51 protein-coding genes and 1 pseudogene (1 of these 52 running past the window's edge) are annotated in these 57,671 nt (G+C 45.0%); 32 read left to right on the forward strand and 20 right to left on the reverse strand.

Translation table 11 applies throughout. The features are described 5' to 3' along the window. Positions 1-237 precede the first annotated feature (237 nt). From narJ to ACE1CM_RS20085, 3 genes are read left to right on the forward strand one after another with little or no spacing between them, the layout of a single operon-like run. The gene (narJ, locus tag ACE1CM_RS20075) at positions 238-783 is read left to right on the forward strand and encodes a nitrate reductase molybdenum cofactor assembly chaperone (RefSeq protein WP_374879692.1); all 546 of its coding nucleotides are present in this window, start codon (positions 238-240) and stop codon (positions 781-783) included. A gap of 27 nt (positions 784-810) precedes the next feature. Further along, the gene (gene narI / locus ACE1CM_RS20080; protein WP_374879694.1) at positions 811-1,506 is read left to right on the forward strand and encodes a respiratory nitrate reductase subunit gamma; all 696 of its coding nucleotides are present in this window, start codon (positions 811-813) and stop codon (positions 1,504-1,506) included. 14 nt (positions 1,507-1,520) lie between these two features. Then, the gene (locus ACE1CM_RS20085; RefSeq protein WP_374879696.1) at positions 1,521-2,711 is read left to right on the forward strand and encodes a nitrate/nitrite transporter; all 1,191 of its coding nucleotides are present in this window, start codon (positions 1,521-1,523) and stop codon (positions 2,709-2,711) included. Between the two features lie 371 nt (positions 2,712-3,082). On the opposite strand, the gene ACE1CM_RS20090 is transcribed toward ACE1CM_RS20085, so the two are convergent. Together ACE1CM_RS20090 and ACE1CM_RS20095 are read right to left on the reverse strand one after the other, a co-directional pair. After that, a complete protein-coding gene (locus tag ACE1CM_RS20090; RefSeq protein ID WP_374879697.1) occupies positions 3,083-3,385 on the reverse strand; it encodes a hypothetical protein in 303 nt (100 codons plus the stop codon). Between the two features lie 42 nt (positions 3,386-3,427). Beyond that, entirely contained in the window at positions 3,428-3,676 is a 249-nt protein-coding gene (locus tag ACE1CM_RS20095; RefSeq protein ID WP_226594560.1) for a hypothetical protein, read from the reverse strand. 290 nt (positions 3,677-3,966) lie between these two features. Between ACE1CM_RS20095 and ACE1CM_RS20100 the strand changes: the two genes are divergently transcribed. Then, positions 3,967-4,818, forward strand: a complete 852-nt coding sequence (locus ACE1CM_RS20100) for a neutral zinc metallopeptidase (RefSeq protein ID WP_374879699.1) — start codon at positions 3,967-3,969, stop codon at positions 4,816-4,818. 179 nt (positions 4,819-4,997) lie between these two features. Here ACE1CM_RS20100 and devC read toward each other — a convergent pair whose 3' ends face one another. Next, on the reverse strand, positions 4,998-6,200 hold the full coding sequence (gene devC, locus ACE1CM_RS20105; protein WP_374879701.1) for an ABC transporter permease DevC: 1,203 nt from the start codon (positions 6,198-6,200) through the stop codon (positions 4,998-5,000). Positions 6,201-7,083: 883 nt separating this feature from the next. Here devC and ACE1CM_RS20110 point away from each other — a divergent pair. From ACE1CM_RS20110 to ACE1CM_RS20160, 11 genes are all read left to right on the forward strand, one after another. Then, positions 7,084-8,919 (forward strand): fatty acyl-AMP ligase, encoded by a 1,836-nt coding sequence (locus ACE1CM_RS20110; protein ID WP_374879703.1) that lies wholly within the window; start codon positions 7,084-7,086, stop codon positions 8,917-8,919. Between the two features lie 168 nt (positions 8,920-9,087). Beyond that, positions 9,088-9,867 (forward strand): helix-turn-helix domain-containing protein, encoded by a 780-nt coding sequence (locus ACE1CM_RS20115; RefSeq protein ID WP_374879705.1) that lies wholly within the window; start codon positions 9,088-9,090, stop codon positions 9,865-9,867. Positions 9,868-10,031: 164 nt separating this feature from the next. Further along, the gene (locus ACE1CM_RS20120) at positions 10,032-10,352 is read left to right on the forward strand and encodes an acyl carrier protein (RefSeq protein WP_374879707.1); all 321 of its coding nucleotides are present in this window, start codon (positions 10,032-10,034) and stop codon (positions 10,350-10,352) included. 48 nt (positions 10,353-10,400) lie between these two features. Further along, positions 10,401-11,774 (forward strand): hypothetical protein, encoded by a 1,374-nt coding sequence (locus ACE1CM_RS20125; RefSeq protein WP_374879709.1) that lies wholly within the window; start codon positions 10,401-10,403, stop codon positions 11,772-11,774. A gap of 239 nt (positions 11,775-12,013) precedes the next feature. Next, positions 12,014-18,001, forward strand: a complete 5,988-nt coding sequence (locus ACE1CM_RS20130; RefSeq protein ID WP_374879711.1) for a thioester reductase domain-containing protein — start codon at positions 12,014-12,016, stop codon at positions 17,999-18,001. A 65-nt stretch (positions 18,002-18,066) separates the two neighbouring features. Then, positions 18,067-19,338 carry a glycosyltransferase gene (locus ACE1CM_RS20135; RefSeq protein WP_374879713.1) on the forward strand — a complete coding sequence of 424 codons (1,272 nt, stop codon included), beginning with the start codon at positions 18,067-18,069 and terminating at the stop codon, positions 19,336-19,338. Beyond that, positions 19,328-20,578, forward strand: coding sequence for a beta-ketoacyl-ACP synthase II (gene fabF / locus ACE1CM_RS20140; RefSeq protein ID WP_374879715.1), 1,251 nt, complete (start codon positions 19,328-19,330; stop codon positions 20,576-20,578). The genes ACE1CM_RS20135 and fabF overlap by 11 nt, the downstream gene beginning before the upstream one ends. Positions 20,579-20,868: 290 nt before the next feature. Next, positions 20,869-21,153, forward strand: a complete 285-nt coding sequence (locus tag ACE1CM_RS20145) for a hypothetical protein (RefSeq protein ID WP_374879717.1) — start codon at positions 20,869-20,871, stop codon at positions 21,151-21,153. 341 nt (positions 21,154-21,494) lie between these two features. Next, positions 21,495-21,836: a hypothetical protein gene (locus tag ACE1CM_RS20150; protein ID WP_374879719.1), complete on the forward strand. Its 342-nt coding sequence runs from the start codon at positions 21,495-21,497 to the stop codon at positions 21,834-21,836. A gap of 387 nt (positions 21,837-22,223) precedes the next feature. Then, positions 22,224-24,221, forward strand: a complete 1,998-nt coding sequence (locus tag ACE1CM_RS20155) for an SBBP repeat-containing protein (RefSeq protein WP_374879721.1) — start codon at positions 22,224-22,226, stop codon at positions 24,219-24,221. Then, positions 24,212-24,454: a hypothetical protein gene (locus ACE1CM_RS20160; protein ID WP_374879723.1), complete on the forward strand. Its 243-nt coding sequence runs from the start codon at positions 24,212-24,214 to the stop codon at positions 24,452-24,454. Before ACE1CM_RS20155 ends, ACE1CM_RS20160 begins: the two co-directional genes overlap by 10 nt. Positions 24,455-24,662: 208 nt before the next feature. Here the strand turns inward: ACE1CM_RS20160 and ACE1CM_RS20165 are convergent, their stop codons facing one another. Together ACE1CM_RS20165 and ACE1CM_RS20170 are read right to left on the reverse strand one after the other, a co-directional pair. After that, a complete protein-coding gene (locus ACE1CM_RS20165) occupies positions 24,663-24,917 on the reverse strand; it encodes a hypothetical protein (protein WP_374879725.1) in 255 nt (84 codons plus the stop codon). 150 nt (positions 24,918-25,067) lie between these two features. Next, positions 25,068-25,739 (reverse strand): AAA family ATPase, encoded by a 672-nt coding sequence (locus tag ACE1CM_RS20170; RefSeq protein ID WP_374879727.1) that lies wholly within the window; start codon positions 25,737-25,739, stop codon positions 25,068-25,070. Between the two features lie 83 nt (positions 25,740-25,822). On the opposite strand from ACE1CM_RS20170, the gene ACE1CM_RS20175 reads away from it, so the two are divergent. Then, on the forward strand, positions 25,823-26,401 hold the full coding sequence (locus ACE1CM_RS20175; protein ID WP_374879729.1) for a Uma2 family endonuclease: 579 nt from the start codon (positions 25,823-25,825) through the stop codon (positions 26,399-26,401). Positions 26,402-26,990: 589 nt separating this feature from the next. Here ACE1CM_RS20175 and ACE1CM_RS20180 read toward each other — a convergent pair. Genes ACE1CM_RS20180 through ACE1CM_RS20190 form a run of 3 tightly spaced genes read right to left on the reverse strand, consistent with a single transcriptional unit; the run spans position 26,991 to position 29,228 of the window. Then, positions 26,991-27,800, reverse strand: a complete 810-nt coding sequence (locus tag ACE1CM_RS20180; RefSeq protein ID WP_374879731.1) for a WD40 repeat domain-containing protein — start codon at positions 27,798-27,800, stop codon at positions 26,991-26,993. Beyond that, complete coding sequence (locus ACE1CM_RS20185) at positions 27,781-28,479, reverse strand: hypothetical protein (RefSeq protein ID WP_374879733.1); 699 nt, start codon at positions 28,477-28,479, stop codon at positions 27,781-27,783. Before ACE1CM_RS20185 ends, ACE1CM_RS20180 begins: the two co-directional genes overlap by 20 nt. Next, complete coding sequence (locus tag ACE1CM_RS20190) at positions 28,473-29,228, reverse strand: helix-turn-helix domain-containing protein (RefSeq protein WP_374879735.1); 756 nt, start codon at positions 29,226-29,228, stop codon at positions 28,473-28,475. The genes ACE1CM_RS20185 and ACE1CM_RS20190 overlap by 7 nt, the downstream gene beginning before the upstream one ends. 532 nt (positions 29,229-29,760) lie before the next feature. On the opposite strand from ACE1CM_RS20190, the gene ACE1CM_RS20195 reads away from it, so the two are divergent. From ACE1CM_RS20195 to ACE1CM_RS20225, 7 genes are all read left to right on the forward strand, one after another. Then, a complete protein-coding gene (locus ACE1CM_RS20195) occupies positions 29,761-30,051 on the forward strand; it encodes a hypothetical protein (RefSeq protein WP_374879737.1) in 291 nt (96 codons plus the stop codon). 345 nt (positions 30,052-30,396) lie between these two features. Further along, positions 30,397-30,612 carry a hypothetical protein gene (locus ACE1CM_RS20200; RefSeq protein ID WP_374879739.1) on the forward strand — a complete coding sequence of 72 codons (216 nt, stop codon included), beginning with the start codon at positions 30,397-30,399 and terminating at the stop codon, positions 30,610-30,612. A gap of 125 nt (positions 30,613-30,737) precedes the next feature. Next, positions 30,738-31,802 (forward strand): amino acid ABC transporter substrate-binding protein, encoded by a 1,065-nt coding sequence (locus ACE1CM_RS20205; protein WP_374879741.1) that lies wholly within the window; start codon positions 30,738-30,740, stop codon positions 31,800-31,802. 87 nt (positions 31,803-31,889) lie between these two features. Then, the gene (locus ACE1CM_RS20210) at positions 31,890-32,801 is read left to right on the forward strand and encodes an amino acid ABC transporter permease (RefSeq protein ID WP_374879743.1); all 912 of its coding nucleotides are present in this window, start codon (positions 31,890-31,892) and stop codon (positions 32,799-32,801) included. A gap of 248 nt (positions 32,802-33,049) precedes the next feature. Beyond that, the gene (locus ACE1CM_RS20215) at positions 33,050-34,063 is read left to right on the forward strand and encodes an amino acid ABC transporter permease (protein ID WP_374879745.1); all 1,014 of its coding nucleotides are present in this window, start codon (positions 33,050-33,052) and stop codon (positions 34,061-34,063) included. A gap of 54 nt (positions 34,064-34,117) precedes the next feature. Then, a complete protein-coding gene (locus ACE1CM_RS20220) occupies positions 34,118-34,915 on the forward strand; it encodes a DUF4058 family protein (protein WP_374879747.1) in 798 nt (265 codons plus the stop codon). A gap of 26 nt (positions 34,916-34,941) precedes the next feature. Continuing rightward, positions 34,942-35,694, forward strand: coding sequence for an amino acid ABC transporter ATP-binding protein (locus tag ACE1CM_RS20225; protein WP_374879749.1), 753 nt, complete (start codon positions 34,942-34,944; stop codon positions 35,692-35,694). A 156-nt stretch (positions 35,695-35,850) separates the two neighbouring features. Here the strand turns inward: ACE1CM_RS20225 and ACE1CM_RS20230 are convergent, their stop codons facing one another. From ACE1CM_RS20230 to ACE1CM_RS20260, 7 genes are all read right to left on the reverse strand, one after another. Further along, entirely contained in the window at positions 35,851-36,462 is a 612-nt protein-coding gene (locus ACE1CM_RS20230) for a hypothetical protein (RefSeq protein ID WP_374879751.1), read from the reverse strand. 72 nt (positions 36,463-36,534) lie between these two features. Continuing rightward, positions 36,535-37,656: a bifunctional diaminohydroxyphosphoribosylaminopyrimidine deaminase/5-amino-6-(5-phosphoribosylamino)uracil reductase RibD gene (ribD, locus tag ACE1CM_RS20235; protein WP_374879753.1), complete on the reverse strand. Its 1,122-nt coding sequence runs from the start codon at positions 37,654-37,656 to the stop codon at positions 36,535-36,537. Between the two features lie 279 nt (positions 37,657-37,935). Then, the gene (locus ACE1CM_RS20240) at positions 37,936-38,688 is read right to left on the reverse strand and encodes an IS200/IS605 family accessory protein TnpB-related protein (protein WP_374879755.1); all 753 of its coding nucleotides are present in this window, start codon (positions 38,686-38,688) and stop codon (positions 37,936-37,938) included. Then, the gene (locus ACE1CM_RS20245; protein ID WP_374879756.1) at positions 38,678-38,803 is read right to left on the reverse strand and encodes a hypothetical protein; all 126 of its coding nucleotides are present in this window, start codon (positions 38,801-38,803) and stop codon (positions 38,678-38,680) included. The genes ACE1CM_RS20240 and ACE1CM_RS20245 overlap by 11 nt, the downstream gene beginning before the upstream one ends. A 604-nt stretch (positions 38,804-39,407) precedes the next feature. Beyond that, positions 39,408-39,965, reverse strand: coding sequence for a rod shape-determining protein MreD (mreD, locus tag ACE1CM_RS20250; RefSeq protein ID WP_374879758.1), 558 nt, complete (start codon positions 39,963-39,965; stop codon positions 39,408-39,410). A gap of 72 nt (positions 39,966-40,037) precedes the next feature. Next, on the reverse strand, positions 40,038-40,787 hold the full coding sequence (gene mreC, locus ACE1CM_RS20255; RefSeq protein WP_374879760.1) for a rod shape-determining protein MreC: 750 nt from the start codon (positions 40,785-40,787) through the stop codon (positions 40,038-40,040). Between the two features lie 502 nt (positions 40,788-41,289). Next, on the reverse strand, positions 41,290-42,336 hold the full coding sequence (locus ACE1CM_RS20260; RefSeq protein ID WP_374879762.1) for a rod shape-determining protein: 1,047 nt from the start codon (positions 42,334-42,336) through the stop codon (positions 41,290-41,292). A 193-nt stretch (positions 42,337-42,529) separates the two neighbouring features. Here ACE1CM_RS20260 and ACE1CM_RS20265 point away from each other — a divergent pair, with 193 nt between their 5' ends. Beyond that, positions 42,530-42,895 carry a single-stranded DNA-binding protein gene (locus ACE1CM_RS20265; RefSeq protein WP_374879764.1) on the forward strand — a complete coding sequence of 122 codons (366 nt, stop codon included), beginning with the start codon at positions 42,530-42,532 and terminating at the stop codon, positions 42,893-42,895. 168 nt (positions 42,896-43,063) lie between these two features. After that, a complete protein-coding gene (locus ACE1CM_RS20270; protein WP_374879766.1) occupies positions 43,064-43,552 on the forward strand; it encodes a hypothetical protein in 489 nt (162 codons plus the stop codon). A 132-nt stretch (positions 43,553-43,684) separates the two neighbouring features. On the opposite strand, the gene sds is transcribed toward ACE1CM_RS20270, so the two are convergent. From sds to ACE1CM_RS20285, 3 genes are all read right to left on the reverse strand, one after another. Beyond that, a complete protein-coding gene (sds, locus tag ACE1CM_RS20275) occupies positions 43,685-44,662 on the reverse strand; it encodes a solanesyl diphosphate synthase (RefSeq protein WP_374879800.1) in 978 nt (325 codons plus the stop codon). A gap of 995 nt (positions 44,663-45,657) precedes the next feature. Continuing rightward, on the reverse strand, positions 45,658-46,641 hold the full coding sequence (locus ACE1CM_RS20280; RefSeq protein WP_374879768.1) for an RNA-guided endonuclease TnpB family protein: 984 nt from the start codon (positions 46,639-46,641) through the stop codon (positions 45,658-45,660). After that, positions 46,622-46,867: a helix-turn-helix domain-containing protein gene (locus ACE1CM_RS20285; RefSeq protein ID WP_374879770.1), complete on the reverse strand. Its 246-nt coding sequence runs from the start codon at positions 46,865-46,867 to the stop codon at positions 46,622-46,624. The genes ACE1CM_RS20280 and ACE1CM_RS20285 overlap by 20 nt, the downstream gene beginning before the upstream one ends. 74 nt (positions 46,868-46,941) lie before the next feature. Here ACE1CM_RS20285 and tnpA point away from each other — a divergent pair. After that, positions 46,942-47,343, forward strand: a pseudogene (tnpA, locus tag ACE1CM_RS20290) (IS200/IS605 family transposase). A 239-nt stretch (positions 47,344-47,582) separates the two neighbouring features. Here the strand turns inward: tnpA and murI are convergent. Together murI and ACE1CM_RS20300 are read right to left on the reverse strand one after the other, a co-directional pair. Beyond that, positions 47,583-48,413, reverse strand: coding sequence for a glutamate racemase (gene murI / locus ACE1CM_RS20295; RefSeq protein ID WP_374879772.1), 831 nt, complete (start codon positions 48,411-48,413; stop codon positions 47,583-47,585). Positions 48,414-48,575: 162 nt separating this feature from the next. Then, entirely contained in the window at positions 48,576-50,390 is a 1,815-nt protein-coding gene (locus tag ACE1CM_RS20300; RefSeq protein WP_374879774.1) for an N-acetylmuramoyl-L-alanine amidase, read from the reverse strand. Positions 50,391-50,776: 386 nt separating this feature from the next. Between ACE1CM_RS20300 and ACE1CM_RS20305 the strand changes: the two genes are divergently transcribed. The 6 genes from ACE1CM_RS20305 to ACE1CM_RS20330 all read left to right on the forward strand — a co-directional run. Then, complete coding sequence (locus tag ACE1CM_RS20305) at positions 50,777-51,931, forward strand: radical SAM/SPASM domain-containing protein (protein WP_374879776.1); 1,155 nt, start codon at positions 50,777-50,779, stop codon at positions 51,929-51,931. A 72-nt stretch (positions 51,932-52,003) separates the two neighbouring features. Then, on the forward strand, positions 52,004-53,029 hold the full coding sequence (locus ACE1CM_RS20310) for a hypothetical protein (RefSeq protein ID WP_374879778.1): 1,026 nt from the start codon (positions 52,004-52,006) through the stop codon (positions 53,027-53,029). Positions 53,030-53,038: 9 nt separating this feature from the next. Beyond that, positions 53,039-53,530 carry a hypothetical protein gene (locus ACE1CM_RS20315; protein ID WP_374879780.1) on the forward strand — a complete coding sequence of 164 codons (492 nt, stop codon included), beginning with the start codon at positions 53,039-53,041 and terminating at the stop codon, positions 53,528-53,530. 112 nt (positions 53,531-53,642) lie between these two features. Then, positions 53,643-54,545 carry a UbiA family prenyltransferase gene (locus tag ACE1CM_RS20320; RefSeq protein ID WP_374879782.1) on the forward strand — a complete coding sequence of 301 codons (903 nt, stop codon included), beginning with the start codon at positions 53,643-53,645 and terminating at the stop codon, positions 54,543-54,545. 146 nt (positions 54,546-54,691) lie between these two features. Beyond that, a complete protein-coding gene (locus ACE1CM_RS20325) occupies positions 54,692-57,298 on the forward strand; it encodes a PEP/pyruvate-binding domain-containing protein (protein WP_374879784.1) in 2,607 nt (868 codons plus the stop codon). 100 nt (positions 57,299-57,398) lie between these two features. Further along, a protein-coding gene (locus ACE1CM_RS20330; protein ID WP_374879786.1) for a DUF3419 family protein crosses the window boundary here: on the forward strand, positions 57,399-57,671 show its beginning. The gene runs 861 nt beyond the window's last position; 273 of the gene's 1,134 nt are visible here — the first part of the coding sequence; it begins with the start codon at positions 57,399-57,401; its stop codon lies off the right edge, out of view.

The following is a 57,671-nucleotide window of genomic DNA, read 5'->3' on the forward strand; positions in this document are numbered from 1 at the left end:
ACGAACCTCTGTAGAACTGTTTGTAGTAAGGGCTTTAGCCCTTATTCTGAGGACTGAAGTCCTCACTACGAACCTCTGTAGAACTGTTTGTAGTAAGGGCTTTAGCCCTTATTCTGAGGACTGAAGTCCTCACTACGAACCTCTGTAGAACTGTTTGTAGTAAGGGCTTTAGCCCTTATTCTGAGGACTGAAGTCCTCACTACAAACCTCTGCCCAAAAATGAATGAAGAATGAAAGATGAAGACACAACTTCAACCGATTTATCGACTTTTCTCTGCACTTTTCACCTATCCATCTCCTGAATTACCCGCAGAAATTAGCGAATGTCATCGCCAATTGAAGACGGATTATCCCGAAGCAGCAGAGTTAATTAACCAGTTCCAAACCTTTGTCAACAGGACATCTATAGCTCACTTAGAGGAGATTTACACCAGCACTTTTGACGTGAATCCTGTTTGTTTTCCTTATCCCGGATTTCACTTATTTGGCGAAAACTTTAATCGCGCTGATTTTCTCGTCAAATTGCAACAAAAATATCAGGAACATGGGTTTACTGCGCCCCCAAATGAACTCGCGGATCATTTGTCGGTGATGCTGGAATTCTTGAGTACTTTAGAACCAGATGCGGTTCTTGCCCAAGAATTAATTGAGGATTGTTTGTTGCCTGCTTTGGAAAAAATGACTGAAGGTTTCAAAGCAGAAAATCCTTATGCAGGAGTGGTGCGATCGCTGTTGAGTTTCTTGCAAAGCAGCCGTCAGCCCGTACAAGTGGGTTCTTTATAAGGTGCAAACCTGTTTCAAGGAGTTTTTATGACCATCAATACCTTATTGTTTGCGATCTTTCCCTACATGGCGATCGCTGTCGCCATCATCGTCACCTGTTTGCGCTATTTCAACTATCGTTTTACCTACTCAAGTCTGTCGTCTCAGTTTCTAGAAAGCAAACAATTGTTTTGGGGTTCGGTTTCTTGGCACTACGGCATTCTCGCCATTCTCACCGCGCATATAATCGGTTTTCTGATGCCGCGATCGCTTCTAGCTTGGAATGGTGTCCCCTGGCGATTATACGTTCTAGAATCGACCGGGTTAGCGATGGGTTTTCTCAGCCTTTGGGGCATTCTGGTGCTGATTTTCCGCCGCATTTCCCAAGCACGAATTCGAGTCGTGACTTCACCAATGGATTTGATCTTGCTTTTAGCCTTGCTAGTACAAGTAGTAGCAGGAGTTTGGACGGCGATCTTTTATCGCTGGGGTTCCTCCTGGTATGCCACTTCAGCAGTGCCTTATTTGCGATCGCTCTTTTTGTTCAATCCCGATCTTTCCTTAGTTGCTACGCTTCCAATCATGGTGAAAGTCCACATTGTGGGGGCATTCTGTTTAGTTTTGCTTCTCCCCTTTACCCGCTTAGTTCACTTTTTATCTGTGCCTTTGCAATACGTTTGGCGTCCTCCACAAGTCGTGGTTTGGAATCAACGTTCTGCTAGCGGAATGGGAGAGCATTCTTAAGGAGCATTTTTACCATGACCAGTTCTAACCAATCTGAAAATATACACCCAACAGCCCCAAAAAGCCTATTTTTGGCAACGATGGCTTTTGCGATCGCTTTCGCCAATTGGGGGCTAATCGCAGGTTTAGCACCGTTGCTGAAAAAAGAACTAGGACTATCTGTTAGTCAAGCGAGTTTGATGATAGCAATTCCCGTCTTGCTGGGTGCATTGGGAAGAATTCCAGCAGGTATCTTAACCGATCGTTTTGGAGCAAGATGGGTATTTAGCTTACTATTAGGCTTTGGCATCGTTCCGACGCTGGCATTAGCGAGCGATCGTTCCTATAACAGCTTGCTATTTTGGGGATTTTTCTTAGGACTTTTGGGCAGTTCTTTCGCCATTGGGGTCGCTTTTGTCTCGCGCTGGTATCCTCCAAAACGCCAAGGTATGGCTACTGGAATTTATGGGGCGGGAAATATCGGACAATCGGTCGCCGTCTTTGGCGGACCAGTTCTTGCTAGTTGGATCGGGATTCCGGCTACATTTCTGATTTTTGGTATTGCTTCTCTAACTTGGGGGATTATTTTTGCCCTCAGCGCCCAGAATCCCCCAGTCAAGGTTAGACCGAAAACTTTTCGGGAATGTTTGAGCGTATTGCAAACTGAAAAACTGACTTGGGCGCTCAGTTTATTCTATGCGCTTACCTTTGGCGGATTTGTGGCGTTGAGTATCTATTTACCAACACTGCTTCAGGATGTCTTCGGTTTGACTCCGGCGGATGCGGGGGCGCGTACTGCGTTTTTTGTGATTTTGGCTACCCTGTGTCGTCCCGTGGGTGGGTGGTTGAGCGATCGCATTGGCGGACAAATTCTGCTGCTGTATGTCTTTTTGGGCATGTTTGCGATCGGCTGGCTGATGTCTTTCCCGTTTATCGTCCCCTTCACCGTTGGCGCATTAGGTTGCGCTATTCTCTGCGGTTTAGGCAACGGCGGAGTGTTTAAATTAGTACCACAGTATTTTCCGCAACAAGTTGGTACCGTCACAGGTTTAGTAGGTGCAGCGGGCGGATTGGGAGGGTTTTTCCCGCCACTAGAGTTAGGTATGTTTCGGGAACTTGCCCATAGCTATGCTCCGGGATTCATTCTGCTCAGTGTCTTTGGATTACTGTGTGCCTGGGTGCTGGGACGCACGTTTCTACGGCTACCCACCCCCGTCCACCACTAAGAACTTATGGGAAAACCGTCGAGAAATAGTTCGACCATCCCTTAATTATGGGGTTTGAAACAGTAACGGAATTTCTCGACTCATACCAAATCCGCTTCCATGACCCCCTTTTTAAATGAACCGCCAAGACGCCAAGAACGCCAAGAAGAAGAAGATTATAGGGGTTGTTGAGCCGGATCAAAATCATGAGTAGGGAACGTCGGTAAGCTTTGTCGCCAGCGCCAAGTTGCTCAACTGCCGTGCCCCTACTGCTGTAATTGCGATGCAACCAAAAACGATATAACTCCAATGTGATTATTTTTCTGGAATGGCATTTGAACGCTTAGCCATCTTGGAAAATCCTCCCTCGCGATCAACAGGGCGAACGGCAATTAAGTTGCTACCAACGCTGGTTGGGACTCTAATTCACAAACTTGTACTTCTCGACGCGACACAATCCGCAATTCATCGGGATAGCGCGGATGCGGATCGTCCGCTAACCAGATCGGAGGCACCATCATGGTTTCATAGCAATCAATCCGATCCAAAATCCCTGGTTTGTCTTTGAGTTCTACAATCGTCCCCGGTAGATACTCAAACATTTCATCCCAATCAATAGGTAACTCGGCGTTCATAGCAATCAACCATTCCAATACCTGTAACTCTTGCGTTCCGATACCAGCCAAGGAATACACAATGCATTGTTGATCTGGTTTGGCTCAACCAACAATAGAAAATCAACAATAGAAATCGCTTCTATCGAGAACAACTTCACCAAAATCCGGCACCCAAGCGACCCAGGTATCTGAGGAGTCTTGACAAAGCAACTTGGCTTCGTCAAATGCGTATTCACTCTTGCGTTGCAACAGCTTAACCCAGGTATCGCGAGTGTAGGTGATGTGGCAAACCGGATTCCAGCCTGAAGCGATCGCTCCCTCTAGCGCGGGTGCTGGTGGGCAAACTGTATGGATCGTTTGAAGTGACATACTCTTTCTCCATTTCAAATCGATTAAAACTGGTGAAAAACACTTCCCCTCAGCCAAACTTGGGGGAAGGCAGTAAAATAATTTCTGTATTCATTTTTACAAAATCACAGCGCAATCGCTCAATTATGCTGGATAAATTAACAAATCCTGACAAAATTGATTGTGACAGCTCTGGGAACCTTCCTGAAGATTGGCGCTCGCACATTGTTCGCACATCCGCAGGTAGAAGCTTTCTGGGGATGGAATCGCTAACATCTTAAGTGTAAGAAGGGTGAAGAGGGCAGGGGATTATGCGTTGGCAGCTGGGTCGCAGGAGTACGAATGTTGAAGATCGACGCGGAACCGGAGTCTCGGCGCCGGTAGTGGGTGGCGGGATTGGGGCAATACTGTTAACGCTGCTGGTGGCGCTGTTGGGTGGGGATCCGAGTGTTGTTTGGGAACAGGTAAATCAGCAGAGCGATCGCCCCACAACCTCCGCGCCTCGCAACCCTGGGGGTACTGACCAAATGGCAGATTTTGTTTCCGTTGTACTGGCAGATACTGAGGATACCTGGCGCGAAGTGTTCCGGCAAAGCGGTTCAACTTATACAGAACCCAAATTAGTGTTGTATTCGGATGCGGTGCAGTCTGCTTGTGGATTTGCCAAAGCGGCGATGGGGCCATTTTATTGTCCCCGCGACCAAAAAGTTTATATCGACTTGAGTTTTTATCGCGATTTGAAGTCTAAATTTCAAGCACCGGGGGATTTTGCCCAGGCGTATGTAATTGCTCACGAAGTTGGGCATCACGTCCAGAATGAGTTAGGAATTTTGGATAAAGTGCGACGATTGCAAAGTCAGGTAGACCAGGTACAGGCGAACCAACTTCAGGTGCGCGTGGAGTTGCAGGCAGATTGTTTTGCGGGTGTGTGGGCGAATCGCGCTCAACGCTCCAGGAAAATTTTAGAACAAGGCGATATTGAAGAAGCGCTCAATGCTGCTAGTAGTATAGGAGACGATCGCTTGCAGGCACGAGCGAGAGGGTATGTTGTCCCAGAGACTTTTACCCACGGTAGTTCTGCACAACGGGTGCGTTGGTTTAAGCGGGGTATTCAGACAGGCGATCCTCAACAATGCAATACCTTTGCCGCGGCAAATCCTTAATCGATGAAATACCGTAACGACTAAAGTCGCGGCTACACAAACAAAGCCCGCAAGGCAAGGGCTGTAGAATCTTGGTATCATACGATCTCAGGCTTTTCACCCATAATTAAAACTCCCCGCGTCGGGAGCGTCGGGGCGTCCCCGCGTCATTTATAACCCTGAAGTGATTAACCGAAAAATTAAAAAATCTCTGCTGGGTCTATTTTACGGAGTTTACGCACCGCAATTAACCCAGAAATACAACACATCGATATTGTTAATATTAGGACAATTAAACAGCGGGTTAATGTCATTCCGATAGGTAAGAATGTAGCTTGTTTAGTTAAATCGTACAGACCAAGGGTGAGCGCAAATCCTGGAATATAACCTAAAATACCTAGAATTATTCCTTCTTGTAGCACCACAATTTCTAAATATGAATCTTTGTAACCCATTGCTTTTAAAGTTGCGTACTCTGCTAGGTGATCGGAAACATCCGCATAAAGAATTTGATAAACAATAACCGTACCCACAATGAAGCCCATCCCTACGCCTAAAGTAAAGATAAAACCAATTGATGTACTTGTTTTCCAGTATGTTTTCTCAAATTCTACGAAACCTTCATGAGTTAATACTCTAACGTCTTTAGGTAGGGTTGCTTGGAGATTTTTAAGCACATTTTGAGGATTAACTTGAGGTTTAAGTTGAATAATTCCAAGATCAATTTGTCCTACTTTCCGATCGGTAAATAGACGGATAAAATTTAAATCGCTTAAGATTACATTTCCATCTGCCCCAAAAGAAGGCCCCAGTGTAAACAAACCAACAACCTTGACTCTTTTGTTGCCTAATTCAGTAATAATAGATTTCCCCTGCTGAAATTGTGTAGCAATAGATCCATATTCTGCACGAGAAGCTCTATCAAACAAAATACTTTCATTGAGTTTAAGATCGTCGAGAGTGTCAGCTAGTTCAGGAAAGTTAAAAGCTGGATTTCCTAGCTGAAAGCCATAAACATATATAGCTCTGAAATTTCCAGTTTCAGGATTTTTCCAGTCTCTAAACCCGACGTATACAGGGCTAACAGATTTAACGCCATTAAAGCCTAATATTTGATATAAACGACGCCAAGAGAAAGTCCTCATATAGCCCAGAGATTTGGAGCGAGTACTGATTAAAATTAAGTCAGCTTGTAAACTCTGATGGAATCGCGTAGCGCTATCGTAAAGAGCTGCTTGAAATCCTAATTGCATAAACATGAGAATAGCTGCAAAAGCAATTCCCGCTAAAGCAATCAACAGACGCAGTTTTTCTCTAGTTAGTTGCAGCCATGCTAAAGGTATAGAAAATATCATTTTCCCGCTCTCCCGACTGGTGGAACTTTGCTTAACTAGCTTGTTCAAGCAGGTTTGTGTCCAGGCAATTGGCATACATTACCACGATTTACTGCCTGAATTCATCAAGTAAAACTTTGGAGGTTAAGATTCACCAAAACGCCGATGATACAGTCGCGACAAAAGCAATCGTGCCCGCCGCAAAACAGATTATTTATGGCTTAGTCATTCATCCTATACTAGGATGCTAATTTAATTTCATCAAGTAGCTTAGCTACTTTTTAGCTGTAAATTCTCAAACATATGAAAACCCCACTTTTGGAATAAAAGATATGCCCAATGGCAGATGTACGCCGCTGTTTAAGGCTTCTATTTGTTTTTAGATTTTTCATGTATCCATCAACACAGATATATTTCAATTGAATATACCTTTAGAATGATTAGTGCAGATCCCCGCTCATTTATGTTGCATCTCTCTAGACAGTTTGATTAAAGGTGTGTTAACTTCCTCGTTAGCAAATTGCAATAAATATATGTTTGGAAAAACTTTCGCAGTCGGCTAGAGAGGAAAGAAAAATTTTCCTCGATTGGCGGTTGTTCAAAACTGCTGGAAGCCGACAATCTTAGGACTTTCTATTACGGGCTGTTTGGACAGTGCGTAAATTGTTGCATGGCAAATGTAAGTTCAACTAAATGGAGGTCAATATGAACGATCTTGTTTTATAGAATACAGTTTTTTAAATAATTTTCCAACTATTTCAGGACTGACGCAATCTGAGAAACTGGGTTTCTGGCTTTTTCAGAGAAACTTTGGTGTTTGCCCGGGTTTCGACCGTCGATATCTGGTTGCGAAACCAAAGATTTTTCGGATCGCCTTTGTTTCTTGGCGTAGAAAGTGTGAAGTTAAATCCGGTGATGTAGGGATTTGGAATTACTGAGCGTGGAGGATGAAATGATTGCGTATTTGAATGATGCGACGGATATGGGGGATGAAGTTGCGACTTTGGTAAGCTTGCTGAGGTACAGAGCGCAAAATCAGCCAGATCAAACCGCCTATACATTTTTGCAGGATGGGGAAATAGAAGCAGGAACGCTGACTTATCAACAATTGGATCGAATTGCACGAGCGATTGCATATCATCTTCAAAGCGTATATGCGGTTGGTTGTCGTGCGATGCTGCTTTACCCGCCAGGTTTGGAGTTTATTGCGGCGTTCTTTGGGTGCTTGTACGCCAAAGTTGTAGCGGTGCCAGCTTATCCACCGCGACCGAATCAGAATATGTCGAGGTTGCAAGCGATCGCAACATCTTGTGGAGCAACTTTAGCACTCACCACTACATCTCTATCGGACACGATTAAACAGCGCCTCCAAGAGTGTGAATTAACCGATTTGCATTTGATAACTACGGATAACATTTCCATCAATCTTGCAGAAGTATGGCAAGAACCAAACTTGAACGAAAATACCCTAGCTTTTCTTCAGTACACATCGGGTTCTACGGGTACGCCGAAGGGTGTAATTGTGAGCCACCGCAACCTTTGGCACAATTGTGCCATCATCCATCAAAGTTTCGCCGACACACCCAAAAGTCAAGGCGTCAGCTGGCTGCCACCTTACCACGATATGGGATTAATTGGCGGAGTTTTGCAACCGCTTTATGTCGGTGCGCCGATGATTTTGATGCCAGCATTGGCATTTATGCAAAAGCCTTTTCGTTGGTTAGAAGCGATTTCTCGCTACAAAGTTACCACGAGCGGCGGCCCTAATTTTGCTTACGACCTTTGTATTAATAAAATCACCCCCGAACAAAGAGCTAGTCTCGATCTCAGTAGCTGGGAAGTAGCTTTCACCGGAGCCGAACCCGTCCGTGCCGAAACCCTGGAAATGTTTGCTCGTACTTTCGCCGATTGCGGCTTTCAAAAAGAGGCATTCCACCCCTGCTACGGAATGGCTGAAACAACGTTGATGGTTTCTGGAAGTCAGAGAAAAGTCGCACCGATTATTAGTCAAATAGATGGGGCAGCACTTGAACGCAACCAAGTGAAAAAAATGGTTCTAGAACAGGAATCTACGCGGGTAATTGTCGGTTGCGGTAAAACTTTTTTAGACCAGAAGATTCTGATTGTTGACCCGGAAACTTTAACCGCTTGTCCGCCTGAGAAAGTGGGAGAAATTTGGGTATCGGGTGCGAGTGTAGCGCAAGGTTATTGGAATCGACCTGAAGAAACAGAACAAACTTTTCATGCCTACCTCGCAGACACAGGTGAAGGGCCATTTCTGCGTACCGGCGACTTGGGATTTTTGCAAGAAGGCGAGTTATTTGTCACCGGGCGAATTAAAGATGTAATTATTATCCGGGGACAAAACCACTATCCCCAGGATATTGAACTGACAGTTGAAAAAAGTCATCCAGCGTTGCGCCCTGGTTTTGCAGCCGCTTTTACGGTGGAAATAAAGGGCGAAGAACGATTGGTAATTGTTCAAGAAGTAGAGCGGACTTATCTGCGGAAACTGAATGTAAATGAAATAGTTGGAACGATTCGTCAAGCTGTGGCGGCGGAACACGCTTTACAGGTTTATGCGGCGGTACTGGTTAAAACTGGAAGTATTCCTAAGACTTCAAGCGGTAAGATTCAGCGCCATGCTTGTCGGGCTGGATTTGTCACTGGCAGTTTGAATGTTGTCGATGATTGGAGCGAAAATCCTCAAGGAAAAACGAAGTTTCGGCATCTAGAAGCTGAGGTGAATTCCTTGTTACATAAACTATCAATTGGCAAGCATGTATAGCGTTCCTACCAGGAGGCCATCACCTTGATCTGTAGTTTTTAAATCGACGATTTTTCAGAGAAACTTTGGTGTTTGCGTCCTGGCAGAGTAACGCACCATTCATCGGGTGTTGGTGCGTTACGTTTCACTAACGCACCCTACAAGTTGAGAATAGTGGGAGGAAAAACAGTGAAAAAAATTCTGGTGATTGAAGCTCAAGCAGATACTCGGAATCTGTTTTTAGAAGGTATTAAAGCTGAAGGTTTCCATACTATCGGTGCTGAAAACGGTCGAATTGGCATCGAAGTGGCGCAGCAAGAGTTACCCGATTTGATAATTAGCGAGATTGCCCTACCGAAACTCGACGGTTATGGTGTTTTGATTAGGTTGCGTCAGAACCCGGTTACGGCAATTATCCCGTTCATTTGTGTCACTGTTGAGGGAAAGCGAATTGAATACCGCAAAGCGATGGAGTTGGGAGCGAATGATTATATTACCAAGCCTTGCACGTTAGAGGAATTATTGAAAGCGATCGCAACCCAATTAGAAAAACAACGCCTCCTCACCCAGTGGTATGCTAAACAGTACAATTCAGTCCGAGAACCCACTGTAACGTCCTGGGCTAACCCTGAGCCAATTTTGCCATCTGACCCCCACTTGTGTGAAGTTTTCCGTTTTATTGAGGCTAATTATCACCGACAAATTGCTTTGGGGGATGTTGCCCAAGCAGTTGGTTATTCCCCTGCTTATTTAACCAACCTGATGCGACGCCAAACAGGACAAACAGTGCAACGCTGGATTATCCAACGTCGAATGGCAGCAGCACGTTATTTGCTGCTAGAAACTGACCAGGTAGTAACGCAGATTGCTGCTAAGGTAGGCTATCAGCATCAGGTTCATTTCTTCCGCCAATTTCGCCAACTTCATGGGACAACTCCCCAAGCTTGGAGAAGGACCCACCGCAGTTAATTGATTAACGCTGCCAAATCGAAAAATTTGTTAGTCCAATCAACAAATTGTTCATTGCCACCGCATCTGACATCTTATAAACTTTATCAAAAAGCGAGCCTCTGGATAATGCTGGAGATGACAGAGATTGCAGAGCGATCGCTAAAACTCTAAAACTTTAAACAATGGAAACCAAAAATCCTCAACTCACAATATCCGCCGTTGCGGGTGCTAAATATGATAATGGTAAACAGCCGCCAACAGCAGCAGAAATTCAAGCGTGGATAGTCTCATATTTGGCTCAACTGCTGGAAATTAACCCGGATGAAGTTGATACCGCAATTCCTTTCGACCAATACGGTTTAGATTCTTCAGCAGCAGTCGGTATGACGGGAGATCTAGAGGATTGGATGGGAAGAAAAATCGATCCCACTCTACTTTACGATTATCCGACAATTCAGGCTTTGGCTCAGCATTTAGCTGAGGAATTCAAAGTTAAGGTGTAATTTTTCAGTTGCTAATGACTAATGACCAATCAACATCAGGTGAATCTCATGGTAAATACAGTTGAAGCATCGACTCAATCGTCAGCCAAGAAGCATATCAAACTCACAGAAATCAACTATAGACGCAACACAGAATCAGATTTCACCGAGAAAATAGAAGAACTGGATAGAAACTTCAACTACAGCAGCAACAGCGATTATTATTGGAGCGAACCGGAGCTTTCTTTGCTTTACGGAACTCCTGTTTACGAACAAGCTTCCCCTTCGCAAAAAAAGGCGCTCAATCATCTTTATTGGGCAACTCAATACAATCAAACTGCTGCCACAGAAGCAAATGCCGTACTTTACAATCAGGTAACGGCTGGTGTTTTTAGCACCCTTGGCGGTTACGAAACACTCTGCCAAGAGTTAGATTTAGAAACGGCACAGGAACGTCACCACATTCATGCCTTCCACACGATTGGTTACAAGACGAAACGAGATTTGTTAGGTGCAGCATTTAATGCTTCTATCCAGGGGAAATCCTACAAAAAAAACGATTCGCCTCGCAGATTAGCACCCGGACAGAAATCGCAATTGTTTAGCTTTAACTGGCAAAGTTCGCCTTTGTCGGGATTTCAGGACTCCGCCTTGCGGTTTGTCACCAATAAAGTGCTACTCAAAAATCAAGCACGCCACTATTCCCAATATTTGAGAAACTTGGAAGAGAAAGGCGAGTCAATTCCCGCTCAAACGACTGGTTTATTGGGGCATTTAGCACCCAAACCTTTGCTACAATTCTTTACTTTGAACTGCGGAACTTCGCCTTTCTTAGCCTGCGTGTTCTACGTCACGCGCTTTATGGCGAACATGCTGATCAAGAATTATGAGTATCGTTATTCCTTGTATTACAAGGAATTAGAAAAGAAAGGGGAATTTATTCCATCTCCTCTCGCTGTTTCCCATTTCCATCTGTTGGATGAAGCGTTCCACACGACAACATCTCAACTGATTGCTCAAGACTTGTACAAGGACTTCCCGAAACCAACAGCTTACGAGAAGTTTTTAGCGAATCTGACGATATATCGGGCGCAAAGTGTCGGTTTAAATGGCCTTTCAGGGGGTATGCCTGCCATATTCCGCAGCGATGAAAGTTTCATGCTTTCGTTTTACAGGTTGCTACAGTCTCCTGTGTTTAATATGTCTTCCCAAGAAGCTATTGAGTGGTTGCAGAAATGCTTGTGTCAAGAGCATGATGGTTTCCATTTAACTTTTAAATACCATCAACGTCTGTTATCAGATTTGCGTCGCCTGTTTGACCCGATTGATTATTTATGGCCTGTGAATCGCGAAATGCGGGTGATGGCAAAAGGTGGTTCTATTAACCAGGCGATTCAAACTAACATCAAGGCATTTGAACAGTTTGCTATGTCGGTTGATTAAACCTGTAGGGGCACGGCATCATTCCTCGTTCCCAGGCTCCTCGTTCCCAGGCAAGAGCCTGGGAACGAGATCCTAGAGGCGAGGCCTCGTTTAAGTAAAACCAGATCCTCGGCCTCGTTTAAGTAAAACCTCAGATTGGAGGCAGAGCCTCCAGATCTGCGTTCCCAGGCTCTTGCCTGGGAACGAGAGCCGAGAATCTTAACACAACAGCAGAAATTATTAAAATTAGAGGTCTTGACGTGGAACCTATAGCAATTATTGGCATTGGTTGTCGCTTTCCTGGATCTAAAAATCCCGAATCATTTTGGCAGCTTTTGCGTAATGGTGTAGATGCCATTAGCGAGATGCCAAAAGATCGATGGGATATCGATCAATTCTATGACCCGGAACCAGGAAAACCGGGAAAAATTAGTACCCGTTGGGGTGGCTTTTTAGAGCAAGTGGATCGATTTGATGCGAGCTTTTTTGGGATTTCACCTCGCGAAGTCGAACGCACAGACCCGCAACAAAGGTTAGTTCTGGAAGTAGCTTGGGAAGCTTTAGAAAATGCCGGAATCGTACCGTCAAAGCTGAGTGGGAGTCAGACGGGGGTTTTTATAGGCATTGGTAACTATGATTATTGCCGATTGCTAGCCCAGGATTTATCCCATGTAAATGCTTATGATGGCACTGGTAATACTCTCAGTATTGCTGCCAATCGTTTGTCCTATATTTTAAATTTGCGGGGGCAAAGTGTAGTAGTAGAAACTGCTTGTTCTTCTTCTTTGGTGGCGTTACATTTTGCTTGCCGAAGTTTGCAGAATGGGGAGTCGGATTTATGCTTGGTGGGTGGAGTTAGTTTGATGCTGTCTCCAGAACCATTTATTACTTATTCTCATGCGCGGATGATGGCTTCTGATGGTCGCTGCAAGACTTTTGATGCTAGTGCGGATGGTTATGTGCGGGGGGAAGGATGCGGTGTAGTTGTGCTTAAACGCCTTGAGGATGCGCTCAGAGATGGCGATAATATTCAAGCGGTTGTTAAAGGTACGGCTGTTAATCAAGATGGTTTAAGTAATGGATTGACGGCCCCCAATGGCCCTTCTCAACAGGCAGTTATTCGTCAAGCTTTGAAAAATGCGGGGGTGACGCCGGATAAAATTAGTTATGTGGAGACTCATGGGACTGGAACTTCTTTAGGAGATCCGATTGAATTTAAGTCTTTAAAAGCTGTGTTAATGGAAAATCGTCAGCCAGATCAACCTTGTTGGCTTGGTTCGGTTAAGACTAATATAGGTCATTTGGAAGCGGCTTCTGGAATTGCGAGTGTGATTAAGGTGGTACTGGCGCTGCAACATCGAGAAATTCCCCCTCACTTGCACTTAAAACAGTTGAATCCTTATATTTCTTTAGAAGGAACAACGTTTGCAATTCCAACTCAATGTCAGCCTTGGTTGGCGGGTACAGAAAGCCGCTTGGCTGGAGTTAGTGCGTTTGGATTTGGCGGTACTAATTGTCACGCAATTTTAGAGGAAGCACCTGGGGATTTTAGATTGCAGATTTCAGATTTGGGATTGGAAGATAAAGAGGAGAGTCCAAAATACTTAGAACGCTTTCTTCACTTGCTGACTCTTTCGGCAAAAAGCGATGAGGCTTTGAGGGATTTAGCGGAATCTTATCGGGATTTTTTGGTAACTCATTCTGAAGCATCTTTAGGAGATATTTGTTTTAGTGCGAATACGATGCGATCGCATTTCGACCACCGCCTCGCTGTTGTCGCTGCATCTACGGAACAATTGCGCCAGCAGTTAGAAGCTTTTGCCGCTGGAAAAGAAACTGCCGGACTAATAAGCGGTCAAGTTACTAGCAAGAAAACCCCTAAAATAGCCTTCTTGTTTACAGGTCAAGGTTCCCAGTATGTCGGTATGGGACGCCAACTTTACGAAACCCAACCTGTTTTCCGCCAAACTCTCGAACAATGCGATAAAATTCTGCGTTCTTATCTCGAAATACCCCTCCTAGAAATTCTCTATCCGGACAGTCAATCATCTAATAGACCTCTGCAAAAATTCAGGCCAAAGACAGGCGAGACGCCTATCCCACAAGAGATATGGTCGAAGTCTAATGTCAAATCCAAAATTGACGAAACAGCTTATACTCAACCCGCTTTATTTGCCCTAGAATATGCGCTGTTTCAGTTGTGGAAATCTTGGGGAATAGAACCAGCAGTAGTAATGGGTCATAGTGTGGGTGAATATGTTGCCGCTTGTGTAGCAGGAGTATTCAGTCTCGAAGATGGTTTGAAATTAATTGCCGAAAGGGCGCGTTTAATGCAAGCTTTGCCCCAAGATGGTGAAATGGTCGCGGTGTTTGCTAACGAGGCGAAAGTAACTGCCGCCATTCAACCTTATGCGAAAGAAGTTTCAATTGCGGCGATTAATGGGGTACATAGTATTGTGATTTCCGGGAAACGTGAAGGGGTTATGGATGCGATAGCCACCTTACAATCTGAAGGTATCAAAGCCAAAAAATTGAATGTTTACCATGCTTTTCACTCTCCCTTAATGGAGCCAATGCTGGCATATTTTCAGCGGATAGCCGCAGAAGTTACCTACTCATTGCCACAAATAAAGTTAATTTCTAACCTGACGGGAGAAATTGCAACAGCAGAAATCGCAACGCCCGAATATTGGTGTCGTCACGTGCGACAACCTGTGAAATTTGCTCACAGCATGGAAACCCTTTTTCAACAGGGGTATGAAGTGTTTTTGGAAATTGGTCCGAAGCCAACTTTATCGGGAATGGGTCGAGGCAATTTTGAATTGCCAATTTCGGGTTCTCAATTAAAGGATAATGGTAAATCTGCACAATTACTTTGGCTTGTCAGTTTGTATCCAAGGCGAGAAGATTGGCAACAAATGCTCCACAGTTTGGCAACGCTATATGTGCGTGGAGTACCTGTAGACTGGTCTGGCTTCGATAAAGATTATCCCCGTCGCCGTCTGCAACTACCAACTTATCCGTTTCAACGACAACGCTATTGGGCTAAGTTGCCGGAAAACGGTCATTTAAAAGTAGATAATACTTTTAAGCTTCTAATTCATCAGTTGGAAACAACAGCAAAACTCTCAGAAGATGAGTTGAAATTACTGCCTAAGTTGCTGGAATTATTAGTGGAGCAAAATCAACAACAGCAAACGGCAGCAACGATTAAGATTAAAGATTGGATTTATGAAATAGAATGGCAGCCCAAACCGCGTCATTCGACCGCAATTCCCGACAATAACGGGTTAGATAAACGGGGGAGTTGGCTAATTTTTGCTGACAGGGGAGGTTTTGGAAAAACCTTAGCTAAAGTTTTGCAAGAAAGGGGTCATAACTGTATTTTGGTTTATGCTGGGGACACCTATCAAACCCAAGAAACCGGAACTTGGAGCATCAAACCTTTTTCTGCCGCAGATTTTGAGCGTTTATTTCCAGAAGCTTTAGCAACTATTGCTCAACCTTTACAGGGAGTCATCCACCTGTGGAGTTTAGACGCGAAATCAACAGATGAGTTAAAAATTTCCGCGCTGGAACAAGCTCAAATTCTTGGAGTTGGTAGCGTCTTGCATTTAATCAATAAACTCGATAAACATATCTGCAATTACCAATTTTCACCTCGGTTATGGTTAGTGACGCAGGGTGCGGTACCCGTTGGTTCTTCGCTGCCTAAAGTGGCACAAGCTCCTTTGTGGGGATTGGGTAAAGTGGTGGCTTTGGAGTATCCCGAATTGTGGGGAGGAATGCTCGATTTAGACAACCAAATAACTGAGGATGAAGCAACAAAGTTATTAGCAGAAATTGCAGATTCTCAAGGGGAAGATCATCTCGCTTTTCGGGATGGACAGCGTTACGTCGCCCGTTTAGTCAGGAAGAAATTGCCAGAGTCTCAAAAATTAACCTTCCAGTCAGATGGTACTTATTTAATTACCGGAGGTTTGGGAGCTTTGGGACTAACAGTTGCTCAGTGGATGGTGGAACGGGGAGCCAAAAAATTGGTGTTAATTGGGCGTCGCGGGGCTTCCGATCGAGTGCAAAAAACTCTTAGCCGCATGGAAGAATTGGGAGCTAAAATTTTCGTTGCTCAAGCTGATGTGGCTAATGAAGCGGACATGCGCGGGGTGTTGGATCAAATTAAAATATCGATGCCACCCCTGCGAGGAATTGTACACGCGGCGGGCGTTCCTGGATATGAACCCCTCCCACATATAACCCCTACTACCCTAGAGTCTGTGCTGCGTCCCAAAGTAATAGGAAGCTGGATTTTGCATCAACTTACCCAGGAAATAAAGTTAGACTTTTTTGTTAGTTTCTCCTCAATTTCTTCGGTGTGGGGTTCTAAAGGACAAGCCCATTATGCGGCGGCAAATTATTTTCTCGATCTGTTGGCTTATTACCGCCAAAAACTCGGATTGCCCGCTTTAAGCGTGAATTGGGGACCTTGGACTGGCGGTGGTATGGCGGTAGAAGAATTTCAGACATGGATGTCTAGAATGGGGATTGAAGGATTGCAACCAACGCAAGCGATCGCATCTCTAGAATACCTGTTGGGGACAAACTGCGTGCAAACAACTGTCGCCAATATTGACTGGAGTTTGTTCAAAGGATTGTATGAGGCTCGAGGAAAGCGATCGCTCCTAGAACAAATTGCCGCACAGCCACAAAAAACAATTGCTCAACAATCGAATCAAAGGTCAGAAATTTTACAACAATTAGAAGCGGCAACGGTATCGCACCGCCAAAATCTTTTAATTACTTTCCTGCAAAATGAAGTCGCCAAAGCACTGAAATTATCTCAATTACCAGACTCGCAGCAAGGTCTTTTTGACCAGGGTATGGATTCGATTGTAGCCATTGAACTGGTCAACGCAATCCAGTCTCAATTACAGGTAAAATTACCCGTCGCCGATTTTCTGCAAGCCTCCAATATCAGCGCGCTGGCAGTGCTATTGCTTCAGCAATTTAACCCCGATAATTCCACTTTAGAGGTAACGACAAATGTCTTGGATCTCAATCAAGACGCTATTTTAGACGAGTCAATTTATCCTGATACGGCTTATACCGAACCAGCGCAAACCGCTGCAATTCTTTTAACGGGTGCAACCGGATTTTTAGGAGCCTTTTTACTCAAAGAACTTTTGCATCAAACTGAAGCAAATATTTATTGCCTAGTTCGGGCAGACGATACCGAATCGGGTAAGAAGAAAATCCAAAACAACCTGAAATATTACAGCCTTTGGGAGGAAGAACGCAGTTCTAGAATTATTCCAATTATCGGTAACTTATCTCAACCCACATTGGGTCTGTCAGCCGAAAAATTTGACAAATTGGCTCGTGAAATCGATGTCATTTATCACAATGGAGCCGTTTTAAACTTTGTCTATCCTTACTCGGCATTAAAACCAACAAACGTTTTGGGTACGCAGGAAATTCTCAGGTTAGCCTGCCAATTTAAACTAAAACCCCTCCATTATGTTTCAACCGATGCAGTTTTTGATTCATCGGCTTATTACGATAAAGAGGTAACAGAATCTGAGCCAATTATTCATACCGAAGGAATAGACCTTGGTTATACCCAAACTAAATGGGTAGCAGAAAAATTAGTAACCATCGCCCGCACGCGAGGACTGCCAGTTTCTATTTACAGACCCCCCTTAATTGCAGGAGATAGCCGTACAGGATTCTGGAATACAGAAGATTTTACCTGCCGATTTCTTAAAGGCTGCATTCAAATGGGAAGTATGCCCAATATGAATTGTGGCATCCCGATTGTTCCTGTAGATTATGTCAGCCAAGCGATTGTTTACCTATCCCAACAAAACGAGTCATTAGGAAAAGCATTCCACTTAAACAATCCCCATTATTCCAGTTGGAATCAAGTAGCAAATTGGATTGATGAATTCGGCTACCCAGTGCGACAGATTTCCTATGAAGCATGGGAAGCAGAACTAATCGAAACCCTTGCTTCTAAAGACAATGCTTTAAACGGTTTGTTACCTTTCTTTCTGCGAAGATGGTCTGAAGAACAACTCACCTTTGCCGGATTAGGACAAAGAAGAGTCAAGCTCAATTGCCAACAAACAGTCGCGAGTCTAGCAGGTACATCTATTATCTGTCCTCCCGTAGACTCTAAATTGCTCGATACCTATTTCTCCCATTTCATTGGCAGCGGTTTCTTAGACATGCCAAAAGTACGAATTACTTAAATCATCAAAATCTTCTCTCTTCTCTTCCTCTGCGTCCTCTGCGTCTCTGCGGTTATAAATCAATCATGAAATCCAACAAAACTTACACCCTAGCTTTTCTTGTAACCGGCTTTCCTCCCGATGTCAGCGGTGTTTCTCATTTTAATTGGGAACGCGCCCAATGGTTTGCCAAACAAGAGAACTATCGCGCGATCGTATTTGCGCCAGATTGGCAACAGAAATCAGACCCTACATTGGCGACACATCAAAACGAAAACTTAATTATCGAACGCTATCCTTCAAAACCTTGGCTCCCTTATAAACTCACCCACGTCCCCAAATTTATCGCCGCCAGTCACATTAGGAAAAAGCTACAATATTATCAACCTGACATAATTATTGTCACCGATGTAGAACGCTTTTTCTTACTAGGAACTTGGCAATTACCAGGTCTGCGTTATGCCAAAAAACATCGGATTCCTTACATAGCCGAATACCATACGGATCTTTACAACTTCTCAGCCGCTTATCCGGGTTGGCAATGGTTGCGAAATCTTGCCCGTAGTTCTCAATTAGCCAGTTATTTATATCGTCAAATCGATACAACCATCTGTGCCAGTACCGCCGCCAGCCAAAGTTGTAAAGAATTAGGCATTCCTAACGTCAAAACAATCCCATTTTTAGGAATTGATGTTTCTACCTATAGTCCCAGTCGTCGCAACCGTAAATGGTTAGAACCTTGGTTAACTGCCGAAGAAAAACATCACAAAATTTTGCTCTTTTTGGGTCGCCTTGGCTTCGAGAAACGAGTTGATTTACTCATCGAAGCCTTTACAAAATTAAAACGCAGACAACCCAATTGTTCTTTAATAATAGCTGGATCTGGCCCTGTTGAGGTCGTCGATCGCTTGCAACTTCTTGCCAAAAAAGTGCCTCACATCCACTTTACCGGGTTTATTCTAGGAGAAATGAAAGCCAATTTACTAGCATCATGCGATGTATTTTGTAGCCCTTCTCCTTACGAAACCTTTGGGCGAACGGTAGTAGAGGCGATGGCTTCAGGGATTCCAGTTTTAACCGTGGAGAGCGGTGCGGTATCTGAGTATATACTCGATGGTATAAATGGCTATCTCGTCCCACCTAATGATGTGGAAGGATTAGCCAATTGCATTGAAAAAGTGCTATCAATTAACAATACAGATCTGATTCAGCAAGCCTTGGAAGATTCCAAGCAGTTCTCCCTTGAGCAAGGATGTCAAAATCTGAATCATTTTTATCAGAAGCTAATCGGTGTGAGTGAGGAGAATGAAGAGTTAATCCGGCTAAGTAAAACGGGAGCGAACTCCAATGTCATTTAAATTAAAGCGAGTCGTCGTTACAGGTTTGGGAGCCATTACCCCTCTGGGAAATACAGTCACAAAATACTGGCAGGGACTGATTGAGGGGCGCAGTGGTATCGGGCCAATTACTTTATTTGATGCAAGTTGTTTGCTTTGTCAAATTGCCGGAGAAGTCAAAGGTTTTGATCCAAGGGATTATTTAAATCGCAAAGATATTAAACGAATGGATCGCTTTGCTCAGTTTGGGGTTTGTGCAAGTCTGCAAGCGATCGCAGATGCGAAACTGGAAATTAACGACCGCAATGCCACTGAAATCGGTGTCTTAATTGGCAGTGGTGTAGGTGGTCTTAAGGTGATGGAAGACCAAGAAGAAGTTTACCTCAATCGCGGCCCGGAACGCTGTAGTCCGTTTATGATTCCGATGATGATTGCTAATATGGCTTCTGGACTTACAGCGATTTATACAGGAGCAAAAGGCCCTAATTCTTGTACAGTTACTGCTTGTGCTGCGGCAGCGAATGCGGTGGGAGAAGCGTTTCGATTAATTCAACGAGGGGATGCGATCGCCATGATTTGCGGCGGTACCGAAGCAGCAATTACCCCTATCGCAATTACTGGATTTTCAGTCGCTAAAGCACTATCAACTCGCAACGAAGAACCAACTCGTGCAAGTCGTCCTTTTGACCGCGATCGCGATGGATTTGTCATGGGAGAAGGAGCGGGAATTCTAATTTTAGAAGAACTAGAACATGCACTTAATCGCCACGCTTCTATCTACGCAGAAATTGTCGGTTACGCTCTCACTTCTGATGCCTATCATATGACGGCTCCCGTACCTGGAGGACTTGGCGCTACCAGAGCGATCGCACTAGCACTTAAAGATGCCAATTTATTTCCCGATCGAGTAAGTTATATCAACGCTCACGGTACCAGCACACCCGCTAACGATGTTAATGAAACTTTGGCAATCAAACAAGCTTTAGGACAACATGCGTTTCAAATCGCAATTAGTTCGACAAAATCTATGACCGGACATCTGTTAGGAGGTTCAGGAGGAATCGAAGCGATCGCAACAGCAATGAGCGTAGCTACAGACACAATTCCACCCACGATAAATTTAGATAATCCCGATTCAGCTTGCGATCTAGATTATGTTCCCAAAGTCAGCCGCACTCAACGAGTTGAAGTTGCCCTTTCTAATTCTTTTGGTTTCGGAGGACACAATGTTACCCTCGTGTTTAAAAAATTTAACGGCTAGAACCTCGTGTCTGGAGTTTGGAACTTGGGAGCGCTCGCAAAATTTTTTCAAAAATGTTGCATGTAGGTAGATCGATCCAGATCCCAAGCGATAAAATTAAATCAGCATTGTGGCAAACACTAAACCGTTAGCAAGGCGACAGGTTGGCGCTTATTTATTTAGCCTAACCTCTCCCACATACATCGATAATTGCTAACATTAATTTTTAGTTTTATAAAATATATATATAATTTTACAGGGGTGTAAGTGAGAAAAATTTAATACTAATTCAATACAAGATAGATATTTATATGACTAAAAACTCTGGCTTTTTAGACAAGATAAAACTTCAAAGATTTTTCCTGTCAATCTCAAATTTTGATAACCAGCGCCTGATTTTTCATGCCAGTCGCCAGACACTTCGTAAAGCTGAAATGGCACGCCTGATCGTTCATGAATGGTTAGAACAACACGAGGCTGAACTTGAAGAATGGAAAGCCAAAACAGCGTTAGGACTAGGGATTAGTGTCAGCGAACTAGAGCGGCAATTATTAGCTGCTTCTGAAGAGCAAACTAGAGCCAAGAAAAAAGATTAAAAATCCTTGGATTGAAAATATTTTCAATTGTAAAGCCCGCGCATGCGGGCTTTTTTTTGCGAGCAAGACTCTTCAGCCTAAAGTGGTAAATGTTGCATGTAAGTTGCATATGAGTTGCAATTGAGTAGCAACCAGTTTACTATTAATTTAATTGCATTTTGATGCGATTAAAGCTGAGTCCGCAAGCTCAAGCTACATATAGCAGTTACAAAATTATTAGCCGCTATAGTAGCGTAAATTAATTTTGAATTGCTCCATAGATAGGTAGCACGCAAAAAATTGCTTGACTGCACCATTATTAATGCGGAATCCAGGATACGTCCCATTGAATGGAGTTGCTTATGAAACTATCTGAATTAAATCCTCTGATTTCGTTATTCAAGTTAAAGCAGGAATTCTCTAAACTGCCGACGGGATATTACTTCAGTCAAGAAGAAACGCTAGAGTTCCTATCCAGACGGCGATGGCCTGAAAGAGATCGCCGCATTGACCGAACCACTTTTTGGCGTTGGCGGAACGATGCCGGAATCCAGCACAATAAACTATTCACCCAATCGGATATCCTGAAACTTTGTCAAATCTGCGACCACTATCGCGTAGATGGAACTCGCAACGAGTACTTAGATTTAGTGAAACAGAGTCAAAACCAAATCCTTAATCGCCTGTTTCAAACCAAGTGCTAAGTAATTGTGCTGAAAACAGCCTCAAATACATTGTTTGTAAGACTGAGTTTAGGGTAACTCAGTTCAGAGAGAATTTTTTTACTTTATCGCTTTGAAAACAAGCGGGTGAGTTAAGTTGCCAACTTACCTGCACTCGGTAACACCGCCGATTCATCTACGAATCGAGGCGGGAGATATTCAATTGTGCAAGAGTTTTTTCGACACGAATAGCGATCGCAAACTATGACCTATCGTAGGGTGCGTTAGCGATAGCGTAACGCACCAGCGATAGCGTAACGCACCAGCGATAGCGTAACGCACCAGCGATCGCGTAACGCACCAGCGACAGCGTAACGCACCAGCGATAGCGTCAACACCATCCCACTAACGCAAAGGATTTAAAATCAAATGGCTCAACTATTTACCATTAACCAATACACACCTAACAGCGACCTCGCCGCAGGATTTCGTCCCAGTCAACTCATATTTGCTCGCAGTGGAAACGATACAATTCTGGGTTATCAACCGATTGTATCGACTCCCAGTGCAACGCAAATTGACCTAATCAACGGCGATTTAACAGTAGAAGATCCCGGTTTTCGTTCGTGGAACGACACATTTATTTTAGGTGAATGGCAAAAGCCTTACTATGCCAACGGCAATCCTCAAATTTTCGGTTTAAACGACTTTGCTTTTCTCACTGATTTCAACCCGTTACAAGATACCATTCAGTTACACGGCACAGCTAATGACTACTTCTTAGTAGATATTGGACTTGGATCGGCAATAGTTCAACCAAAGCAAACTGGATTGGATGTCATCAGCTTTCTATTTGGCAATTCTAACTTAAATTTAGCCGCCAACTATTTCAATTACCAAGGTAACACCGCACCACCAGGCCCCGTTTTACCCCAAACTCAGCAATTAGGAAGTACAGGATTCGATCTCAGTGCCACAACTGCCACCGATCCTTTTGGCAATATATATATAGCAGGAGGAACAACTGGATCTTTAGCAGGGTCGAATAACGGCGAATCTCGCGATGCCTTCGTGGCTAAATATGACAGCCAAGGTAATCTATTATTCACCAAACAAATTGGCACTTCAGATATCGATACCATCTCCGGTATCGCCACAGATCCGCAAGGTAATTTCTACGTATCGGGGATTACCGCCGGTAATTTAGCAGCACCCAAACAAGCATCAAGTACCGATGCCTGGGTTGCTAAATATGACAGCAATGGCAATCAATTATGGATTCGACAGTTTGGGGAAAATTTAATTTTTCAAGCCTTTAGCATCGATGTAGATGATAATGGCAACGCCTACTTATCGGGAATCGATGTTCGGTCATCTGTGGAGATTGCTACCGATGATTTTTGGGTGACTAAATTTGATACCAATGGCAACCAGTTGTGGTTCACAAAAACTGGAAGTGTAGACGATGCTTTTGACGAATCTTACCGCGTTACTGTCGGCAAAGATGGCAGCGTTTACGCCACAGGATGGACTCTCGGCGATTTGGTAGGAACGAATGCGGGAATTTATGATGCTTGGTTAGGTAAATTCGAAAACAATTCCGGTCAATTGCAGTGGCTGAAACAATTTGGCACGCCCGATTATGATTGGGCATGGGGTGTTGATACCGACAGTCAAGGCAACGTTTATGCAGCGGGATGGACGCTGGGTAATTTAGGAGGAAATAGTGCTGGTTCTTACGATTCTTGGTTAACTAAATATGACAGTCAAGGAAATCGGCAATGGATCAAACAGTTTGGTTCTGCTGGCGACGATCAAGCTTTTCACCTCAACATTGACTCGCAGGATAATATCTTCCTAACCGGATATACCAATAGCAACTTAGGCGGAAATAACGCCGGATATTATGACCCTTGGGTGGCTAGTTACGATACCAATGGGAATCAAATATGGTTGCGGCAATTTGGAACTCCCCAATTCGAGCAAGCTTACGGTATTACCAGCGACAACTTTGGTAACCTTTTCGTGACAGGAGTGACTCAGGGTTCTTTGGGAACTACCAATGCAGGGTCTATTGATACTTGGTTAGCCAAACTCGATTCATCATCGGGAAATCTGCTCAGTTTTGCTGGTACTCAACCGCCCAGCGATGTTTCTACGGTGGCAGATTTCCTTGACCTTGACCCAAGCTTGCGCCAGCTTTCAAGTCAGCAAGTAGACTTTATGGAAAGCTTTTTCCGGGAGTTTCTTGTTTCTAAAGCTATGGGAATTGATGGGTCTGTATTGGTCAATCTTCCTAGTAATGGTTATCAGCAACCGGCGTCCGTTCCCGAACCTTCTTCTGTTGTCAGTTTAGTGATGGTTGCTGCGGTTTCATTTGTCGGTGCTATGCTGAGTAACCGCCGAAAAATGAAGCTATGTCGGTAGACTTGCGCGGTGCGAACGAATATGGTGCAATGGTGCGTTACGCTGTCGAAGAGAGCACCCTACAGATTACTAAGGTTAATTCAGATCTTGCACCTATAGCATTACCCCGCCCGGAAATTAATTTCCGGGCTAATAGCGAAAGTCCATTAAAATGGACTGATATTATGTCCAGTTGCATCAGTAGCGTCAGCCGCGGCGGGTTTAACGATACCAGAAACCGGGTTTCTGAGTAGATCTCTTTCCTTGCTCAACAATTTTTCACAGAAACCCGGTTTCTTTTAAAACCCGCCCCTACAGCATCAAAAAATATACACAACCTTTCTTACCGAACATGATATGGCAGCCTTTAATCATAAGTATTGAGTCCACTTAAGTGGACTTGTGCTAAAAGCCCTTGGAATTTATTCCCTGGCGGGTTAATGCCACAAGTGCAAGATATCATTAACCTAGATTTATTTGCTGACCCAACCAGTCGCGACAGCTAGGATGATAGATGCTGTAACAAACTTCTCCATCTATTTCTTTTTTCACTAAGAACTCATACCATTTTTCCAAAACTTCCTCGATTTCATATTCATCTTCATCAATTGTTTCGGCAATTAATTGTGCCGATATTCCAGATTTTTCCCTTGATGGCAGGGCGATGAGTGTCTGAAGCACGGCTAATTCAACAGCAGATAATTTCTGATCTTTCATTTTCTGCCAATGTTGTTGATAGTATGTTTCTCAGGTTTCTGGGAGTTTATTTAACGGTAGAGAATTGAGGGCGGGGTTTTGATTCGCATCCCCCACGCACTTCAAATACATAAAATTATTTTCGCATAAATCTGCAATATTATCAACCACTTATTGCCCCAAAAGCTTGAGATTATTATCGATATATTTCTGCATATCTTCCCGATTTTGTTTTGGGAATGCGTCTAACTCAAAAATTTGAGACGGCGTTTCAATTAACAAACCATATTTCTCCCGCAAAAAAGGTCGGCGACTGAGGAGAAAATAAACGCGATGGGGCAGATATCGGGGCAGATAAAACAAATTTGAACCAGGGGTTTGGCTGCGTCGGTCAATTGCATCTAGAGCATCTATCGCAACAATCAAACGTTGATTCGGTTCGAGTTCGTCGCCGATCTTTTGCAGTAAAAGAGACAGAAACCAACTGCCATCTGTCACGTTATCGGGGAGGGATGTGTAACCGAGGGGGTAATCGTTGATTAATTGGTTGCACAGAGTGGTGAGAAATTGGTCAACTTGATTTTTGCTCTCAATTTGGGCGTTATAATAAACAACATCGGGATTTTCGGCGACATATTTGGCGAGGATGGCACTTTTGCCGCTACCGGGTGCGCCGACGAGGGTGAAATAGCCGCGATTCTCCCGTTCCAAAAATTCATTGATAGCCGCAAAAACAAACTCGCGCCCGACAAAATTGGCGCTTTTTTCTCGAATCGCTTGCTCAAATTCTGGCGGATGACCTCTAGGATTAATTGCGATCCGAGTTCTAGGTTTTGAATTCATACAGGATGAGCGGGGAAAGTTGATAATAATTTTAGGACTTACTTCTTGCACCAAAATTGTAAACCAAACCAGAGAACATCGCCATGACTCAAACTCTAGATAAACCAACCGATCGACGTTTCATCCATTCAGGCGTAAGCTGGGAAAAATTCAAACTGATTGAAGCGGGGTTTGCCGATTCGCCTGGTATTAGACTGTTTTACTACGAGGGTGAGGTAGAAATTTTGGCTGTTTCCTTAGAACATGAAGCCATTAGCCGTTTTATTGGCATTCTGCTTGGTATCTACTTGGCAGAAAAAGGCATCGAGTTTACTCCATCAGGCAGTTTTACCCAAGAAAAAGAAGGCGTCGCATCTGCACAAGCTGATGAATCTTATTTTCTCGGATCTGGGGGTACAACGCCAGATCTATCGATTGAAGTCGTTTTCACCAGCGGTAACGAAAGGAAGCTAAATCGCTATCAGGCACTGGGTGTACCGGAAGTTTGGTTTTGGGAAGATGGACGCTTTGCTCTTTACTGTCTGCGCGGTAACAGTTATGAGCGAGTTTCTAAGAGCGAAATTTTGCCAGATTTGGACATCGAATTGCTATCAAGATGCTTGCTGATGACTTCTAGGGTGGAAGCGGTGCGGGAATTTCGGCGGGGAATTAGCCAAAGTTGATTTAAGTGCGAATCGCACCTCATCACCCAATTCAAATGGCGTCAGAAAATTATCGTTTTTGTAGGGGCACGGCGTCGATAACATGGTAAAGAAAGCGACAATATTTCCCCTGCCGTGCCCCCTTTTGTAGGGGCACGGCGTCGATAACATGGTAAAGAAAGCGACAATATTTCCCCTGCCGTGCCCTCGGATTGCCAGAGGGATTGATATGTGGAAATAATGGGATTTTTCCCACAATTCGGTTTCTGGTTTACAGATTTCTCGCTGGCGTTTGTGCGTGTTTGGGGCACGGCAAGATGGATATTTCGGGTAACCTCACCATCTGATCGATGCCGTGCCCCTACATTCAACGGCAATTTACCATCAGGATATCGCACACCATCACCCAATTCAAATGGCGGCGGAAAATTATCGCAAATGTAGGGGCACGGCGTCGATAACATGGTAAAGAAAGCGACAATATTTCCCCTGCCGTGCCCCTACAATCGCACATCATCACCCGATTCAGCAAATCCGATCGCTTTGTTCCATCCTACTGTTCTTTTCATCAGCCAAAGTTGAATTAATAGCGAATCGCTTTCAATCGCTCCTAACATTCCAGTCGCAGAAAATGCACTCGTCCCGATTCCTCCCCGGCAACAATTGTAAGACCATCCGGCGTAACGGCACAGCATGATATCGCACTCTCGCCAACGAAACTGGCAATAACTTCTCGTGTTGCCAAATTCCAGACTTTCAGGGTGTTATCCCATGACCCAGAAATTGCCAGCTTGCCATCGGATGATATCGCGACTGCACTTACCGAGTCACTATGACCAGTGAGGGTAAAAAGTTCTTTTCCTTGTTGCAAATTCCAGACTTTCAGCATGTAATCATCAGACCCAGAAATTGCCAGCTTGCCATCGGATGATATCGCGACTGCACTTACGAGGAAGCTATGACCAGTGAGGGTACGAAGCAACCCATGACCAGGGGGAGTTAAATTAGGTATTAAAGCACGCAACCCAGTAGTTTTACTCTGCCTTGCCACTTCTAGTAATGCTTTAATTTCCGGCATTTCAAAATACAGCAACCGCCCCCACAATTGCTCTACGAGTTGCGTCGGATCTTGGGCTAAAATATGCGCCGATAACCGCAGCGCCCCTTGAATCAATTTCAGAGACTTGACTTTCTCCCCTTTGTATTCTGGGTGCGTCAATAATTCAGCATCATCAATCAAATCGTAATCCTCAATCAGCGCTTGCACGCCCAACTCAGGATGCTTCACCTTTGCTGCCAGGAAACCAAAATCTGTCAAGCACTTGTAATATTTTGCTAAATTGTCCGACTCAACCAAATTATAGGGATACCTGCCTAAATAGGCTTTTTGCTTGTAAGACTTAGCAATCTTTTGCATCATCTTCGTCCTCTTGCTGCATCTGCCTTTCCCAGTAGTCCACAATCCTTTGATTCACATCTTTAAATAATTTGCGATTTTTATCTAGCTCTTTTTTGGCTTTCAGGAAGTCTAGGAAACTGGCATGATAAAAGTTGTAGCAGGTATCGCCATCAATTTGCTGTGGTTTCAAATATTCAATCCACCGATCTAAAACGCTTTGCACTTCACCTTCATCCTGGTTAGCAATATCAGCAATCATCTGGCAGGGAATCGGCGTCCCAACTTCTTTTAAGATAAATAAAACCACAACCATCAACTGGTTCGGTGCAGTATCCATCCCCATCCGCACCCAATGAGTTTGATAATAGTCTATCAGACCATCGGGTAATTGGTTTAAACTCAGGTCATCATAAAACCCGCTGGCAATTTCCGGCAAAACATAGCGCAGGTACATAAAATTATTTTCGCTCTTTTGCGCCACCAGCTCGACAAAAGTATCGGCAGAAATTTGGCGCTTCTCGATCCACTTTTTCAGCGCCTGTTTATGCTTCGGTTCCTCGTAAATAAAAAAGCGAATATAGCCTTTAATATCCGCCCGATTCAAATCAAAATACTCGCTGCTGGTTAAATTTAATTTCTGCTGCGGCACTTCAGTAAACAATCGCTTACGATCGGGGTCATAAGGTCGCCGCGTCAGCAAGAAATACACCTTGGGGGGCAGGGTTTTAGGTAAATATAAAATATTCTCCGCCCCTGCTTGTTGCTCGACTTCATCCAGGGCATCGATGGCAATAATGATGCGTTCGTCGGGAAATTTGTGGCTAACTTTTGCGAGTAAGGTGGGTAAATCTGCTTTTTACTGGAAAAATTGTAAAAATTAATCAATTGTTGGCGAATAGAATCTAAAAACAATTCCGCTCGATTGCGACCTTCTGCCAGAATATTGAAATAACAAGGACAGGGGCGAACAGAAGCAACATAGTTGGCTGCGAACGCGCTTTTTCCCATCCCCGCATCTCCCACAATGGTAAAATAACCATTAGGATAAGAATTGACGAATTCGTCAAATTTATTGAAAACAAATTTACGACCGCAGAAGTGTTTGATTTTTTCTTCAATCAGCGATCTAAATTCCTGGGGTAGCTGCTGCGGATACCAATCTTTTGGATCGACAATATCTGTATGTTGTATATTCAAAACTTTGGCAATATTAATCACCGCCCATCGTTCCACTCCATTAGGGCATTCTTTTGTTCCCAGCAAGCGTTTAACTGTATCCTCACTTACATTAGCTTTTTTCGCAAGTGTTTCTATCGTCAAACCTGCTGCTTTATAAGCTTCTCTAAGTTTATTTTTTCCGGCGGCACTTGATTGAACTTTATCAGATGGAAGCATGGATATTTTTGAGCGGTAAATGGATGCGTTGAGAAACCAGGTTTCTTTAATCATAACTTTGTCAAAATACCGTCACCCTAAAGGGTGGGGCTACACAAGCAAAGCCCACCTTCGTGGGCTATTAAGATTTCAGCCCGCTACGCCTTGCTTTGTTTGTGTAGCCGCAGCATTCGATGCTGCGGGCGTTGCTTTGGCGGGCAGAATGCCCACCCCACAAGAATTTTGGACAAGTTTATTGGACTTCTCCAAAAACTACCCTCTTTGGCGGGCAGAATGCCCACCCCACAAGAATTATTGGACAAGTCTATTGGACTTCTCCAAAAACTCTTGTGGGATAGGCGTCTCGCCTGTCTTTGAGTTGCTTTATTGGACAAGTCTATTGAACCGGAGACAGCAGCCCAGATATCGTCAATAAATATAGCCAAAGTTATATTTCCCCGTCCAGGGCAGATAAATTTTTCCACTTTACCTATCTGCCCTAATTTATAGGGCAGATCGTCAATAAAAAACAAATCTATCTGCCCTGGATTCTACCTTTTTGCTGGATGTAGAACTGTATAAAGAACATTTGAGAGGTCAGTCAACGATGAAAAACTCTTACAAGGGAACCGAATCCAACGATAACAATAGCAATATGAAAGCAGAAATTACGCAAGAATTATTACGCCAAGCCCGTCTAACATTTAATCTAGCATTTGGCGTTACCGCCGCATCTGCCATCATGACTTTAAGCGGTGTAGGATTGCTGTATTTAGATAAAGTATCCGAAGCCAGTTTAACAGCAGGAACCGGAACCCTGGCGACGCTGACAAGCTTGCAGTATGCGAAAGAAGCGAAGGAGGAATTGCAAAAGCTGATGGAAAAGCAGGAGGAGTAAAACTCGACTCAGAAACCCGATTTTTCCAAAAAACCGGGTTTCTAAGTTCTATTCTTGTGGGATGGGCATCTTGCCCGTCCTTAGTGGTAAGATTTGCAAATCGCACCCCCCGCACCCAAAATTCATCCCCAGATCTCTATCCCCAGGTAGATGCGAACCTTGTTGGACTACAAAATTATGTTAAGAAATATATTGCCCAGACTAAGTATTAAACACTACAAATCAAGTTATTGGTCAAAATATTAAGGATCTTGTAATTATTGTGTCAACTTGTGTGTATTGAGACTCAGTAGTTGCTGAATTGGGTATCTTGAAACTATCAGGCAATCATAAACTAGAGGTCGTATGACTCCTACCATGCTACGTCAACTTTGGTCTGTAATCGAGACTACCCAATCCAATGTTTTATTAAGGCTGGACGATGCTAGCCTGGTAGACTGGTTGGTGAAGCAGGTAAAAAGCGAGCGCTCGCTCAACCACGACGAAACGGATCTTGTGAGTAATTACTTATACTCGCGCTTGAATTTAATCCGAGATCTCGCCGAAGAACGCTTGGCGTGAAAAAAAATCTTCCTCTCGAAGGATGCCGATAATAAATACAAGCGATCTCATCCCCTGCAAGCATATAATTGATAGCGCAACAAATAGGCTAAAAGCAACTTTCTGTGAGAAAGTAAAAGGCATATATGCGTAAATGGGGCTTCCTGATATTATTTACTCTACCCCTGCTATTGTCCCTCACCGCCTGTAGCGGACAGTCGGGACAAACATCTGCAACTGGAGGTACAGGAGTGCAGGGAAAAAGTCGATTGGATACGGTAAAAAGTCGCGGTACGTTAATTTGTGGAGTCAGCGGCGAATTACCCGGGTTTAGTTTTGTCGATAAAGACGGCAATTATAAAGGATTGGATGTGGAAGTGTGTCGCGCGATCGCAGCCGCCATATTCGATAATCCAGATGCAGTAGAATTTCGCAATCTCAACGCCAAAGAACGCTTTACCGCTTTACAAACTGGCGAAATCGATGTCCTCAGTCGCAATACCAGTTGGACAATTAGTCGCGATACATCGGTAGGTTTGGAATTTGCCCCCGTGGTATTCTACGACGGTCAGGGCATTATGGTGAAAAAAGATAGCAATATCAAATCCCTCAACGATTTAAAAGACAAAGCTATCTGCACCCAAACAGGAACGACAAACGAACAGAATTTAGCTGACCAAATGCGAAAGCGGGGTATTCCTTATAAACCAGTTGTGTTTGAAGATATCAATACCGCCTATGCAACTTATGCCGAAGGTAGGTGTCAAGCAGTAACATCAGATCGTTCCCAATTACTCTCCCGCAAAACCACTTTACCACAGCCGCAAAATCACGTCATTCTCAACGAAGTGCTATCAAAAGAACCTTTAGCACCCGCAGTAACCAATGGTGACTCCCGGTGGCATGATGTGGTGAAGTGGTCGATTTATGCATTAATTAATGCCGAAGAGTTAGGCATTAATTCTAAAAATTTAGCTTCTTTTGAAAAAAGCAACGACCCAGATATCAAGCGCTTCTTAGGTAAGGAAGGAAATTTAGGCGAAGGACTAGGTTTAACGAATGACTTCGCGGTTAGGATTGTGAAACATGTAGGCAACTATGGCGAAGTTTACAATCGATACCTTGGCGCAGGAACCCCTTTAAATCTACCTCGCGGTCAAAACAATCTTTGGAATAAAGGCGGGTTGCTATACTCTCCACCTTTTCGCTAATAGCTAATGGCTAATGGCTAATGGAAAAATCAAACCAATTACCAATTACCAATTACCAATTACCAATCACCAATTACCAATTACCAAATGAAATTATTGCGCGATCTTCGATTTTGGCGGATTGCCATTCAAGTATTAGCTGTATTGGTAGCAGTCATTGTAGTGGCTATTTTGTGGAGTAACCTTAGCCGCAACTTGCAACAGTTGGGAATTCAACTAGGATTTAACTTCCTCGGTTCGCAAGCATCTTTTGATATTGGCGAAACTCTGATTTCCTATCAACCTTCCGATACATACTCGCGTGCTTTGGTAGTCGGATTGTTGAATTCCCTGCGGGTGATGGTTGCGGGAATTATTCTGACAACGATAGTAGGAATTACCGCAGGGATAGCCCGTTTATCTGATAATTGGTTAGTCAGAAAGTTGGCGTTAGTTTATGTGGAAATATTCCGCAATACGCCGTTACTTTTGCAATTGCTATTTTGGTATTTTGCAGTTTTCTTGAGTCTGCCAAAAGTAGAAGAGAAAATTTCCCTATTTGGGTTGATTTATCTCAGCCAAAATGGATTGGAACTTCCCGGCGTCAAGTTTTCGCCAGAATTAGCCGCTTTGTTGGTTGGTGTGACGATTTATACGGGTGCATTTATCGCAGAAATTGTGCGGGGTGGGATTCAATCTGTCCCGCGCGGACAGTGGGAGGCGGCGAAAGCACTTGGTTTTAAATCGGGATTAGCAATGCGACTGATAATTTTTCCGCAAGCTTTGCGGGTGATTGTACCGCCGCTGACGAGTCAATATTTGAATTTAGCGAAGAATTCTAGTTTAGCGATCGCAGTCGGCTATCCCGATCTTTATTTTGTCGCATCTACGACGTTTAATCAAACAGGTCGCGCGGTTGAGGTTATGCTATTGCTGATGGTAACCTATCTGGTAATCAGTCTAAGTATTTCGTTGTTGATGAATTTATTAAACCGTACCGTACAACTCAAAGAAAGGTAATACTATTGGAAACGAACCACAGAGACACAGAGGACGCAGAGGGAAGAGAAAGGAAGAGGGAGGTGGAGGTGAAAACAATATTGGTGTAATGATATTTGTATTATTGCGAATTGCAGCCGTATGAGGTAAACCTGAGTTTGTCAAGCGCGCACCCTTAAGGGTGCGCGCTTGACAAACGAGCGCGAAAACGCTGTCCCTCATCCACTTGCAGTCCGCTGTAAAAACTTTAGTGTTTAAACTTAAAAGCTATGGAATGGTTACGCAAGAATTTATTTAATACTTGGTACAACAGTCTTCTAACCATTCTCTGTGTCTGGATAGTAGTCCAGGGATTGTTAGGATTTCTGGGTTGGGTTTTTACAGAAGCAAATTGGCAAGTTATTAGTAGCAACTGGCGCTTATTCTGGATTGGTAGATATCCGGTGACCCAGCAATGGCGAATTTGGATAATTTTTGCGATCGCAGTGGCGCTGGTTTGTTTATCCTGGATTCAATCAAAAATAACCAATCAAAAATTAAAAGAAAGGATTTATTACTTTGGTCTTTTACCTTTATATGTTGGCTTTTTCCCCATCATTTGGTGGCTAATTGGGGGTGGATGGGGTTTAACGCCAGTAGGAACAAATTTGTGGAATGGGTTGTTACTGACGCTGTTGATGTCCGCAGTTAGTATTATTTTATCATTTCCTTTGGGTGTATTGTTAGCATTGGGGCGTCAAAGTACTCTGCCAGTGTTGCGATGGGGATGCATTCTTTATATTGAAATAATTCGGGGATTGCCGTTAATTGGGATTTTGTTTATTGCACAGGTAATGTTGCCTTTGGTGTTGCCCAATGAAATCAGATTGGATCGGGTATTGCGCGCGATCGCAGGTCTAGTCCTCTTCAGTGCTGCGTACATGGCAGAGAATGTGCGTGGAGGTTTGCAAGCGGTACCAAGGGGACAGGTGGAGGCAGCGCGATCGCTTGGTTTAAATGCTCCTTTAGTCGTGTTATTAATTTTACTCCCGCAAGCCTTGCGTGCGGTGATTCCTGCTATTGTGGGACAGTTTATTGGGTTATTTAAAGATACTTCGCTGCTGTCGTTATTTGCGTTAGTCGAGTTAACGGGGATTTCTCGTTCTATCCTCGCGCAACCAGAATTTTTGGGTAGATATGCGGAAGTTTATCTGTTTGTGGGATTGATTTATTGGGTATTTTGTTATTCCATGTCAATCGCAAGTCGGCAGTTAGAAAAACAACTGGGTGTGGGACGGCGGTAAAATAGAAACTATAACTAATTAAGTCTTGGCAAGTTAGGAGTCTGAGGTATTATCATGCCTTCACCATTTCCGGGGGTAGACCCCTATCTGGAACATCCCGATTTTTGGTCTGAATTACATAATCGCTTAATTGTGGCGATCGCAGACGATCTCGCGCCTCATCTGCGTCCAAAATACTACATAGCGATTGAAAAGCGCACCTACCTCGGTCAAGCAGACAATAGCTTTTTAGTCGGGATTCCCGACGTAGCTGTATTTCCACAACAAACAGCTATGCGCGCCTCTATAAATCAGACCTCATCAACAGCAATTCTAAATCCATCCGACCCCGTGCAGGTAGATGTTCCCTTGATTGAGGAAGTTAAAGAAACTTATTTAGAAATTAGGGAAAAAGGAAAAAGCCATGCCATTACTGTTATAGAAATTCTTTCACCAAAAAACAAACGTTCTAAAGCAGGACGGGATGTCTATGAACGCAAACGACACCAGATCTTAGCTAGTCTGACTAATTTAGTCGAAATAGATTTACTCAGAGGTGGAAAACCTATGCCAATTATTGGCAATCCACCCAAAACCGATTATCGCATTCTAATTAGTCGCAGCGATCGCCGTCCTAAATCTGACCTTTATCTGTTTAATTTGCGAGACTCAATTCCTGCTTGGCCTTTACCATTATTACCTAGAGAAATTGAACCTCCCGTCGATTTGCAACGTTTGGTAAGCGAAGTTTACGACCGCGCTGGTTTTGATACCAGAATAGATTATAATCAATCCTGCGTACCACCTCTATCAGAACCAGATGCAGCTTGGGCTAACTCCCTATTGCAAGAAAAAGGATTTATTGCTTCATAAACGCTAATTTCTTAGGAATTTAAGCAATGATATCAAAAGCAGAATCACCATCGATCATCGTGGCGCAAGATGTCCACAAGTGGTACGGTAAATTCCACGTGCTAAAAGGTGCTAGCCTTTCAGTAAATCGGGGAGAAGTAGTAGTAATAATGGGGCCATCCGGTTCTGGTAAGTCTACCTTTATCCGCACCTTCAACGCTTTAGAAGAATACCAAAAAGGCAAAATAGAAATCGACGGCATTACCCTCAGCCACGATCTGCGTAACATTGAAACAATTCGGCGCGAAGTGGGAATGGTATTTCAGCAGTTTAATTTATTCCCTCACTTAACCGTACTGCAAAATATTACCTTAGCCCCCATCTGGGTAAGAAAGTGGTCGAAAGCGAAAGCAGAAGAAACCGCAATGCAGCTATTAGAGAGGGTGGGAATATTAGAACAGGCGCGCAAATATCCGGGACAATTATCAGGAGGACAACAACAACGGGTAGCGATCGCGCGCGCCCTCGCCATGCAACCTAAAATAATGTTATTCGACGAACCTACATCTGCATTAGACCCAGAAATGGTACGGGAAGTGCTAGATGTAATGCGGAGTCTCGCCAATTCCGGCATGACAATGGTAGTAGTCACCCACGAAGTCGGATTTGCCCGCGAAGTCGCCGACCGAGTTATTTTGATGGATAGCGGCATAATAGTAGAAGAGGGGACACCAGAAGCATTTTTCCAGCGTCCCAAAGAAGAACGGACTCGCAAGTTTTTGTCGCAAATATTGCAGTAATTGGTAATTGGTGATTGGTAATTGCTAATTGCTAATTGCTAATTGCTAATTGCTAATTGCTAATTGCTAATTGGGGATTGCTAATTGGTCTTTCTTTTACCCATTACCTATTACCCATTACCTATTACCTATTACCTATTACCCATTACCTAATAACTAATCAACTGGCGATGGTAGTGGTATTACTTTTTCGGAATTTTGGCTCGACTGGGGCGGTAAACCTCTAGGTGAATAACCTTTAGTCGTTGATACCAAAGCATAGCCCAAATAGGCGGGGAGAATAAAAGCGCTTATAGCAGCGATCGCCAACAACACAGCTAGAGGACTCATCCCAGGGCCATAGTGACACCGATAGGGGTCGAAAGACAGGCGTTCTGGTTTAATTAAATCCCGCAGCGCCACGGGGCGTTTAAATCGCACCCGTCGGTCATCGAGTTTTTCCAATAAAACCCAGCCCGCCTCCGCCTCTTCTTCGCACAAACGCTGTAAAATCGCTTGATTGCGAAACAAGTCGCGATTGGCACGCACAATTTTAAACTCCCAGCCCAGCAGGCGTAAATCCCGCGCTCCCGATTGAGGCGATCCGTTTGTTTGCCCATTTACAGCTGTGTCGATGTCAGCTCTAAAATCATAACGAGTCAAGATTTCTTCCTCCTCTTCCTCTTCTTGAGCGATCGCGATCGTCCGCCAGCGCATCCATCCACCGATTAACGAAGCCTGAAAGCCGAGACTTCCGACCAAAAGGCTTAAAATGGTAAATTGCTGCATAAGTACTGTAGATAGTCTATTTCACTTCCTCCCTGGATATATACTCTTGTCCGGGATAATTTGGTAGCAGTATTAACCCTGATTTTTTGGAGCCAGATCCGACGGTGGTGTGGGCAAATAACCTTCCATCAGGCAATCTCGACCGATGACGCGCCAAGTGACTCGTTCTAAAGTCAGCGCCTCGGTCATAGTTGTAAAGCCCAAATCGCCTACGGGTGTAGGTGCTATGGTACCGCCAACGATTTTGGGGGCAATAAACGCGAGGATTTTTTGTACCGCACCCTGAGCGATCGCGCTAGCAGCCAATATACCGCCGCATTCCCACAGCACCGAGAGGAAACCTTTGTCATAAAAGTAAACCATTGCCCGCTCTGGCGTCAAAGACACCAGTTCTTCCACCATCACGCCCCGTTTGCTCAGATACTCCTGAAAATTTGGATTTGCCCCTTTCTCAGTTAACACTAACGTAGGCGCTTCTGACGTCTCCCAAAGGAAAGCTGTTTCTGGTAAGTCCAGGGTGCGACTCATCACCACGCGCAGGGGATTGTGAGCTTCGGTCTGATGGCTGGTTAAATGGGGATTATCCAGGCGCAGCGTATTACCGCCGATGACAATCGCATCGCAACTGGCGCGGATTTGATGCACTTCGCTGCGGGCATCTAGGGACGTGACCCAAGCGCTGTGTCCTCCCGTCGCCGCGATTTTACCATCCACCGTCATAGCGTATTTTAAAATCCCAAACGGACGCCGGTACAACATGCGATGGACAAATGCTTCATTCAGCTTTTGGCAAGCTTCTTCTTCCACACCTACTACCACCTCAATTCCCGCTGCGCGCAAGCGGGCAATACCGCCGCCACCCACCAGGGGGTTCGGATCGACCATCCCCACCACCACCTTCGCCACACCAGCTGCAACTAAGGCTTCCGAACAGGGAGGGGTGCGCCCGTGGTGATTGCAAGGTTCCAAGCTGACGTAAATCGTCGCCCCCCTTGCTTTTTCTCCTGCTTCCCGCAGCGCAAACACTTCGGCATGGGGTTGTCCAGCCGCTGGATGGTATCCTTCCCCTACAATCTGTCCATCTTTGACAATTACAGCCCCGACGAGGGGATTGGGAGCAGTTCGTCCCAAAGCCTTGCGGGCAAGTTCCAGACATCGGCGCATCATGGCGCGGTCAAATTCTTGGCTGTTCATCTAAAACCTCACGGGAGATAGGAAACCACCATCTTTTAAGTGGTGGAGGAACATCGACGCGGCATTTTTAAATGCCTAGGACATGCTATAATTACCACAGACACTTTGACCTTTAAACGCGGGAGAAATTCCCTCTCTTCGGGACGCTGTAGTTAAAAGAAGTTTAACCGAAATGGTTAAACTGGTATCAATAAAGTCAATCAAACAACTTTTCAAAAGTAGCCTCAATCATGCTGGCATCGGAGAGAGTAGGCGCAATTGGCACCGCGCAGTGCTGGTCTAGAATATTCGGTTGCTCGGTACTTTGGTTAAGGTTACCCATAGATTTATGCCAGGAAAGAATCGCCGTCTATTTATAGCGGCGAGTGTCAACTCAGTCCGAAATAAACCGCGTTTAACTCGCGAACCCTCCGACTTCCAGTTAGAGGGTTTTTCACCATATTTGGGGACTGTATCGCCGTCTAAAAACGATGCTGCCGATGTATTGGCTTCTTCTGTTTCAACAAACTGTATGCCGTATTGTTCGCACAGTTGAGCAATCCGGCTAGTCAGTTTTGCTGTTGGGATTTGCACAAAAGATTGATTGTTGCGCTTGCCAATGTTTATTTCTTTTTTAATGCCCTGATTCCATCCAAATACAATGCGCCCAATCTTATGTTCAAGCCAGTGTTTGACAACGATCCTCGCTGCTTTATTAATGGCATCTCCCATGTGTCGGTGACGTTTTTCTGTTAGTTTAGCAAGTCGCAAAGACCAGAATCCTTGCGGCTTACCTTCCAAGATTGTAGCGACCGACTTATTAAACCATTGGTTCATTGATTTGATATGCCGTCCATCAATGATGAAAGAGGTATTGATGTTGCTGACCCATGTCAACCAATTTACCAATCCAGTATCGCTGCCCAGCGCCCGCGATGAATCTAATTCAACCGATGCAGTTTTTTGCAGGTAGACCCACTCTGCATAAAAACATCGATTGCAAGGCAGGATGCGGACTTCTTTAATATCTTCAAAGCGTAAATTAGACGGCATCTTTAACCAGAAGGCATCTACTCCAAACCAAGTTTTGCAGAGTTGCCCCATCGGGAAGCGCACGAAAACCTTCTACTAATTTCAGTGCCTGTTTCGGATAAGTAGCAACTGCCATTCCATTGGACTTGCGGTATTTGGGCGGGCGAGGTTTGTTTTCTAAGCAAGCCCTTTTTGTAGGAATTGATTAACTCCTGAAATGATTTGAATGATGCGGCAATACCGCTGAGCGCTTGCCCTAGCGACTTGAGAATAAACCCCATTGCGATCAATGTTGGTTTTCATCTCGTTGCACAATGCTGCGCCTCCTGGGAAAGCCCGCCAGAAACCTTCCCGTTTTGAAATATATCTGGCGAGCGTAGTATGTACCGCAATTTATTAGATCGTTGACTTCGCTACACAGGTATTCCAGGATAGGTTTTACTTCCTGGTTCTTTTGGATTAATTCCTGTTGGCAACCGTCCCAATAAATCACCTACTTTAATAAACTAAATAATACCATTTGTTATTGTCTAAAACTTCTTTTTGTATTAAACTTTAATATACTAATATGGACTGGCGCCGATATTTCCAGCCTCTGGTTTTCATCCCCGAGAGAGGCGAGGGGCTTTCAACCTAGTTTTTGGTAATGGGGCGGCCAATATTGGGAAGAAAAGTAGCCACGATGGTTTTACCGGAGTGAGTAGGGGCTGTTTGGCTCAGCCAGTAAGGGTGAAAATCTCTTAAGAATCTCCCGGATTCAATCCGGGAGAGGTCAACCTTCTCCACCAAAGATTAAGCGGATAGTACACTACCGGCGCCCAAAGACTGCTGAGGATAGCAGACGCGAGGGCGATGCGCTGGTGGTCAGTCCAAATTTCTGCTAACTTGCGATCGCAAAAGATCCCAAACTGAATCGCCATCACTGTCTCCGCCACCACCGCCATGCCAAATACAATCAACGCTACGGAAATAAAATCTTCTTGGATATACCGTTGCTTTTTGATCCGGGCGGTGATAATTCCCACGCAGGCTAAAGCGATCGCGTGGCTGGGATAGGGAGCCGTCATGCCGTCTTGAATTAAACCGACCGCCAAACCTGCGAGCCCTCCCTGTAGCGTCGTTCGCTTGACGCTCCAAGCCACCACCCAAATCAATAGCCAGTTGGGACCAAGACCCAACAGTTCCATTCCCGGTAACCGGGCTGGCAACAGCGTCGCACAAATGATAATGGTGCCAATCGTTACCACCCAATTGCCAATTTGCTGCCGGTAGGTCTGCCAATTTGCGATGTCAAGCAAGGGTTAAAGTCTCCTAATTTGAGATTTGAGATTTTAGATTTCCAATTTAATTTCAAATCTATAATCCATTCGTTATTCAGGGTTGGTATGGGTGGGGTACACCACAACCCACTCTAAATTATTCATCGGAGCCGACAGTTTGATTGACGCCTCTGGCGCCGGATTTTTGCTCAAATCTACTGATTCTACCTGCCCTACCGGCAAGCCTGACGGAAACAAATGGCTAATAGATGAAGTGATCGCGAAATCGCCCTTGCGGACATCTGGAGTTTTTTCAAAGAACTGCATCACCGCTTTATTATTCGAGCGACCCCGCATAATTCCCATGTAGCGACTGCGACCTATCATCACGCCTACTCCACTGCTTGGATCGCTGATTAACAAAACGCGACTGGTATGGGGAGTAACGCTCGTCACCCGACCGACCAAACCGCCAGGAGCCGTTACAACGTAGTCAGTTTTTATCCCAGCTTGGGAACCCCGACCCAAAGTTACTTGCTGCCACCAATGATCTGCACTCCGCCCGATAATGGGAGCCGCAATTCCTTTGCCTTTTTGCTGGGATTGAAATGCCAATAGTTGTTTCAGTTTTTGATTTTGGCTCTCTAGTTCCCCCAACCGCGCCTGCAATTCCAACACGCGAGCATCGGTTAACAGCTCTTGTTTAGTTGTATCGGATTGGAAAGGACGGGTTACCAACTGGTAAAGCTCAAATAGAGCTGCTCCTTGGGTAGCTTTTGCCAACCAGGCAGCACTGACGATCAAACTCACCAGCATTACTTGTGACCAATGGCGATCCCACCAGCGACGTAGCGTGTACATAGAGCGTTGCAAGTTTTAACTTTTGAGTTCTGTTTTTATTTTTACAGAGGAATCCGCTTGCCTTGAGTAAATTTTTGCGCTTGCTCTGCCGCGCTAAGGGAGAGGCAAGCCGCCCCGCTTGGCTACACGCGCAACCGCCCCTTTATTTTAACCGTTGACGCCAGAGCTGGTTTTTGCCCCTGTTACACCCCAAAAGCTGGGTTGTTAGCGATTGAGCCAGCGCGATCGCTCGCTGTGAAAAATTCACAGCGAGCGCGTACAAACCCAACGCTCTAGGGTCATCCTGGAGACACAAAATTATCAATTATTTTGTCAAATTGTTATCCCGTCTTAGTTTTAACTACATCAATTCACTGCTAGTTGGCTTGGCTTTATTTGGCGTGCCGTCGGTTCAATCCCCATTACCCAAGTTGGGGGTTGCCACACTAAAAATTAACAGAGCGAGCAAAGACGTTAAAATTTGAAATTTGGTTTTTGATGCCAAACGCCTTTCTCAAATTAATTACATCGGGCGAGAGTAACCACTAAATACCCGATCGAGCTGTTTGATATTTTCTAACACCCGACCCGTTCCCAAGACAACGCAGCTGAGCGGATCTGCTGCTACGTGTACCACAATGCCGGTTTCATGGCTAATTAGAGTATCCAGACCTTTGAGCAGGGCACCGCCTCCTGCTAGCATAATCCCCCGGTCAATAATATCCGCCGCCAGTTCGGGGGGAGTCCGTTCCAAAGTGCGCTTGACTGCGTCAACAATAATCGACAGAGGTTCCGACATGCTTTCGCGAATTTCTGGTCCTTTAATCGTCACGGTTCGCGGTAAACCAGAAAGCAGGTGCAAGCCTCGAACTTCCATGATCGTATCTTCATCGGCATCGGTGGGATAAGCCGAGCCAATCTGAATCTTGATTTCTTCAGCGGTTCGTTCCCCAATCACGAGATTGTGAACTTTTTTCATGTATTGGATAATCGAGTCGTTGAGTTCATCGCCAGCAATTCGCACCGATTCGCTGATTACCGTCCCCTGCAAGCTCAAAACCGCCACTTCCGTGGTGCCGCCGCCGATGTCGATGATCATGTTACCTGTAGGTTCTGCTACGGGTAAACCGGCTCCAATTGCTGCCGCTACTGGTTCGTCGATTAACCGAACATCCCTGGCGCCTGCTTGAATTGCCGCATCCATCACCGCTCGTCGTTCCACGCCGGTAACACCGCTGGGAATGCCGATCACGATCCGAGGCGAGACTAAAGCGTTGCCTTCGTGTACTCGCCGGATAAAGTGCTTGAGCATAATTTCGGCGGTATCGAAATCGGCAATCACCCCATCGCGCAAGGGGCGCAAAGCCGCCACGTTACCCGGACAACGCCCCAGCATGTTTTTCGCTTCTTCTCCGACTGCGATCGGCTCTCTTGTATATTTGTCAATGGCAACTACAGAAGGTTCTTGCAAAACAATACCTTTACCTGAAACGTAAACCAGAGTGTTTGCGGTACCGAGGTCGATACCCATGTCCCTGGAAAAAGAGGGAAAGCGATTGAAAATACCCACGTGATTTTACTGCCCCCAAGTCAAATACTTCTTTGTCATACTACCCAACCGTGCTGGATTTTATTACGTTTTCTACGCGGCGTCTAGTTCCACAGGACAATTCTTTAGCTTATAGCAGCCAAATGCTTTAACTGCGTCTTTTCAGCTAAAGTAGATACACGACAAAAGAGTACAGCTGTACTGAATCGGTAGTATGAGTATCAATGTAGTCACTCTAGTAGGCCGTGTAGGCCAAAACCCTGATGTCAAGTATTTCGAGTCCGGTAGCGTTAAGTGTCGGTTGACTCTGGCGGTGAACCGTTGGAGTCGCGATGGCGAGCAGACTGATTGGTTCAATCTGGAACTGTGGGGCAAGACGGCAGAAGTGGCTGCCAACTACGTCCGTAAGGGCAGCTTGATTGGGGTGCAAGGTTGTTTAAAGTTAGATCGCTGGAGGGATAGCGGCACGGGAGCTAACCGCTCCTCACCCATTATCAAGGTCGATCAATTGCGGCTGTTAGGTGCCAAACACGATGCCGAGGCGGCTCACATGGATAGTTACTCAGGCGGGGAAATTTAGCTAGGATTTACCCACGACGAGAAAAGAAACCGGGTTTCTTTGTCGAGAAACCCGGTTTCTTTGCGTAAGTCCTATGAGCTTAACCCGCCTTTGTTAGGGAGCAAGCCCGTGAGCTCGTCCGAGGGTCTAGACTCAATAGGGGACTCTCAGCGCATTGGCTTGCTCCCTATGAACTTAAACCAACAAATTCAAGTTTTGATCGACAATGCCCCCCAAGATGGGACTACGCCCCAGGTGGTGCGCGCGATCGCTCCCGTTCTCAAGCAAATCGCCCAGCAGTTGCACCATTCCCAGTACTACATCCTCCAAACCCTCAACTCTGATTGGGTCAGTACAGTTTTAAGCAATCGTGGTAATCCAAACCTGGAAAAGCGCGTTATTTACGCTTTTCCTACCCGCGAGGATGCTCTGGCTGTTCCGAGTTCGATGCCAAAGATGCCAGCTTACGCCCTGCCAATGCCAGTCACCCATATTTTGTTCCAACTGGTGGCGATGGAAGCCGTCAATAGCATCGTTTTTTTTGAGACGCCAGGAAATCGATCCGCCGCCATCGAAGTCCGGCGCGAAGATCTACAATCCTTAATTCAACTGCACCTGCAACAAAGTCAGTCACAACAGCGCACCAAACGTAGCAATCTGCCTCCCGACATCGCGTGATATCATGTCCGCTTCAACACCCAGAGTGAGGAATGACTTGGGAGAACGGTGATACGGTGACGGGTCGAGATTTTTATTCAGGGTAATGAGGCGGACATCATATGAGTTGATGCTGGGATAAACAATCAAATCCTAGTAATGACGACTCAGAGCGTAGTCAGCGATGCTAACCAAGGCTTGACGGCACTCGGAAGGTGGTAAATCCACCAGGTGTTCCACGGCGAGTTTAGCTTGAGCCGCGGCTAATTCGCGAGCCCGTTCGATACCGTGACTTGCTTCGATCAACGCGATCGCCTGCTCTAAATCCCCAGGGTGAGAAAACTCGCGTTCGATCAGCACTTCCAGATATGGTTCCTTTTCCAGAGCAAACAGGACGGGTGCTGTCAAATTGCCGCTGATTAGATCGGAACAGGCGGGTTTACCCAACGCTTCTGTAGAGGCGGTGAAATCCAGAATATCATCGACCACTTGGAACGCCAAACCCAGATGACGCCCATAGCTGTAAGCATGTTCAGCCATCTCGGCAGACACGTCGCTTAAAACAGCAGCTGCCTTACAGCTGTTGGCAATCAGAGAAGCCGTTTTATAGTAACTCTTCTCCAGATAAGCCTCAAACGATAAGCTGGTGTTGAAGCGATTGAGTCCTTGCTGAATTTCCCCCGTTGCCAGATCCATAATCACTTGCGACAGGAGTTTGACCACCTCCAAGTTATCCAGATTCGCTAGATACCAGGAAGATTGGGCAAACAAAAAATCGCCCGCCAGTACGGCGATTCGGTTACCAAACAGGCTGTGAACCGTGGGAACGCCACGACGCACAACTGAATCATCTACCACATCATCGTGTACCAGGCTAGCCGTGTGAATCATTTCGGTAATTTCCGCTAGCCGTCGATGACGGGGGGTAATTTCTTTATCCTGCATCCGCATCATCGCCCGCGAAATCAGCAGGACGATCGCAGGTCTTACCCGCTTTCCCCCCGCGCCAAAGAGGTGTTCCGCAGCCGCAGACAGAATAGGATCGCGGTTGCCAACAAGCTGCTTGAGGTTTTCCGACAGCAAGCGCAAGTCTACTTCTACAGGGGAAAATAGGGAAGTCGCTGAAGTCATGGATCTGCCGGTTCGGGTGTTATTTTTACGAAATTTAACATATTCTGTACTCATTTTAAGCGAAGCCTCTCCTAGATGGGAATAAGCCGGTTGAGGTAAGGGGGGCCAGGGGGGAGCCGCTGGCTCTACCCTAGGTCGATCGCGGACAACTACGACAGGACTTACCCACGACGCTCCTATCACCAAAGTTTCTGCGTAGATCTCTGGTTGCCAAACCAACGATTTTTCATAGAAACTTTGGTGTTTGCGGCGATCGCGGACAACTACGAGAAAACCGCATCCACAGGGAGAGGCTGACTCGATGAGTCTTTACAAAAAATTTGTAGAATTGTTAAGCATTTTGGGAAATAGTATCGAAAAGCCGAGAAGCTTGTGGTAGTCTAGATAGTAAGGATTTAAAAAAAATTCAGATACTTGCTCCCAAACAGCCAGCAGTCGCTGGTAAAGCAGGGTGCGACAGAGGGGCTGGTTATTCATAGGTAGGGGTAGCGCAAAATTTGCGGCTGCTGTTACTGTTTATTAGTCCCGGAGAATTTGTTCCTTAAACAAATTCTAGGATTGGCGCGGCAAAGTTTTTAAGCGCAGCCTAGAGTTCTACATTAACTTGAGACAGCATTTGGAGGCAGCTATCTTTCCAAAGGTTGCCTTGTATGACAGATGTCAGAAGGCTCGCCCACGGGGCGACGAGCTGACAAACAGTTATTGCTATCAAACTTGACGTCCCTCTATTTTACTCGTAACTGAATTATGGTTTACCACGATATGCCTCTAATGATTCCCTTCCTGGCTACTGGTTATTTATTAGCGATTTATGCGTTGTTAATACTTGCTCAACGGTCAAGGGAATGGCGACGCCCGTAGGATTGATATCATGTCGGTTTGATTACCCATAGTTACGATTGACGTGGAGACTTGGGGACAAGGGGACGCTCTGAGTGTTAATTAGGGGTGAAAAGCCTGACATCATATGATTAGTTTAACTTGAAGTGAACTACCTACACCGCTAAGCGCGGGTCGGTGTAGGCTTCCAGATTCGCAGCCCGCAGCCCTTTCACCTCGCGGCTATCCGGTCTTACGCAGGCTCCACTGGCAGGGACGGGGTTCCCTCCGCCCATAGTTAATATCCGAACGCCTTCGTTCCTGATAATTAAAGCAGCATTGCCATCGCGGTCGTGGTGAGTCCCGCAGGAAGGACAACTCCACTCCCTGATATCAAGTGGCAAATTGTCCATGACGTAACCGCAACAAGAACACATTTTAGAACTGGGGAAAAACCTGTCAATTTCTATTAACTTACCCGCCTTCCGCTCTAGCTTGTAGGCCAGAAAATTGGCAAACGTTCCCCATCCAGCATCGGATATTGCTTTTGACAGCTTTCGGTTGAGTACCATGCCCTTAACGTTGAGATTTTCTACAACGATGACTTGGCTTTCGTTCACCAACTTTCTGCTAAGTTTATGCAAGAAATCTTGGCGGGCATTTGATACTCGTTCGTAAACCTTAGCTACAATCCTCCTGAACTTTGCCCTCCCCTTGCTTCCTTTAGTTTTGCGAGCCAGCTTTTGCTGCTTTCTTCCTAAGTTCTTTTCATGGCGTTTTAGATACTTAGGATTGGCGTACTTTGTCATCGTCTCGCCATCGTGAACGATAGCGAAATCCTTGACTCCCAAATCTATGCCAAGAATCTTCCCCTCACCAGGTTGGCGACTAGATTCGGTTTCGCACAAAAGCGAGGCAAAGTACTTGCCTGATGGAGCCTTGCTAATCGTTACTGTTTTAATCTTCCCTACTAATTGACGGTGGAATACAGCCTTAATTTCCCCAATCTTAGGGACGGACAGAAAATTCCCCTTGATAACAACATTCTGGGGGTATTGAATTGACTGCTTCCCATGTTTGGATTTGAACTTAGGGAATTTAGCCCTGACCTGAAAAAAGTTGGTAAAGGCTCTGTTGAGGTTAATTGCTACACATTGCAAAACAGCAGAGTAGCAATCTTCTTTCAGCCTTTGGGAATTCTTTCTTTAGCTGAGGTAGCATTCCCTTGTAGGCAGCAAGTTTCAAGCTTTTACCTGTTTGCTGGTAGTGCTGAATGCAGGCATTTAAAGCAAAATTCCAATACCACCTGCTACATCCAAAGGATCTAGACAGAACCAGTTCTTGTTCTGGCGTCGGATAGAGTCGTACTTTAGCTGCCGTCAGCACTTTAACCGATTCCTCTCAGTCAGCGTTATTAATTTATCATACACTTGAGTGGGCCAAAATACTAGAGGCTGTTTATGAAGAATGATTTCGTCAGCAAGGGTAGATCTGTCAGTGACTTAAAAATTCACCTGGTGCTAACCACCAAGTATCGCCGCAAAGCTATTACTGCCCTTATGCTAGAGCGCTTACACGCTATCCTGGCAGATCTGTTGGCATAGTGGGATTGTAAGCTGATTGAGTTCAATGGTGAATCTGACCACGTACACGTACTATTTCAGTACCACCCGGATCTGCAACTAAGCACTTTAATTGGCAATATTAAATCTACAACTTCTCGTAAATTGAGGCAGGAATTCTCCGAACATTTAAAGCGGTTTTACACCAAGGATGTTTTTTGGAATGGCTCGTATTTTGTTGCTAGTTGTGGTGGTGTTACTATCTCGACTTTGAAAAAATATACCCTTGTCGCAAGATAGTCCCCTCAATTAGCGATTAAGGCGCTGTCCCCCTCCCTTTTTCTGTTTCACAGAAATTCGGTCGGCAAACGCGCAAAAATCGCAGAGTCATTCATCCCACGCTGCCTTATCAGGTCAGTCGTGGGGATGAAAGCCGGGTTTAGCTAAAGATGAGAAAATTTCATCATCTTTAGTTCCCAGCTACCAGTAGCTTTTAAATTTGACTCTCGCCAATCTAAAATTAAACCGCTGCGTTGCAGTTAGTCGATCGATTCGATCGGCACTGACTGCAATGGCATCGGCACAGGCAAGCACACCTGCTCAACCGCAGGGGTACAACCCAGCCACTGTACCGATAATCGGGCAAACTGTTGCGGACAACCGCTGACGCCGAAGCGGGTAGGTTTTGCGCCTTGGTGATTTCTCAGTCCTAATAAATCTAGTTCTTGAACTGCAGCTGCCACGACGTGGACGGCTGGATCGACCAGCGTCACAGTTTTTGGTAAAATCCTGCGGAGAATGGGTGCTAGGTGGGGATAGTGGGTACAGCCATACACCAGGGTATCAATTTGCTGCTGTAGCAATGGCTCTAAATATTCCTGGGCGATTTCGTAGGTGTAGGGGTCGTTGATGCGGTTTTGCTCGATCAGCGGCACAAACGCCGGACAACCGACTTGCCAAACTTGCACCTTGGGGTCAACTTCTTGAATGGCACGACGGTAGGCATTGCTAGCGGCGGTGGCGGGGGTGGCAATCACGCCGATGCGCTTGCCAACAGCAACAGCAGCCCTCGCGCCTGGAAGGATTACCCCTAAGACCGGAAAATCGAATTCGCAGCGCACGGTTTCCAAGGCCAGGGCCGAACTGGTGTTGCAGGCCATGATTGCCATTTTAACACCTTGCTGCTGCATCCACAGGAGGATTTGGCGCACAAACTGCAAAATTTCTGCCTGAGAGCGGTTACCGTAGGGCAGCCGTGCGGTATCTGCAAAGTAAAGAATCGATTCGTTGGGAAGTTGCCGGTACAGTTCTCTTAAAACGGTAAGACCGCCAACGCCGCTGTCAAAAACTCCAATCTTTGCAGTTGTCATGTATCAATTGTCCTTTGTCATTAGTAGGGGCTTTAGCACTTGCATATGCATCTATCGATCTGACCCACCGATGGGGGCGCAAGTGCGATTGCCCTTCGAGGTCATTCGTCATCAGTCATTAGCCCGCCGACTAAGCACTAATAACTAATGACTGATAGTTAATTAGAAATTTTGCCGAATGTAAAGGAGAATGCCGCGAGCAATCGCATCTGCCATTTGGCTGCGAAAGGCTGGATCTGACAGCTTGGGAGCATCAATATCCCCCGTAACAAAGCCAACTTCCACCAAAACAGCAGGCATGGGATTATTCCTTAAGACAAAAAATCTGGCTCGCCGCACGCCGCGATCGCCAATGTTGACGCTTTGGAGAATGCTAGCGTGGATCGTCCTTGCCAAATCCTCGCCTCTGCCGAAATGATAGACTTCGATTCCATTCACATCGGGGCGGCGCCTATTGACCGCATTGGCGTGGATGCTGACAAACAAATCCGCATTCGCCCGCTTGGCAATTTGCACCCTTGGTGCTAGGTCAACAAAATAGTCACCCCGGCGGGTCAATACAACTTGGATGCCTTGTTGTTCCAATTGGCTCGCCACCTGGAGGGCGATGGGAGTAATTACGTCTACCTCGCGCAATCCTCCAATGCCGATGGCGCCCGGATCGCGACCTCCATGTCCGGCGTCGATAACCACCACCATGCGTCCATCGTTACGAGAAGATAGCATCGACCAATCGCTGCCGATAGTTGGGCGATCGCGTAGCGTCCCCGCAGGGGAATCGCGAATACCAGGTCTAGTAGGCGGCAGCAGCACCGTTCTAGAGTTAGTTAATGGCAGGGATAACAGTTGAGGAGAAGGCTGATTGATTTCGCCCAACTGTACCCCAGCAGCCGGTTGCACTAAGATCGCAACTGTGGAAGGGTCTTCCTGGCGCACGCGCACCCGCAACACTGGACTATTGCGACTTGGACGCGGTTCGTCAACATCATCGTCGAGTGTTGCACCAGCAACCGCGATCCGGAAAGCACCGGAGGCGCGATCCCAGCCGCTGGTGTAGGTAAAAGGCTGATTCGCTCGCACCAGCAATTGATTTGGGCTCAATTCAACCGATTCAATCCTCACCTGTCCAGGAGTATAACTGCGCGACGCTGGTTGCGCGCCGGTAGCAGGCAACAGGACGACGCCGCCTAAATTGCTGACACTTGCCAGCCAGTTTGAGTTATCGTCGGTCAACTGTAAAGTGACGCGGGTGACTGGGGGTGAGTCTTCTACTTGACTGAGTTGGAGGCGACTGACGCCAAACCGATCCACCGGCAAGTCTCTTTGGGACAGGCGAGAAGAGATAACAGCACCTTTGAGGTCGATTTCCACAGTGCGATCGCCGCTTCGCCTCACCCTCAGTTGTGGGTTACCCCCGGTAGTCCGGATAAAAAAACCATCGGGCGTTACCTGAACATCCTGGACTTGAGTTTCCCCAGAAGCCGTCAAAGGAGTCAAAGGAGTCAACTGAGTCCGTGGAACGGGTGGCTGTTCTAAAATAGCAGCAATCCCAATCGATGCCCTGTTGTTATTGCTAGATGGCTCCACAGGTTGGGGCGTTGGTAATTGCACCGTCCACTGTCTGGGAGAGGTACCCCGGAAGATTACCTGCTGAGGGTCTAGGGTAAAACCAGGTTTCAGTTCAATCACCAAGCGCGTCGTGCGGCGATCTACCCGCCCCACCCGTATGGCTTGAACTGCTCCACCCAAGGACTGATTGTTTACCGTGCGGCGATCGAAGGTAGTACTGGGCAAGTCTATCACCAAACGGGTGGGATTGAACAGCAGTCTAGCTCTCGGTTGAACGCCTTCATCTGTTGTAAAGACCAGCCGGTTCTGATCGGCATCAAACTGCCAAGATTGGAGTCTTCCTGCTGAGGCGGGAGTTGACAGCAGCACCAGGCTCAAAGTACTGGGTAGTAGCCAGCGGAATTTCACTCTCGGTTTCTCCTGTTTTAGGTAGCAAGAGCAGCAGATTGTTTGCTAGTCACGTCGCGTGGGGGTTTGCAGTTGTATAAGTTTAGAGTGGAAACTGGGTTGAACAATACCATGATTTGGCAGCAGCTGGTGACGATCGATCGCCCCCACTCGCTAAAAAGTGCGTGCATCCCAACTACGAGGGGCTATACACCCGCTCCCCGCTTCATAATTCGGCCTCAACCCTTTTATACTTGCAATACCCATCCCCAGTTTTTTCAGCTTTATGTTTAACTATTCTTTTACTATCAAAAACAAAGATTAAATCATTGCGATCGCCAAAATTCTGTTTAAGATCTGTGCTTAACATGAAAGCTGGAGGAATTTATTTAATTTAAATAGTTGTCATGCACTCTTTTCTTACCAACCTCCGCCTCAAATGGTTTCTAGCGACTAAAGCTCTAGATTACAGTCAAGATTTTGTCAAGATCCTTTACAGAATCTACTTAAATCATAACAAAATTATACATTTCCGCAACGGCTATCCAGTGTATTCTTTATCAACGCCAGCATTATTCAGCAAGCCAGCGTCTAATTTTATTGCTCGCGCCTTATATCGCACGATTCAAAATAAAAACTTGCCCAACTTGATGAGTTTTGCTGTCAACGATATCTGCAACGCCGCTTGCGAGCATTGTAGTTTTTTTACAGCGGTAGAAGAAAAAGATAGAAATATTTTAACTCTAGCCCAAGCGAAAAAATTAATTAAAGACGCGCAAGATTTGGGAGTGTCTGCGATTAACTTTGTCGGAGGCGAACCGCTGTTAAGAAAAGACTTGCCAGAAATAATTAAAGCCGTTGACAAAGATTTATCGACGACTATTATGTTTACAAACGGCTGGCATTTAGAACAACGAGCAGCGGAATTAAAAAAAGCAGGGTTAGATAGTATTTATATTAGCATTGATGCGGCTATTCCTGAAAAGCACGACCAATTCCGCCAGCAACCGGGTTTATTTAACAGAGCGATTAGAGGAATTGAAAAAGCTAAAAAATTAGGATTTTCTACAGGAATTGCTACAACTATAACCCCTGAAGCTTATCAAGATGGAGAATTAGACAGAATTGTCAGGTTAGGGAAAAAGCTCGGGATTCACGAAGTGCTGGTTTTTGATGCATTACCGACTGGAAGATATAAAGAACGGCAAGATTTAGTAGATAATAATGACTGGATAGAAGAGATGATTCAGTCAGCTAAAAAATACAATCAAAATCCCAGTTATCCAGGAGTGGTTTTCTTTGGGTACTTTACCAGTCATCGCAGCGTTGGATGTTCCTGCGGTACGAGTTACTTCTACGTTTCTCCTTACGGAGATATAATGTCTTGCGATTTCAATCATGCTAAATTTGGCAACATTTTAGAAGCACCGCTGTGGAAAATTTGGGAAAAACTGACTACCCTACCCGAATTTTGTCAAGCGAAGTGGGGAGGATGCAAAATTAAAGACTCGGAATTCCGCCAAAAGGAAACAGTATCCGGCGGAAATTTAAACACAGGCTGATCGGTGATTAATCAGCAGTAAAATTAGCAATTAGCAATTAGCAATTAGCAATTAGCAATTAGCAATTACCCTATGATGACAACACTTTATTACCCGCTTTTAGCCCATTGCAGCTTCGATAAAAATGCTACCTTACCCATTATTTTGTTTGAGGCTTTTATATTTGCTGGGGTAGGAGCAAGTTTTTTTATATTGCGGAAAGTCAAAGATAGAATATGGCTGCGATTTTTGGTGATGAGTTTGGGAGTGTTAATTTTTGAATTATTCACTTCTCCCATGTGGAATAACTACAAAATGGGACAGTGGGCGTATGTTTACCACGATGTTAGTTGGATTTTGACGATTGGCTGGACATCGTTAATTTTGGGCGTCGTGCTGTTAGTAGATAAGTTTTTAGAACGTTGGAAAGAATCCCAAAGATTTGGGGTTTATCTGGGGGTATTAACCGCGATAATTATACCATTAGAAATGATAGTTGTAAATATCGGGCTTCGCAGTTATGCTCCTGAAGTTTTACAGGCTATTTCGGGGATTTTTATATTGGGAGTGCCGATAGAAGTGCTTTACTATATACCTGTGTTTACGGGATTGGTCATCGCATTTTATAAGTATTGGAGTTTTGTTATTGACGACGAGTTGTTAATACCTGTAAAGGGGAGAAAATGGTTGCGGAGTTTGTGGATTGCGTTTTTAGGAGTGTTTTTATTTGAAGTAATGATTGAGCCGATGGTGAGGAATGAAAAATTTCCGCAGTGGTCTTATGTTTTTCACGATATTAGTATAATACTGCTCGCAGCGTGGGTGCTGATTATTGGAGTAGCGGCGGTAGCGATCGCCAGATTTTTCATCCACTACCCTATCATCCAAAGATTTTGCATTGCTTTGATAATTACAAGTGCCTTAGTTTGGCCTCTTGAGTCTTGGCTAATTATTAATGGATACCGGGTTTATGGCGAAACTGCCGTTAAAAGTTATATTGGTTTCAAGACACCAATTACTAACCTACCTGTCGAAATAACCTTTGCCATACCTTTCTATATGGCTTTGATTATTGCTTTCATTCGCTATTGGGAAACAACGCTTGATAATCGATTATAAGGTAATGAAATGAACGAAGAAAAAAGATTTCTATTTTTTAGGGGGGAATTATCCTTAATCAGTTTAAAAGTAGGTAGCATAGTTCTGTTTATTTTGATGGCAGCAGCGGGTGGAAGCATAGAAGCTGCTGTAGGGATGTTAATTAGCTTAACAATTTGTACGCTAGGAATTGGGCTAGTAATTTGGCTTTGCTTTGCCTGGTTGGTAGGTATAGTAATAGTAGGACCTATTTGGGGAATTATGAAGGTTGCAGGTTTTGTCACTCAAAATCGTACCTCAACTGAGGGAGAAACAAACGGTGAAACTCGCCCGCAAGAAAGGTTATCTACTACAGAATTAGCTTTGGTTGATTATACGATAAAAGCAAAGGAGCGGGGTTTTAGCGATACGCAAATTGCTAGCCGCTTGCAATCCCAAGGTTGGAGTAATGAAGAAATTGAACTGGCACAAGGATTGGCAAATGTGAATCTACGCCGAAGATTTGAAGGAGAACAACAATAAGATTTACTCTTTTCCCGAATACCTATTTAATGAACCGCAGAGGACGCAGAGGACGCAGAGGAAAGAGAAGAGAAGAGATAGGTAATCTTTGGCTGGGAAAGGAGGAAAAAGGATGGTTAATCGATGGTGGGTTTATCAAAAAGAACGCTTCCCGGTTTTGAAACATGGGTTGCCGATTGCAGTTTTTAGTATTTCGGCGGTTAGCTATTCGGTGCTGGTGCATGGGAGGAGGATGCCGAGTATAGCTGCAATGGTGGTTGCATTTGTCAGCGTTTTTTTCTTCTTTTTACAAATGCGAATTACGGATGAGTTTAAAGATTTTGCAGATGATGCGCGATACCGTCCATATCGTCCTGTTCCTAGAGGTTTAGTCAGTTTGCGCGAGTTGGGTTGGCTGGGTGTTGGGACTGCTATTATTCAGCTAGGTTTGGCGTTTTGGCTATCACCGAGTTTGGCTTTGTTGTTGGGTTTGGTGTGGTGTTACTTTGGGTTGATGTGCAAAGAATTCTTTGTGCGCGATTGGTTAAAGGCGCATCCTTTGGCATATATGTTGAGTCATTTAGTTTATGTACCGCTGATAAATTTGTATGCAAGTGCTTGTGATTGGTTAGTTTTGGGAACTGTACCATCTGCTAATCTAGTTTGGTTTTTAGGGGCGAGTTTTTTTAGCGGGACGGCAATTGAAATTGGGCGGAAAATTCGTGCGCCTGAAGGTGAAGAATTTGGGGTAGAGACTTATAGCGCGATTTGGGGAAGGGGAAAGGCTGTGGTAGCTTGGATGTGGGTGTTGGGGTTGAGTGCGATCGCCGCCTCCATCGCCGCATCGCAAATTAACTTTACCACCCCGGTTAGTTGGCTTTTAGGCATATTATTGGCTAGTGTGGTAGGGGTAGGGTGGCTTTTTCTGCAAAAACCCGTTACCAAACGCGCTAAACTGATCGAGGCAATGACTGCACTGTGGACGCTGCTTGTATATCTCTGTTTAGGTATTGTTCCGCTTTTGTTGCGTTTGTAAGTATCTGGCAGACTCAAGTCTGCCGCTATACAAACAAAGCCTGCCTACGCAGGCTATTCTTATCTCTGTGGTTAGTTGATTGGGTATTCTTCTGGCGCGAAACGAGTAAGATATTGGGCGAATTCTTATAATTAAACGGATTTGAAATGAAATATATTATTCAGTTTGAAGATAAAGAAAAAGAAGCTTTAATGGGAGGAAAGGCTAGGGCAATTGCACAATTGCAAAGCGCAGGGTTTTTGATTCCCAATGGGTTTGTTGTGTCGGCCGCAGCGTTTGAAGATAGCGTCAATACCCAACAGAAGTTTGACGAAACCTCATTGCAACAATATAAGGCAATTCAAACAGGGTTGGTAACAGTCAAACCCAGGGAAGCGGTGCAATTAGAATTGCTGGAAGCTTTGGCTGAACTTTGTCCGAATGGAGAACTGTTGGCGGTGCGATCTTCTGCGAGTGATGAAGATGGAATGCAGCATTCTTTTGCGGGACAATTCGATAGTTTTTTGCACGTAAAACCGGCAGATGTAGTCGATAAAATAGCTGCGGTTTGGCGATCGGGTTTTAATATTCGCGTCCTCAATTACCGTCAAGAACTGGGTTTATCTCCCATTCCCCATCCACCTGCTGTGCTGATTCAAAGAATGGTGAATGCGGAAGTTTCTGGAGTCGCTTTTGCTGCCGATCCGGTAACGGGAAGAAGGAGTATAGCAGTTGTTAGTGCCGTTACAGGTTTAGCGAGTTCTTTAGTATCGGGAGAAAGCGACGCAGATACTTATCGTGTCGCTCGAGAAGGGTCTATTATTGAACGTCAAATTATTGGCGAAAAACCGATTCTTAAGGATAACCAAATTTTAGCAGTAGCGGAGTTGGCGCGTCAGGTAAGCAAATATTTTCAAGTTCCCCAAGATATTGAATGGGCAATTGAAAGCGGGCAACTTTACCTATTGCAATCTCGCCCGATTACTGCCCTGGCGCAAATGCCCGATCCAGACGGGATATTTAGCTTGTGGGATAACAGCAATATTGCTGAAAGTTATAGCGGCGTTACTACACCCCTTACCTTCAGTTTTGCCCGTCGTGCTTATGAGGAAGTTTATCGTCAATTCTGCTACTTTATGGGAGTTCCGACGGATAGGATAAATCAGCACAACGATACATTTAGCCGCATGATTGGGCTAATTCAAGGAAGGGTTTATTACAACCTGCTGAGTTGGTATCGCGTTTTAGCTTTGTTGCCCGGTTTTAAAGTAAATCGGCGGTTTATGGAACAAATGCTGGGGCTAAAAGAATCGCTTCCAGAAAGTATTGTCTCGGACTTACATGCCGCTACCTGGCAAAATCGCTTGCAAGATAGTTGGCGACTGTTAATGACGGTTGTTGGTTTAATCAAAAATTATTTTCTGCTACCTCTTCGCCGTCAGAAATTTTATCAAAGGTTGGCTAAAGCTTTGCCGCCACAATTTAATATAGAAGCATTACGCACCGATGAGTTAGCGGCTTATTACCGTCACGTCGAACGTCAACTGATAACTCGCTGGGATGCGCCTTTAATTAATGATTTCTTTGCGATGATTTTCTATGGGGTTTTGCGCCGCATGACTGAACAATGGTGCAAAGATAAATCCCTCACATTGCAAAACGATTTAATTGGCGGCGAAGGCGGAATTATTAGTACAGAACCGGCTCAAAGAATGCTAGAGATGGCTGGATTGATATCAGAAAATCTATTGTTTGTCAAGTTATTGATGGACGAATCTTTAGAGGTAATTTTGTCAGCGATGGAACGGGTTCCGCAGTTTAAGTTGCAGTATCGAGAATATTTGGAGAAATTTGGCGATCGCTGCTTAGAAGAACTCAAACTAGAAAGCCCCACTCTGCACGATGACCCCCTACCTTTATTGCGTGCTGTGGGACAATTAGCACAGGTACAAACAACAGAAAAACAAAATACTTTACCCAAAATAGAAAATCCATTGAGAAAGGCGGCAGAATTAAAAGCAAGAAGGGGGTTGAGGTCTAATCCGATCCGGAAGTTATTGTTTAACTGGGTGCTGAAAAATACGCGGCATCGAGTGCGCGATCGCGAAAATTTACGCTTTGAACGCACCCGCGTTTTTGGTCGCGCCCGTAGGGTGTTTGTAGAATTAGGAAAGCGGTTTTATGCGATGAATTTACTCGAGGATTCCCGCGATATTTTTTACTTAGAAGTCGAGGAAATATTGGGATATATTGAAGGGACGGCTACCTGTACAGATTTGAAAGGATTGGTAGGGGTAAGAAAGGCAGAATTTGCCAAATATAGGGAAATGCCAGCACCATGCGATCGCTTTGAAACGCGAGGGATTGTTTATCAAGGATTGCAATTGAAAAACAACCTTTCCCCGTCGCCAATTACCGATTCTTACTTGCAAGGAATTGGCTGTTCTCCCGGATTGGTAAAAGGTTGCGTGCGCGTCATTTCCGATCCAAAACAAGTCATAGGAGAAGATAAAGGCGAACCCCTAAAACCAGGTACAATTTTAGTAGCAGAACGTACCGATCCGGGTTGGATTTTACTCTTTCCCGCCGCCGCTGGATTGTTAGTAGAAAGAGGTAGCTTGCTGTCTCATGCTGCTATAGTCGCACGGGAGTTGGGAATTCCTGCGATTGTCTCCATTCCCGGCGTTACCCAATGGTTAAAAGACGGGGATTGGGTAGAATTAGATGGCAGTACCGGCAGAGTTTGCAAAATTAACGTAATTGCTAATTGCTAATTGCTAATTGCTAATTGCTAATTGTTCTTCTGCGAGCAATTCAATCTAAAATATAGCTTCTTCAATCTGAAATCTAAAATCTCAAATCTGAAATATTTTAATGCCAAGTGAAATCGCACTTACTGCCAATTTTTCTCATATCCGTTACGCTCAATGTTGGGAAGATGCGGATATTCTTCTAGATGCGCTTGATATTCAACCTCACCACGTTTGTTTGTCCATCGCTTCTGCTGGAGACAATACGCTGGCGATACTCAGTCGCAGTCCAAAACGGGTAATTGCAGTAGACTTAAATCCCGCTCAAATTGCTTGTTTGGAACTGCGAGTAGCAGCTTATCGAGAATTAACACATCCTGAATTATTAGTGTTAATC

The sequence above is a fragment of the Microseira sp. BLCC-F43 genome (assembly GCF_041929235.1).
GTDB lineage: Bacteria > Cyanobacteriota > Cyanobacteriia > Cyanobacteriales > Aerosakkonemataceae > Microseira.

Bases quoted from the DNA above. Each gene is read 5' to 3' on its own strand.
- ACE1CM_RS20325 (WP_374879784.1), top strand. From the start codon at position 54,692: ATGAAATATATTATTCAGTTTGAAGATAAAGAAAAAGAAGCTTTAATG.
- narJ (WP_374879692.1), top strand. From the start codon at position 238: ATGAAGACACAACTTCAACCGATTTATCGACTTTTCTCTGCACTTTTC.
- ACE1CM_RS20120 (WP_374879707.1), top strand. From the start codon at position 10,032: ATGGAAACCAAAAATCCTCAACTCACAATATCCGCCGTTGCGGGTGCT.
- ACE1CM_RS20170 (WP_374879727.1), bottom strand. From the start codon at position 25,739: ATGAATTCAAAACCTAGAACTCGGATCGCAATTAATCCTAGAGGTCAT.
- ACE1CM_RS20145 (WP_374879717.1), top strand. From the start codon at position 20,869: ATGACTAAAAACTCTGGCTTTTTAGACAAGATAAAACTTCAAAGATTT.
- ACE1CM_RS20215 (WP_374879745.1), top strand. From the start codon at position 33,050: ATGGAATGGTTACGCAAGAATTTATTTAATACTTGGTACAACAGTCTT.
- narI (WP_374879694.1), top strand. From the start codon at position 811: ATGACCATCAATACCTTATTGTTTGCGATCTTTCCCTACATGGCGATC.
- ACE1CM_RS20100 (WP_374879699.1), top strand. From the start codon at position 3,967: ATGCGTTGGCAGCTGGGTCGCAGGAGTACGAATGTTGAAGATCGACGC.
- ACE1CM_RS20220 (WP_374879747.1), top strand. From the start codon at position 34,118: ATGCCTTCACCATTTCCGGGGGTAGACCCCTATCTGGAACATCCCGAT.
- ACE1CM_RS20265 (WP_374879764.1), top strand. From the start codon at position 42,530: ATGAGTATCAATGTAGTCACTCTAGTAGGCCGTGTAGGCCAAAACCCT.
- ACE1CM_RS20085 (WP_374879696.1), top strand. From the start codon at position 1,521: ATGACCAGTTCTAACCAATCTGAAAATATACACCCAACAGCCCCAAAA.
- ACE1CM_RS20310 (WP_374879778.1), top strand. From the start codon at position 52,004: ATGATGACAACACTTTATTACCCGCTTTTAGCCCATTGCAGCTTCGAT.
- ACE1CM_RS20125 (WP_374879709.1), top strand. From the start codon at position 10,401: ATGGTAAATACAGTTGAAGCATCGACTCAATCGTCAGCCAAGAAGCAT.
- ACE1CM_RS20095 (WP_226594560.1), bottom strand. From the start codon at position 3,676: ATGTCACTTCAAACGATCCATACAGTTTGCCCACCAGCACCCGCGCTA.
- ACE1CM_RS20190 (WP_374879735.1), bottom strand. From the start codon at position 29,228: ATGATTAAAGAAACCTGGTTTCTCAACGCATCCATTTACCGCTCAAAA.
- ACE1CM_RS20210 (WP_374879743.1), top strand. From the start codon at position 31,890: ATGAAATTATTGCGCGATCTTCGATTTTGGCGGATTGCCATTCAAGTA.
- ACE1CM_RS20245 (WP_374879756.1), bottom strand. From the start codon at position 38,803: ATGGCAGTTGCTACTTATCCGAAACAGGCACTGAAATTAGTAGAAGGT.
- ACE1CM_RS20175 (WP_374879729.1), top strand. From the start codon at position 25,823: ATGACTCAAACTCTAGATAAACCAACCGATCGACGTTTCATCCATTCA.
- ACE1CM_RS20195 (WP_374879737.1), top strand. From the start codon at position 29,761: ATGAAAAACTCTTACAAGGGAACCGAATCCAACGATAACAATAGCAAT.
- sds (WP_374879800.1), bottom strand. From the start codon at position 44,662: ATGACTTCAGCGACTTCCCTATTTTCCCCTGTAGAAGTAGACTTGCGC.
- ACE1CM_RS20155 (WP_374879721.1), top strand. From the start codon at position 22,224: ATGGCTCAACTATTTACCATTAACCAATACACACCTAACAGCGACCTC.
- ACE1CM_RS20320 (WP_374879782.1), top strand. From the start codon at position 53,643: ATGGTTAATCGATGGTGGGTTTATCAAAAAGAACGCTTCCCGGTTTTG.
- ACE1CM_RS20110 (WP_374879703.1), top strand. From the start codon at position 7,084: ATGATTGCGTATTTGAATGATGCGACGGATATGGGGGATGAAGTTGCG.
- ACE1CM_RS20150 (WP_374879719.1), top strand. From the start codon at position 21,495: ATGAAACTATCTGAATTAAATCCTCTGATTTCGTTATTCAAGTTAAAG.
- ACE1CM_RS20165 (WP_374879725.1), bottom strand. From the start codon at position 24,917: ATGAAAGATCAGAAATTATCTGCTGTTGAATTAGCCGTGCTTCAGACA.
- murI (WP_374879772.1), bottom strand. From the start codon at position 48,413: ATGACAACTGCAAAGATTGGAGTTTTTGACAGCGGCGTTGGCGGTCTT.
- ACE1CM_RS20305 (WP_374879776.1), top strand. From the start codon at position 50,777: ATGCACTCTTTTCTTACCAACCTCCGCCTCAAATGGTTTCTAGCGACT.
- ACE1CM_RS20135 (WP_374879713.1), top strand. From the start codon at position 18,067: ATGAAATCCAACAAAACTTACACCCTAGCTTTTCTTGTAACCGGCTTT.
- ACE1CM_RS20270 (WP_374879766.1), top strand. From the start codon at position 43,064: ATGAACTTAAACCAACAAATTCAAGTTTTGATCGACAATGCCCCCCAA.
- ACE1CM_RS20180 (WP_374879731.1), bottom strand. From the start codon at position 27,800: ATGATGCAAAAGATTGCTAAGTCTTACAAGCAAAAAGCCTATTTAGGC.
- ACE1CM_RS20160 (WP_374879723.1), top strand. From the start codon at position 24,212: ATGTCGGTAGACTTGCGCGGTGCGAACGAATATGGTGCAATGGTGCGT.
- ACE1CM_RS20205 (WP_374879741.1), top strand. From the start codon at position 30,738: ATGCGTAAATGGGGCTTCCTGATATTATTTACTCTACCCCTGCTATTG.
- ACE1CM_RS20230 (WP_374879751.1), bottom strand. From the start codon at position 36,462: ATGCAGCAATTTACCATTTTAAGCCTTTTGGTCGGAAGTCTCGGCTTT.
- ribD (WP_374879753.1), bottom strand. From the start codon at position 37,656: ATGAACAGCCAAGAATTTGACCGCGCCATGATGCGCCGATGTCTGGAA.
- fabF (WP_374879715.1), top strand. From the start codon at position 19,328: ATGTCATTTAAATTAAAGCGAGTCGTCGTTACAGGTTTGGGAGCCATT.
- ACE1CM_RS20240 (WP_374879755.1), bottom strand. From the start codon at position 38,688: ATGCCGTCTAATTTACGCTTTGAAGATATTAAAGAAGTCCGCATCCTG.
- ACE1CM_RS20200 (WP_374879739.1), top strand. From the start codon at position 30,397: ATGACTCCTACCATGCTACGTCAACTTTGGTCTGTAATCGAGACTACC.
- mreC (WP_374879760.1), bottom strand. From the start codon at position 40,787: ATGTACACGCTACGTCGCTGGTGGGATCGCCATTGGTCACAAGTAATG.
- ACE1CM_RS20315 (WP_374879780.1), top strand. From the start codon at position 53,039: ATGAACGAAGAAAAAAGATTTCTATTTTTTAGGGGGGAATTATCCTTA.
- ACE1CM_RS20225 (WP_374879749.1), top strand. From the start codon at position 34,942: ATGATATCAAAAGCAGAATCACCATCGATCATCGTGGCGCAAGATGTC.